Here is a 57,671-nt window from a genome sequence, read left to right as displayed (position 1 = left end):
GACATTTCTGTCGGCAGCGATTCCCCCGATTGGCGGGGTGATCATCGCCGACTATCTGCTGAACCATCGCCGCTATGCCGACTTCAGCAAAGCGCAATTTATTTCCGTAAACTGGATAGCGATCCTGTCCGTTGCACTGGGCATTGCCGCAGGTCACTATATTCCCGGCATCGTGCCCGTCAATGCCGTACTCGGCGGCGTATTCAGCTATATCCTGCTGAATCCACTTTTCAATCGCAGCCTTGCTAAATCCCCGGAGGTCAGCCATGCAGAATAATAACATCACCATTCATCAGGCGCGTTTACAGGGACGTGAAGGGTTATGGCAAATCACGATTGAAAACGGGCGCTTTAGCCGTATTGAGCCTCAAGACGCAGCGACGTTACCACAGGGTGAAGTGCTTGATGCTGAAGGCGGTCTGGCTATCCCACCGTTCGTTGAGCCACATATCCATCTGGACACTACGCAAACCGCGGGCGAGCCGAGCTGGAATCAGTCTGGTACGCTGTTTGAGGGCATTGAACGCTGGGCTGAACGTAAGGCAATGCTCACTCACGAAGACGTCAAAGCGCGCGCCATGCAGACCCTGAAATGGCAGATGGCCAACGGCATCCAGTATGTCCGTACCCACGTTGACGTTTCCGACCCAACGTTGACGGCGCTAAAAGCCATGCTGGAGGTGAAGCAAGAAGTCGCTCCGTGGGTAGAGCTACAGATTGTCGCGTTCCCGCAAGAAGGCATTCTTTCTTATCCCAACGGTGAAGCGCTCCTGGAGGAAGCCGTGCGTCTGGGCGCTGACGTCATTGGCGCGATCCCGCACTTTGAATTCACGCGTGAATATGGCGTAGAGTCGCTGCATAAGATTTTCGCTCTGGCGCAAAAATACGACAAACTTATCGACGTGCACTGTGACGAAATCGATGATGAGCAATCCCGCTTTGTTGAAACCGTTGCGGCACTGGCACATCGCTACAATATGGGCGAGCGCGTGACCGCCAGCCATACCACGGCGATGCATTCCTACAACGGCGCGTATGCTTCCCGTCTTTTCCGCCTGTTGAAAATGTCCGGCATTAACTTTGTCGCAAATCCACTGGTGAATATTCACCTGCAAGGGCGCTTTGACACTTATCCTAAGCGTCGTGGTGTTACGCGCGTCAAAGAGATGCTGGAAGCGGAGATCAACGTCTGCTTCGGTCATGATGACGTCTTCGATCCGTGGTACCCGCTGGGCACTGCGAATATGCTGCAGGTGCTGCATATGGGATTACACGTGTGCCAGCTGATGGGATACGGACAAATTAACGATGGGTTGAACCTGGTCACCACCCACAGCGCGAAAACCCTGCATCTGCAGGACTATGGTCTGAACGTGGGGAATTCTGCGAATCTGGTGATTTTGCCTGCAGAAAATGGGTTTGACGCGGTTCGTCGCCAGACGCCTGCCCGTTATTCCATTCGTCATGGTCGAGTCATTGCCGAGACGGTCCCAAGCCAAACCACACTGCATCTGACGCAGCCAGAAACGGTGACGTTTAAGCGCTAGGACGTTACATTCCATGTCGGATGGCGTAAGCTTTGCCATCCGACACAGTCTCTCATTCTCAAGCTTGTAATAAGTTGGCGCGGACTTTGATCACCACCTTTTTGATGTCCATCGGGGTCTGCACCACACAACCCGGTTTATGCGGCTCGCCCGGCATAAAAATCACAAATTTTCCCGGCTTCAGTACCATAGCCTGTTCATCGGCAATCTGGCTGCACAGCTGATAATCATCCTCGATGTGCATCTCTTCACAGTGACGAGCAGAATCGGTCATCCCGAACAGAATCCGTTCTTCGCCGGACAACAGCATCTGAATATCAATGTACTGCTGATGCAGCTCCGCTTTCTTATGCTCTGGGCTCTGCGTTGTAAATTGCATGACATTCATAAAAATATTCTCGCCCTGCAACGTGTAGCGCCCAGGCGTCTTCTCCTGCGGATTCGCCGCAATGGCAAGCGTTAACGCCTGCTGCAAGACCGGATGTAATCCGGCAGAAGGCAGTGAATTCAACGCATCTGATATCATCATCATTCTCCCTGGGCCAACAGCGCGGCCCCCAGTAATCCAGCGTCATGACGGTAATGCGCCGCCAGCAATTCCACGTGATAGGCCCAAGGCTCTTGTGCCAGATAATGTTCCACCAGCGCCAGATACCCTTCAGCCAGCCCAACGCTACCGCCAATGACCACGCACTGACAATCGGTCGTGGCCTTCACATCGGCAACAAGCCTTGCCAAAGTACGCGCTGAGCGATGGATCAACCGGCTTGCCTGCTCATCCCCCTGCCCGGCACGGCTAAAAATAGTTTTGGCGTCGCATCCGGCAAGCGCGCCTTCGGCAGCCGCCGCTATTCCACGACCGGATGCGATCGCCTCAACGCAGCCCACACGCCCGCAGCCGCACATGGGTCCATGGGGATCGGCCAGCGTATGTCCCAGATGCCCAGCCAGACCGCCGACTCCGGTCAGCAGTTTCCCACCGCTGACGACTCCCCCGCCCACGCCTGTGGAGACGGTAATAAACACCAGATCGCGGTACTCACCACCAAGCGCATGGTACTCAGCCCACGCCGCTGCCTGTGCGTCATTGACGGCCAGCGTCGGCAGGCCGGTGATTTGTTCCAGCGTTTGTGTCAGCGGAAAATGCATCAACCCGCCGAGGTTATGCGGATTCAGCGCCAGTAAAGCCCCCTCACGGATAATCCCCGTCGAGGCGATCACCACCCGATTAGCACGCCCCTGTAGCGGGGCAACCAGTGTTTGTAACGCGGCGCGCAGCGCTTGCGGCGTTTTACTGGCAGGCGTCGGCAGTTCACGCCGCTCGCGGACTTGCAGATTGTTGTCTATCAGCGCGGCAGCCAATTTGGTGCCGCCAATATCAATCGCCAGTGTGGTCATGACGCCGCCTCATGCATCGTGGTGGCGCTCTGTAGCTCAAAGAACGACATATTCTTCCCTTACGGCTATTGCCCGGTTCAGCACCGGGCAACTGGATTAACTTTTGGATTTCACCATAGTGCTTTTGTCACCGCCGAACGGCACGGCACCGCTAAACGGTCGACCATCAATGGCATCATGCGTACGCAACGCTTCAGGACGCAGCCAGCGCTGTACACGGGACGGCATATCAAGACCAATCAGCAGGATCACTACAAATGTCAGGCCGAAAGAGAGCGATCCCAGCGCGGTACCCAGATCCAGACGTTGGGCAATCAGCGCGCCGATGATCGGTGCCAGAGCCCCGCCCAGTGCGCCTACGTTATAGGTGAAGCCCAGTCCCGCCGCACGCTGATCGGTATCGAAATAACCGCCAATCAGTTTTGGTAAGATCCCGGAGATCCCCTGGCCGAGCATTTGTTGGAAAAACAGCAGCAAACCCAGTACCCAGACGTTTGAACCGCCTATCGCAAACACCGGAATAATCAGCAACTGCGAGGCCAGCAGACTGCAGACATAAGCTTTGCGCGTGCCCAGCCAGTCACCAAGAAAACCGCCGACGCAACACCCAACCGCCGCACCAAAACCGCTAAAGAAGAGCACTCTGGCCACCGTGGAAGGATCGTACAGCAGTTCCGTTTTCAGATAGGTTGGCAACAGCGCCTGAATCGGCCACGAGTACAGGAAGGCGAATAGCACGACCACCATCAGCATCACGCCCGTCGGCCAGCGTTTCCCGCTGCTTTGCACCATAAAGCTAATGAAGATAAAGGCGCATATCAGTCCCAGGACCGCCACGATAGCCGCATTTTGCAGGTTGCCAGCAAAGCAGAACCACAGCGCAGTTGCAGCGGCGAGCGTCATCAGAATATTAATTACCCGATGCTCGCCCCGGTAGAGAATGTCCACCATCGTGCGCACTGGCGCTTTGCCTTCGTGTTTCTCTTTCCAGTCTTCCGCTTCCGGAATATTTTTACGCAGCCAGAGGGCGAAGATAATTGGCAGGATGCCGATGAAGAACAGCGCGCGCCATCCCCAGACCGGGACCACCAGACTGTAAACCTGGGCGGCGATCACGGCACCAACGGAAAATCCGGAAATCAGGAAACCACTGGCTTTGTTTCGCAGGTGTTTAGGCCAACTTTCAATAACATAGGTTGCGCTGGAGCCATACTCACCGGCCATTCCCATACCGATAACCAGGCGGGCGATAAACATGGTGGTGTAGCCCGGCGCGAAACCGCAGGCCAGCGTTCCCACAGAGAACAGAATGATGCTGGTGACCATTGCCAGGCGGCGTCCGTAGCGGTCGCCCATTGCCCCCAGCATTAACCCGCCAAACCAACGGGAGATAAAGGCGGCCGAGATCAGGCTGGCAGCCTGCACCGTCGTCAGTCCGAATTCGCCCTGCACTTCTGTCAGCACCAGAGCGATTAACACAAAATCGAAACCATCAAGCAAATATCCCAGCCAGGCGGCGGAAAATGCCCGCCATTGTGCCCGATTGAGATGGCGATACCACGGGATGCTTTGGGTAGAAGTACTCATTTTACTCTCCCGACGATTTTTGTTGTTGTGCCGGGTGGTGGCTTTGCCTTACCCGGCCTACGGTCGAAAATCCAGGCCGGGCAAGCGAAACGCCCCCGGCGACCCGTGATTACGCCTTTTCCGCCAGCAGTTGGTTTGCCAGCGCTTTCAGTTCCGGCAGATAGTGTTCATCTACCGGGGCAAAGGGTTTACGGCACAGTGGGACAGAAACCACATCCATATAGTGCAATACTGTTTTCAGGCCGCGGAACACGCCAACCTTAATAAGCAGATCGATAACCTTATTGCACTCGGTTTGCAGCTTTTGCGCCGTGCGGATGTCACCTTCTTTGAGCGCTTTCACAATTCCCTGATAGCGCCACCCCATGATGTTGTAAGTGCTACCGATACCGCCATCTGCGCCCGCAAGCAGTCCGGAAGCAAAGATCTCGTCATAGCCGTTATAAAGCACCAGATCGGGATGAGCGCGGCGGATCTGTTCCATCTGATAGAGATCGCCCGAAGTTTGCTTCAGTGCGCCAACGCCTGGCAGCGTTACCAGCGTGTTGATCTGATCCAGCGTCAGTTTTACGCCGCTCAGCGCCGGAATGTTATAGACCACCATCGGTAAACCATCAGCGGAATCAATAATTGCGCGGTAGTGATCGCAATGTTCTTCAAAGCTGAACGGATAGTAAAACGGTGTAACGGCCGAAACGGCATCAAAGCCGTAACGATGCGCGGCGCTCGCCAGCTGTTGGCTTTCTTCGGTGCTCACCGTGCCAACATGAGCGATCAGCGTCACCTTGCCTTTCGCTTCTTCAGCCACAATTTCCAGCACCTGCTCTCTTTCAACGCGGTTTTGGACAAAGGCCTCACCCGTTGAGCCACCGACATAGAGCCCATCGACACCCTGACCAATGTTGAAACGCACCAGGCGGCGCAGACTCTCGATGTCCAGTCTCTGTTGGTTATCGAATGGGGTTAACAACGCTGGCATTACGCCTTTTAAATCTCTTGCCATAACGACCTCTGACGATGATTAGTGTTTTCTAACTGCATACCTTTATACCTGTTATACCAGATCAAATAAGCAGCAATACAATACAGAACGCTTATAGTGCGATCTACTTCACTAAACACTTCATCCTTCGAGCCGCCTCTGCGTTAGCTGCGTTCGCTCACCCCTGTCACATAGTTATCTATGCTCCAGGGAACTCGCTCTCTTGCCGCCTTGATGCAACTTGAATGATTTTGTGTTTAAACGATCGTCGGGATCGCGATCACTTACGCAACTTTTTACTTTTGCTGAAGGCATGCCAGGTCGCGGAAACGCTATTGAGGTGTTCTTGCAGTGCGCGGTCAGCTTCTTCAGGATCGCGCTGGCGAATTGCGTCGACAATAGCGATATGCTGCTGATAACTCACGTTGTTGTGCTCATACAACTCTTGATCGGCGACGGTCGGACGGGCGGCAATCAGCCAGTCTAACAGCGCAACATGGATAGCCATAAAGATAGGATTGCCCGGGATCTCAGCCAGTACACGGTGAAAATCAACGTCCGAGCGGATGAACAACGCATTGTCATCGAGCGACTGGCTGTTGATCTCCAGTGCTTTAGCCAGTCTGTCGATTTGCTCATCTGTCGCATGTTCGGCGGCGTATCGTACCAGGCTGGATTCAAAGAACAGTCGCAACTGCTCGAAGTGGGCAATGCCGCCGGGATGTGCGAGGAAATCTTTCGCCATACCAGACAGCTCGCTGATGATGGTATCAGCTGAAGGACGCGAAACGCGGGCGCGCTCGCCGTTGTTGATTTGTACCAGACCTTTGCGTTTTAACGCGGCCAGCGCTTCTCGTACAGAAGGACGGCCCACGTTAAAGAAGGCCATCAGCTCCCGCTCAGACGGCAACTGTTCGCCCTCGCCAAATTCCCGACGACGAATCATCTGCTCCAGTTCTTCTTCAACCATTTCAGACAGTTTTTTACGCGCCAACGGGCGATTGCGTAAGCTACGGCCAATGGTGGATGGAGAGTCTTCAGCTTGCGAATCAAATGCGTTCATAGGGTCCATTCAGCTAAGTCGTGGTGACAAACAACAGCGGGTTTATCCTAACACAGGATCGAAAGCAGGGTGAAATGATGGACGATCTGATCCGGCTGGCTTATTGATAATATACGTAACAGCAATATTATTTTAAGCGAGTATCTTCTGCCTCACTTTAATTGAATGGAGTTAAATAGCTTCATGAAAATTATGAATATGAACGTGATTATTTATCATAACCTTCTATTTTATATAGATAAATAATTACATTATCGAATTAAAAATAAGATATTCACTCCATAAAAAATGCCCAGAAAAATATAACATCCGTTTTGACAACAGCATTATTACCGGATTTATCTTCTTCTCTGGCATGGAGTGAAACAATGTTCGGCATCATTATCTCTGTCATCGTTTTATTAACGATGGGTTACCTGATCCTCAAAAACTACAAACCGCAGGTCGTGCTGGCCGCCGCCGGGATCTTCCTGATGATCTGCGGCGTCTGGCTGGGCTACGGCGCGTTGGTCGCTAACGACAAAAGCAGTGGCTATCTACTGGTCGATATTTACAATGAAATTTTGCGTATGCTCTCCAACCGCGCGGCCGGACTGGGGTTATCAATCATGGCGGTGGGCGGTTATGCCCGTTATATGGACAGAATGGGGGCCAGCAGAGCGATGGTTAGCCTGTTAAGTCGCCCGCTCAAGCTAATCCGCTCCCCCTATGTAGTGCTTGCCGCCACCTATGTGATTGGTCAGATCATGGCGCAGTTCATTACCAGCGCATCCGGGTTAGGTATGTTGCTGATGGTGACGCTGTTCCCAACGCTGGTTAGCCTTGGCGTGAGCCGTTTATCCGCTGTTGCGGTCATTGCCACTTCGATGTCGATTGAATGGGGCATTCTGGAAACCAACTCTATTTTTGCCGCGCAGGTCGCGGGCATGAAAATCGCCACCTATTTCTTTCAATACCAGTTGCCCGTCGCGTCGTGTGTCATTGTCGCCGTCGCCATTGCGCATTTTTTCGTTCAGCGTCAATTTGATAAAAAAGCCGCACCGGAAAGTAACGGATTTGCGGAACAAAAGACGTTGGAAAACGTACCCCCGCTCTATTACGCCATTTTGCCGGTGATGCCGCTGATCCTGATGCTGGGCTCGCTTGCCCTTGCACAAATGGGGCTAATGAAAGCAGAGTTGAATCTGGTGGTGGTAATGTTGATGAGCATGACGCTGACTATGTTTGTTGAATTCCTGCATAAACATAATTTGCGCGAAACGATGGATGATGTGCAGGCTTTTTTTGACGGCATGGGGACACAGTTTGCCAACGTTGTCACCCTGGTGGTCGCCGGTGAAATCTTTGCGAAAGGGTTGACGACTATCGGGACAGTCGATGCCGTAATAAAAGGCGCAGAGCATTCCGGTCTTGGCGGTATCGGCGTGATGATCATCATGGCGGTGGTCATCGCCGCCTGCGCAATCGTCATGGGGTCAGGCAACGCGCCGTTTATGTCTTTTGCCAGCCTCATTCCGGATATTGCCGCCGGGCTGCATATTCCTGCGGTAGTAATGATTATGCCGATGCATTTTGCCACTACGCTTGCCCGCGCGGTGTCACCCATAACCGCTGTAATTGTCGTGACATCGGGTATTGCCGGCGTGTCGCCCTTTGAGGTGGTAAAGCGCACCGCTATTCCGATGGCAGTGGGGTTTGTGGTGAATATGGTAGCCACCATCGCGCTGTTTTATTGATACCAAAGCCAGAAAACAGAACAGGCCCCAAAGGGCCTGTTTTTTATTTCACTACTTATTTCACTACGCGCAGCGCTGGACGCCCACCGCGAGGCGGTGGCGGAGTATCATCCGGATCGTTGTCGTCGCCATTATCAGGTTTATCGCCATCAATGACCGACATGACCGTTTCACTCTCAAAACCAGACGCGTCGTTGTCGTCATCATTTAAGCTGGCAACATCTTCGTCGTAGGCGGCTTCCGGTTCGAACATCGTACCGGCGCCATTTTCACGTGCATAAATTGCCAGAACGGCAGCCAACGGCACAGACACCTGACGCGGCACACCACCGAAGCGCGCGTTAAAGCGCACTTCATCGTTAGCCAGTTCCAGGTTGCCCACCGCACGCGGTGCAATATTCAGAACAATTTGCCCGTCACGCGCATATTCCATTGGAACCTGCACGTCCTGGAGCGTCACATCCACCACCAGATGCGGCGTGAGCTGGTTGTCCAGCAACCACTCATAAAACGCGCGCAGCAGATACGGACGGCGTGGTGTTAGCTGTGGCAAATCCATACAGGTTAACCCCGGCCCAGACGCATTTCACGTTCAGGCTCAGTCAGAGAAGCCAGGAAAGAGTCACGTTCGAAGACGCGAGTCATGTACCCTTTCAGTTCTTTCGAACCTGCACCGTTGAATTCAATACCCAGCTGCGGTAAACGCCACAGCAGAGGCGCCAGGTAGCAGTCTACCAGGCTGAACTCATCGCTCAGGAAGTAAGGTTTCTGGCCAAATACTGGCGCGATTGCCAGCAGTTCTTCGCGCAGACGCTTACGCGCGACTTCGGCTTCAGAAGCAGAACCGTTCACGATGACGTTCATCAGCGTGTACCAGTCTTTTTCAATACGCTGCATGTACAGGCGGCTTTCACCACGCGCAACCGGGTAAACCGGCATCAGCGGCGGATGCGGGAAGCGCTCATCCAGGTATTCCATAATGATGCGAGATTCCCACAGGGTCAGCTCACGATCCACCAGTGTCGGTACGCTCTGATTCGGGTTGAGGTCGATCAGATCCTGAGGTGGATTGTCCTTCTCCACATGCTCAATCTCGAAACTAACACCTTTCTCAGCCAGCACAATGCGGACCTGATGGCTATAGATGTCAGTAGGACCAGAAAACAGCGTCATTACCGAACGTTTGTTGGCAGCGACAGCCATGAAAACCTCCAGGTATATTCAGAATTTTTACTGCTACCAGCCACTCAGTGGCCAGCCAGAAGTGATGTCACCCAGACTCGGGAAAGTCATTACTGTTCAAAATACAAACAAAAAATGAACGATACCGGACATTTGGGCAGAAAATTGGATGATAGTTTACCAGATTTTGTGACCTTTGTGGTGAGTCGATTCTTGAAATGGGGAAAAAGAGGTGGCAATCAGCGGATTACCGTGGATCTGAGGCGAGAAATAACGATAAAAAAACCCGCCGAAGCGGGTTTTTTCGCAAATTGTCGTCTGCCGAAGCAGAGTACAATTAACGTTTGGAGAACTGAGGACGACGACGTGCTTTACGCAGACCGACTTTCTTACGTTCAACCTGACGAGCATCACGGGTAACGAAGCCAGCTTTACGCAGTTCGCCACGCAGGGATTCGTCGTACTCCATCAGAGCGCGGGTGATACCGTGACGGATCGCACCAGCCTGACCAGAGATACCACCACCTTTAACAGTGATGTACAGATCCAGTTTCTCAACCATGTCGACCAGTTCCAGCGGCTGACGAACTACCATGCGGGCAGTTTCACGACCGAAGTACTGTTCCAGAGAACGTTGGTTGATTACGATTTTACCACTGCCCGGTTTGATGAAAACGCGAGCTGCGGAACTTTTGCGGCGACCAGTGCCGTAGTATTGATTTTCAGCCATTGCCTATAATCCCGATTAGATGTCAAGAACTTGCGGTTGCTGTGCCGCGTGGTTGTGCTCGTTGCCAGCGTAAACTTTCAGTTTACGGAACATAGCACGACCCAGCGGGCCTTTTGGCAGCATGCCTTTAACCGCGATTTCAAGCACACGCTCAGGACGGCGAGCAATCATCTCTTCAAAGGTCGCTTGTTTGATACCACCGATGTGGCCGGTGTGGTGATAGTACACTTTGTCAGTACGCTTGTTGCCGGTTACAGCAACTTTGTCAGCGTTCAGAACGATGATGTAATCACCGGTATCTACGTGCGGAGTGTATTCCGCTTTGTGCTTACCGCGCAGGCGCAGAGCCAGTTCGGAAGCCAGACGGCCCAGAGTTTTACCGGTCGCGTCAACAACATACCAGTCGCGTTTTACGGTTTCTGGTTTAGCTGTAAAAGTTTTCATTAAAAGCTTACCCAAATAAATAAGTTACACGTTGGTGAACACCCAAACGTTTTGTCAGTTGAGGTTCACACGACATTGTCCAGCAAACCTACCCCTTCGAATAGCCTATGCCGGCGCATAGAAAGTTTTGGGAAAAAAACTCTCTCGTAACGTGGGGTCGCAAGATTATAGAGAAGTCAGGGTCAAAGATCGACCCCTTTATGTGATTTGCGGCAGGTTTAACCGGCTAAATGTTCCCGCTTCAGATACTCTTCGCTTTGCATCTCCTGCAAACGCGACAAACAACGCTGAAATTCAAACTTCAGACGCTCACCCTGATAAATTTCATAGAGGGGTGATGCCGCACTGACCACCAGCTTGACGTGGCGTTCGTAGAACTCATCCACCAATGCGATAAAGCGTCGCGCTTCACTCTCCATCAGCGGGGTCATGACCGGCACATCAGACAACAGCACCGTGTGAAACAGACGCGACAGCACAATGTAGTCATGCTGACTCCGGGCATCGACGCAGAGCGTGCTAAACGACACCGCCAGCGTTTGGTTTTCGACGGCCAGCGTCTGCATCGGACGATGATTGATCTCCAGCATTGGCGCATGTTCACCTTTGGTTCCCGCTAATGCCAGCCAAAGCTTATCCATCTGCTGGCGGGTTTCCTCATTCAATGGCGACAACCACAAATGCGCCTGCGTTAAGGTACGCAGACGATAATCGACGCCGGCATCGACATTCATGATGTCACAATGCTGTTTGATGGCATCAATGGCAGGAAGAAAACGCGTGCGTTGCAAACCGTTGCGATACAGCTCATCTGGCGGAATATTGGAGGTCGCCACCAGCGTAATGCCACGGGCAAACAGCGCCTTCATCAGGCCGCCAAGCAGCATGGCATCGGTGATATCAGAAACAAAAAATTCGTCGAAGCACAGCACGTCCGTTTCGGCCTTAAAGCGGTCGGCGATGATTTCCAGCGGATCGCTCTGCCCCTGTAAGGCAGTAAGCTCTTCATGCACGCGCAGCATAAAACGGTGAAAGTGCAAACGCTGTTTACGTTCGCCGGGCAGGCTATGGTAAAACAGATCCATCAGCCAGGTTTTTCCGCGCCCAACTCCGCCCCACATATATAAACCACGCACCGGTGCGTTGATCGGTGACTCACGCTTGCCCAGCAATTTACCAAAACGCGCCATCAGTCCACTCTCCTGCGGCGCAGGACGTGCTGGCGTTGTAAGCGCCTGGAAAATTGTTTCCAGTCGATTCACGGCTTCGAGTTGTACGTTGTCGGGTTGATGACTGCCGTCGTTGAGGGCTTGCTGGTAACGCGATGTCGGGGAAAGGCTTTGCATGATGTTATTGTTATTCCTTGAGAATCGATGTGCCGTCGCTCACGGTTGACGAAAAAAAGGCCGTTCTACATTACGTGATATAAACACGGGATTCCACTTCTACGGGATTAGCGGTTATAGTGGCATAATCAGGCGCAGGCATGGAGCCTAAAGCCAACACCCTACGGAAACACAAGACAACGGGAGATGTTCATGACCTGGGAATATGCGCTAATTGGGTTAGTCGTCGGTATCATTATTGGTGCTGTAGCCATGCGTTTTGGTAATCGTAAATTACGCCAACAGCAGGCATTGCAGTACGAACTGGAAAAAAATAAAGCTGAGCTGGAAGAGTACCGCGAAGAGCTGGTGAGCCACTTTGCCCGCAGCGCTGAATTGCTGGATAACATGGCGGATGATTATCGTCAGATTTACCAGCACATGGCGAAAAGCTCCAGCAACCTGCTGCCGGGTATGTCGCCGGAAAACAACCCGTTCCGTAATCGTCTGGCAGAGTCTGAAGCAGGCAACGATCAGGCGCCGGTTCAGATGCCACGCGACTATTCTGAAGGGGCATCCGGCCTGCTGCGTAGCGGCGCAAAGCGCGACTAACCGCACATCGTTAAGAAATTTATTGGGCGCAGCAATTGCGCCCTCCGCTTCTCTTCCTGTCCCAGCTATTATTTAGTCGTTAGCCGCATTGTGACCAAACCGAAAATTCAATAACATCAACCTGTTTTGAATCATCTTCCGTTTACTCAAGGTACGAGAGCAGGATCCATGAAAAAACAAACCCAGCTGTTGAGTGCATTAGCGTTAAGTGTCGGGTTAACTCTCTCGGCGCCATTCCCGGCCGCAGCGTCTATCCCCGGCCAGGTTCCCGGTCAGGCTGCGCTTCCCAGCCTCGCTCCGATGCTGGAGAAAGTGTTACCTGCAGTGGTGAGCGTAAGGGTTGAAGGTACCGCCACTCAGGGGCAGAAAGTCCCGGAAGAGTTCAAAAAGTTTTTTGGTGATGAACTTCCCGATCAACCGTCACAACCCTTTGAAGGGCTGGGTTCAGGGGTCATCATTGACGCAGCCAAAGGCTACGTTCTGACCAATAACCACGTTATTAATCAGGCGCAAAAAATCAGCGTTCAGCTTAATGATGGCCGTGAGTTCGACGCTAAGATTATCGGCAGCGACGATCAGAGCGATATCGCACTGCTACAAATTCAGCACCCCAGCAACCTGACGCAAATTGCCATTGCTGACTCCGACAAACTCCGCGTGGGTGATTTCGCGGTGGCTGTGGGTAACCCGTTCGGTTTGGGTCAAACAGCCACCTCCGGCATTGTATCTGCCTTGGGTCGCAGTGGGTTGAACCTGGAAGGTCTGGAAAACTTTATTCAGACTGACGCCTCTATCAACCGCGGTAACTCCGGCGGCGCATTGCTCAACCTGAACGGTGAGCTGATCGGTATTAACACCGCGATTCTGGCCCCCGGCGGCGGCAGCATCGGGATTGGTTTTGCAATCCCTAGCAACATGGCGCGTACGCTGGCACAGCAGCTGATGCAGTTTGGTGAAATCAAACGCGGTCTGTTGGGTATCAAAGGCACCGAAATGACCTCGGATATCGCCAAAGCGTTCAAACTGGACGTACAGCGTGGCGCGTTTGTCAGTGAGGTTCTGCCTAACTCCGGCTCCGCAAAAGCAGGGGTGAAATCAGGTGACGTCATTACCAGCCTCAACGGTAAACCGCTCAACAGCTTCGCCGAACTGCGTTCACGCATTGCGACAACTGAACCTGGGACCAAGGTCAAACTGGGCCTGCTGCGTAACGGTAAACCGCTCGAGGTTGAAGTCACCCTCGATACCAGCACATCATCGTCCGCCAGCGCAGAGATGATTGCGCCTGCGTTGCAAGGGGCCACGCTCAGCGACGGTCAGTTAAAAGACGGCACCAAAGGCATCAGAATTGATAACGTAGAAAAAAGCAGCCCTGCCGCACAGGCCGGTCTGCATAAAGATGACGTTATCATTGGCGTTAACCGCGATCGCGTAAACTCAATCGCCGAAATGCGAAAAGTGCTGGAAGCGAAACCGTCGATCATTGCTCTGCAGGTGGTGCGCGGTAACGAGAGTATTTACCTGCTCCTGCGTTAACGCATGCAACCGGACATCAGCCCCTCGTGTGATGTCCGGTTAACTCGTGATATGCTGCTGCCGTTCCCTTTATTAATGACGCCGCCATCATGTTTGTGAAGCTTTTACGTTCGGTCGCGATTGGTTTAATCGTCGGCGCCATCCTGCTGGCCGCGATGCCCTCTCTGCGAAAAATTAATACGCTTACCGCACCGCAGTTCGACAGTGCAGATGAAACGCCTGCCAGCTATAACTCGGCGGTTCGCCGCGCAGCGCCTGCCGTTGTGAACGTTTATAACCGCAGTATGAACAGTACCGCGCACAACCAGCTTGAGATCCGCACGCTCGGCTCAGGCGTTATCATGGATCAGCGCGGCTATATCATTACCAATAAGCACGTCATTAACGATGCCGACCAAATCATCGTCGCATTGCAGGACGGCCGCGTATTTGAAGCGCTGCTTGTGGGGTCTGATACGTTAACCGACCTTGCGGTGCTGAAAATCAACGCCACTGGCGGGCTGCCAACAATCCCAATTAATAACAAACGCGTGCCGCACATTGGTGACGTAGTACTCGCCATCGGTAACCCGTACAACCTTGGGCAAACCATCACTCAGGGGATCATCAGCGCCACCGGTAGAATTGGCCTGAACCCGACAGGACGGCAAAACTTCCTGCAAACAGATGCTTCCATCAACCACGGAAACTCCGGCGGTGCGCTGGTCAACTCACTGGGTGAATTGATGGGGATTAACACGCTGTCATTTGATAAGAGCAACGATGGCGAAACCCCGGAAGGGATCGGTTTTGCCATTCCGTTTCAGTTGGCGACTAAAATCATGGATAAGCTGATTCGTGACGGGCGCGTGATTCGTGGCTACATCGGTATCAGCGGTCGCGAAATTGCACCACTGCACGCTCAGGGCGGCGGGATGGATCAAATTCAGGGGATTGTGGTTAACGAAGTTTCCCCGGATGGTCCGGCAGCACAGGCAGGCATTCAGGTTAACGATCTGATTATCTCGGTCAATAACAAACCGGCGGTGTCTGCGCTGGAAACGATGGACCAGGTGGCAGAGATTCGACCAGGTTCAGTTATCTCCGTTGTCGTGATGCGTGATGACAAACAGTTGACGCTGCAGGTAACGATCCAGGAATACCCAGCCACCAATTAACGTCACGTCTGGCGGCCTACTGACCATAAAAAAACCGGAGCATGTTGGCTCCGGTTTTTATTAGGCGATATCGTAGAGAGTTAGTACGTAATGCCTGATGGCGCTACGCTTATCAGGCCTACAAATACACGCAGGCCTCTCTCGCGTTACTTAACGAACTCTTCGCCCAGAGTAATATCTTTTTTCAGCGTATCCAGCATGCCTTCCAGCGAGCTTTGTTCAAACGCGCTCAGCTTGCCGATAGACTGACGCTCTTCTACGCCGTTTTTACCCAGCAGCAGCGGCTGAGAGAAGAAACGAGCATACTGGCCGTCGCCTTCAATGTAAGCACATTCAACCACACCTTTTTCGCCGCTCAATGCGCGAACCAGGGACAGGCCGAAACGTGCAGCAGCCTGACCCATAGACAGGGTTGCAGAACCGCCACCGGCTTTGGCTTCCACAACTTCAGTACCCGCATTCTGGATACGTTTAGTCAGGTCAGCTGCTTCTTGTTCGGTGAAGCTTACGCCAGGAATTTGTGACAGCAGTGGCAGGATGGTCACGCCAGAATGGCCGCCAATAACCGGAACTTCAACGTCGCCTGGTTGTTTGCCTTTCAGTTCCGCAACAAAGGTGTTGGAGCGGATGATGTCCAGCGTGGTCACGCCAAACAGTTTGTTCTTATCGTATACGCCTGCTTTTTTCAGCACTTCTGCAGCGATAGCAACGGTAGTATTCACCGGGTTGGTGATGATACCGATACACGCTTTCGGGCAGGTTTTAGCAACTTGCTGCACCAGGTTCTTCACGATTCCGGCGTTGACGTTGAACAGGTCGGAACGATCCATACCCGGTTTACGTGCGACACCCGCAGAGATCAGTACCACATCAGCACCTTCCAGTGCAGGGGTAGCATCTTCGCCGCTGAAGCCTTTGATTTTCACAGCAGTAGGGATATGGCTCAAATCAACGGCCACACCAGGTGTTACTGGAGCGATGTCGTACAGGGAGAGTTCTGAACCTGAAGGCAGTTGGGTTTTTAACAGTAATGCTAGCGCCTGACCGATACCACCAGCAGCGCCGAGGACTGCAACTTTCATCCTAAACTCCTTATTATATTGATAAGCAAAATGTCTATTGCTCCGCGGCGGCGACCTTAATTCACAAATCCAATGAATACAACAACCACGCGTCAAGAATGCGTAGTCACGCAAATTTGGCTTTTATGCATTTAACTTACGTAAAATAAAACCTAAGTTACGTAATTCAAAACCACCCACACAGTAGAGCAACTTTCCAACAGGTGCTGACAATATACCCTACCCGCCTCTCAAAACAACATCAATTTGATAACATTTAATTTACTTTTAACCTTATTTGCGAGCCGTGACACAGGCATGTTTCTTGATAACGAAATTTGATAAAATTCCGCTCTTTCATAACATTATTTCAGCCTTGAACAAGGCAGACTGTTTGCATAAAAATTCATCTGTATGCACAATAATGTTGTTTCTACCGCCATATTACGGGTGACTTATGCGAAGCTCGGCAAAACAAGAAGAATTAGTAAAGGCGTTTAAAGCGCTACTTAAAGAAGAAAAGTTCAGCTCTCAAGGCGAAATCGTCCTCGCGTTGCAGGATCAGGGCTTTGATAATATCAATCAGTCCAAGGTTTCACGCATGCTGACCAAATTTGGCGCCGTGCGTACCCGCAATGCGAAAATGGAAATGGTGTACTGCCTTCCGGCTGAGCTGGGCGTACCCACGACCTCCAGCCCGCTGAAAAATCTGGTGTTGGATATCGACTATAACGATGCGGTCGTGGTTATTCATACCAGCCCTGGCGCTGCTCAGTTGATTGCACGTCTGCTGGACTCATTGGGGAAAGCGGAAGGTATCCTGGGTACGATTGCCGGTGACGATACCATCTTCACCACCCCAGCTAAGGGTTTTACGGTAAAAGATCTGTACGAAGCCATTCTGGAACTGTTCGAACAAGAACTGTAATACCGCCTCCCCGTCGCCTCGCGGCGGGGGAAAACACTCTCTTTTCATCCCCCTCCTTCTCTTTTCCACTGCTATTGATTTAACAAATGGTGCGTTTAACCATCAAAACACATTCACATGGTGAATATGCAGCCTTAAAAACGCACATTTTGCAAAATAAAGCATCTACATGATTTAATTAAATTTATTTTGTATAAGCTGTTTGAAATGCTCTTTTTAATTCCATTGAGTTATAAAAAAACATTTTCTTAACACTCAAAACCCAGCGAAACAATTAGCGTGGTATTAATTTATTGGGTGATTAGTGTATACTTGATTTTGTGATGAGGGTCACGAAACACAGACCCCAATAAAAGAATTCGACGAGGTAAATATCATGAAAATCAAAACTACTATTGCAACCTTAAGCCTTCTTTCTGTTCTCTCCTTCGGTGCAAGCGCCGCAGTTACTCAGGTGAACTCACAAGAAGCACAGAATCTGCAATCCATCGGTAGCGTCTCCGTCTCTCAGATCGGTAGTTCACCAATGGACATGCGTCAGGCCATCGCCGCTAAAGCTGAAAAAGCAGGCGCCAGCAGCTATCGCGTCACCGAACTCCGTGAAGGTGCTCACTGGCACGCTACTGCAGAACTCTACAAATAAACCCTCGTCGTCTAAGTCCGACGACTTGCCCCCGCCTGCCGGGGGCTTTTTTATGTCTTACATTGAGTGACGAACATTAAAACGCAACTGCCCTTCCAGCTCTTCTTCCGCTTCATCGAACAGTAAAATCAACGCGCCGTATCGCCTGCGCAGCTTGTCCGGTAAATGGACAAATTCAATCTCCAGCGGCAGCGGTAAGACTTCCCCGATCACCACCTCCCACAGAGAATCCAAATCAACCACCTTTTCCCGGGCCAGACCGAATGTGCGCGTGAACTCGCGGTAGAAATCGCCCTGATCTTCTATCTCGTCAAAATCAAATGTATAGATGTTCATCTATAGCCACCATCCCGACGCCAGCTACTCTACAGACCGCCAATATCCAGGGGTCTCTCGCATTTTCAGCTAAGTATAGCCATAAAAAAACCGACGCTTTTAGCGTCGGTTTACAACTCTTAATTACTGACCAGCGCATGCTGGTATTTGTGCAGCATCCCACTGAGTCGTTTTACCGGCTCGGTCACCTGCGGCGGTGCTTGCCAGATAATTAATTTCTCCTGGTAGACCTCGAGCTCCTCCAGTAACTGGCTAAAGTAGCGTCGGCGCTTGTCGTCATTTCCTGCTGAAATTACGTGATCGGCAGTACGCCGAAGCTGACGATGGAATGCGGATAGATCCTCGTTTACCGGTACCGGTGCATCACGCAGGCGCTGGTGCGCGATGATCATCGTCAGCGCCAGGCGAAACTTCGCCAGATCACCGGGAAACTTGTTCATCAGCAAAAACAGCTGCTGATAAAGTGCCGGAAGATGGTTTTCTTTACGACGGACAACATTGGTGGTCATCGCTGAAACCGCCGCCGAAACAAACTGGTTGAGCAATACGCGGCCTGTTCTGTCACGAGAGTTATCACGCACCAGCAGAATGACGATAAACGCCAACACGCAGCCAACAATCTGCCCCAGCGCACTATCAAGGAACTGGCTAAAGTGGAAGGTCATCGGGTTATCCAGCACAATGATATTAATGGTGCTGGCCAGCGCCCCCATCGATCCCAGGCGTCGTTTCTGTACCTCAATCCCCAGAAAGAATCCCAGCACCGCCAGGCTCAGGCACAGTAACAGCATACTTTGTTGCGTATTAGGGATAATCACCAGGAAATAGAGCGCTCCGAGCGGTAACGCTGCCAACGTCCCATAGATAAAGTCTATCGCCACCATGCGAGGATTTGGCAAACGCATTGCCAGCGAGGTGACGACCGCAATCATCACCATTGCACCGCTGCCGGAGGTCCATCCGGTCCATAGCCAGAATAAGGTACCCAGCACACAAGAAAGCGTGGTACGCCAGAAGTTAACCATCGCATGATGACGCTCGGCAGACTCCACTTTCACCACCGGTTCACCTTGCAGGATCTCTTCTTCCGTAGCGCTAATCTTGGTATTACTCACCACACCACGTTTGAGCAGCAGGTAGCGCGTCGCGGCCCCCGCCCAGCAGTATATGGTGACCGGCGTTTCGCGCTCGCCGGTCCAGGCAATCACCCGACGCATCCGCTTCAGCTGTTTGTGGACATCCTGCGCCGTTTCAACCGACGTATCGAACAACTCGCGGAAAGTATCAGTGATCAGTTCCGGTCGGGTATTCTGAATAAGATAGGTTTCGCAGGACTGCGTGATAAGCGTGAGCGACAGCGTGTTCAATGCCTTAAGCCTGCGGTTAGCACGCCCCCAGCGTGAAGACTCCATATTCAGGTTACTGCGCATACCTTCCAGCGCTGCCGTACGACGGACTAAATCGCCCCAGGCTTTATCCACAACCTCGCTGTCGCCGTGCTTAATGCACAACTGCATCAGTTGATATTGCGCCACCAGCAGGCTGTCCAGCTCAACATCAATCTCTTGTTTTATCGAACGGGGAGAGAAAAGCAGATCGGCCACAATGGCGCAGACAATCCCCATTACAATTTCACTGCAACGTTCGAGCGCAAATTGTGGCGTCAGCAACGGTTCAGCCTGAATGGTAATGACGATGATCAGCGCCGTATAGCCCGAAAGCCCCCAGGCATAGGAGTTCTCGATCTTCACCAGTGACGAGATCCAGGTACAAAATCCGGCCCAGATACAGCACACCAGGATCATCAATAACGGAGCGCGGATCATACTGATGATAATGATCAGTCCGGCAATACAACCGATAAATGTCCCGACAATACGCAGCATGCCGCGATAGCGAATAGCCCCTGAATAGGGTTCCCCACCGGCAGCAAAGGCCGGGCCTGCCGCCACAATGGCTGCAGTCAGCACCGCCCAACGCGGAGTCTCAAGTTGGAAGTGAAAACCAACGAACAGCGCCAGTACAATCGCGCACGCCAGTTTTACCGCAAAGCGGATATGCTGATTGGCAATGGAGAAAATACCCATCGCGATTAACCAAACTCGCGCAGGCGGTGCGCCATTTTACGGAAGAAGGACTCCTGGCTGGCATCACGGTCCTGTTTACCGGTAATGACAACGGTAGCCGTTGTCCCGGCAGGCCACAGAGTTCCCTGCTGTTCATCAAGGCGGATTCGCACCGGTACACGCTGCGCCAGGCGCACCCATTCCAGATTTGAATCAATGGTCGCCATACCTTTTGCATCCTGCGTACTGCTGGCATTTGTTACCCCCGCCGCCACGCTATCAACGGTGCCTTTTAAGACATTATTACTGCCAAGCGGGGTGATCTCAGCTCGATATCCAGGGCGAACACCTTCCAGTTTGGTTTCCTCCATATAGGCCAGCACATAGAAAGAATGCTGCTTGACCAGCGCCACCGCTGTGGAACCACGCGTAATAAATTCGCCGCTATAGACGTTCAGGTTAGTGACCCAACCGTCTGCTGGTGCGCGAATGACGGTACGTTCCAGATCTAATTTTGCCAGGTCGCGGGTCGCTTGTGCTTTCGCAAGCTGGTGTAATACGGTTTGCAGGACGTTGTTTGACTGGTCAATCTCTTCACGAGACATGGCCTGCACGCCCAGGCGGTTACGACGACCAGCCTCCTGGCGTTTTTCCTGGGCCAGAACCTGATAATAAGAAACATCAGCTTCGGCCTGCTCAAGGGCTTTTTTGTAGCGTGGCTGATCGATGGTGAACAGAATCTGATCCTTTTTCACCAGTTGGTTATCATGGACGTTAACGTTGGAAATAAGACCCGCAACATCCGGCGCAATAGCGACAACTTCCGCGCTGAAACGCGCATCACGTGTCCATGGCGACTCGGTGTAATACACCCATGCGCGAAAAATAGCGATGAAGGCCAGAATGACCAGTACGAGAGTCGTGGCCGTACGGGAGAGTTTTTTTGTTAGTGTTTTCACTTCAACCTCAAACGAACAGGCGCGTTATTAAATAGAACAGGCAGCAATACAGCGCGGTGTTAAACAGAGCCGGATGCCAGACAAAATCATAGATGCCGGTTGGAACCAGCATCCGGCGCACCAGCCAGAAAATCGCCAGTGACAAAAGTAATTCGAAAAAAATCGGTGGGAAGGACAAACCAAACACCACGATAACGGGAAACAGACTCATGTTGACCTTGGTAACTTAAGAGAGTGCAGGTGATAGATTTTCTAGCGTATGTCACCGCAGAGAAGGGCAAGGATGAGCCAGGCGAGAGCGACATAGCTGTTATTTGAATAATAATATATTAACGTAACTGTTATGCTGTTATCTATATTATGTGATCTAAATCACTTTTAAGCCAGAGTGAACAATGGAACGATTAAAACGTATGTCGGTGTTCGCCAAAGTCGTCGAACTGGGCTCCTTCACCGCCGCCGCAAGACAGCTACAAATGAGCGTTTCATCGATAAGCCAGACGGTCTCCAAACTGGAAGATGAGCTACAGGTTAAGCTGCTAAACCGCAGTACACGCAGCATTGGGCTGACCGAAGCCGGTAAAATTTACTACCAGGGCTGCCGGAGAATGCTGCACGAAGCGCAGGATGTTCACGAGCAGCTTTATGCCTTTAACAACACGCCCATCGGCACGCTGCGCATTGGTTGTTCTTCAACCATGGCACAAAATGTCCTCGCCGGATTGACCGCGACAATGCTGAAGGAATACCCCGGTCTGACGGTAAATCTGGTAACAGGCATCCCGGCCCCGGATTTAATTGCCGATGGTCTGGACGTGGTTATCCGCGTCGGTGCGTTGCAGGACTCCAGTCTGTTCTCGCGTCGCCTGGGTGCCATGCCGATGGTAGTCTGCGCGGCTAAAAGCTATCTCGCACAGTTTGGTGCCCCGGAGAAACCCGCCGATCTCAGCAACCACTCGTGGCTGGAATACAGCGTGCGCCCGGATAATGAATTCGAGCTTATCGCTCCGGAAGGAATTTCCACCCGCCTGATCCCAGAGGGTCGTTTTGTGACTAACGATCCGATGACATTGGTGCGCTGGCTGGCTGCGGGTGCGGGCATTGCCTATGTGCCGCTGATGTGGGTGATCAATGAGATCAATCGTGGCGAAGTGGAGATCCTCCTTCCCCGCTACCAGTCGGATCCGCGTCCGGTCTATGCGCTATATACCGAAAAAGACAAACTGCCGCTCAAGGTCCAGGTGGTGATTAACTATCTGACGGAGTATTTTGTCGATGTAGCGCAGCTTTTTCAGGGGATGTACGGCCGGGGAAAAGAGAAATAAAAAGAGTATTGGCCGGATAAGGCGTTGACGCCGCGTCCGGAAAGATGCCCGATAGCGCTGGTGCTTATCGGGCATACATCATGATGTTATGCAGTACCACCCACCGTCAGGTTATCCACCTTCAGCGTCGGCTGGCCCACGCCCACCGGCAGGCTCTGCCCTTCTTTACCGCACACACCAACCCCGTTATCCAGCTTCAGGTCGTTACCTACCATTGAAATCTGCTGCATCGCTTCGATACCAGACCCAATCAGCGTCGCGCCTTTCACCGGTTTGGTTACTTTACCGTTTTCAATCAGATACGCTTCAGACGTCGAGAACACGAATTTCCCGGAGGTGATATCCACCTGGCCGCCGCCGAAGTTAGGCGCATAAATGCCGTATTCAACGGATTCGATGATTTCCTGCGGCGTGGATTTCCCCGGCAGCATGTAGGTGTTGGTCATGCGTGGCATCGGCAGGTGCGCGTAAGATTCACGGCGACCGTTACCCGTTGGCGCGACGCCCATCAGGCGCGCGTTCAGTTTGTCCTGCATGTAGCCTTTCAGAATACCGTTTTCGATCAGCACGTTGTACTGACCCGGTGTGCCTTCATCATCAATAGCCACAGAGCCACGACGGTCCGCCATTGTGCCATCATCCACAACGGTACACAGTTCCGACGCCACCAGCTCACCCATGTGACCGCTGAATACCGAGGTACCACGGCGGTTAAAGTCACCTTCCAGACCATGACCGACCGCTTCATGCAGCAGAACGCCAGGCCAGCCAGCGCCGAGTACTACCGGCAGCGTACCAGCAGGCGCTGCTACCGCGGACAAATTAACTAACGCCATGCGTACGGCTTCTTTCGCCCACGCGTCAGCACGGACTTCACCATCAAGGTCGCCAAGGAAATAGTCATAGCCAAAACGACCGCCACCACCGCTGGCACCGCGCTCGCGCTTACCGTCCTCTTCGACCTGGACGCTTACGGACAGGCGTACCAGCGGGCGAACGTCAGCGGCCAACGTACCGTCGGTCGCTGCTACCAGGATCAGTTCATAAACACCGGTCAGGCTGGCGGTTACTTCCTGGACGCGTTTGTCGGCGGCACGGGCCACGCTATCAACGCGACGCAGAATATCCAGTTTCTCTTCGCGACTCATGCTCTGTAACGGATCAACCGAAGTGTAAAGCGCCTGATGCTCAACCGCTCCCAGCGTTTTTACTTTGCCGTCACCGCTGTCACGCACGATAGTACGGGCAGCATGAGCACTTTGCTCCAGCGCCAGCAGGCTGATCTGGTCTGCATAGGCAAACCCTGTTTTTTCGCCGCTGATGGCGCGCACGCCAACACCCTGATCGATATTGTAAGAGCCGTCTTTAATGATGCGGTCTTCTAAAACCCAGGATTCGTGATAGCTCGACTGAAAATAGAGATCGCCGTAGTCAAGACGGCGTTCGGCCAGTTGGCCCAGAATGGCAAACAGATCCTGATGTTTCAGGCCATTCGCCGCTAGCAATTGTTCACTTACCAGGTTCAGACTCATCGTTTTGGTTACTCATTTAATTCTGCCGGATGGCGGCAAAAACGCCTTATCCGGCCTACGTTGTTAGGCTACTGTAGGCCGGATAAGCGCTGCTCCATCCGGCAATACTATGTACTGAGATTGGGGCAATTACTTGCCCCCGTCAAATCATTGCTGGCTTTCTTTGCGCGGCTGACGCAGAACTTCGTTAATCTGCGGTTTATCGACCGGACCGGTGATGCGATAGCGCAGAATCGAAACTTTGCTCCATAATGGCCCCAGAACCTTACTGGCAGCAAATACCGCCGCGCCGACAATCGGGTTGACAGCAAACGCAGCGGCAACCCCTACGGTGGCAGAAATTTCAGGCGCGACAATGGCTTCCATATCCAGCTCCCGACGGACCAGGTTCACTGAGCCTTTCATCGCAATGTCTGCCTCCAGACCATCCACCAGCGTGTCGTCGGTATGCATCACACCATCTTTAATCCACGCCGTGCTGCGAATCGAGTCGAAATAGAAACCTTCACTGAAGGTATCGCTAAAATCAAAACGTAGTTTACGTAGCAACGCATCAAAGCTCAGCAGTCGCAACAGTTGCCCCGCATGCCCGGTACTGAGTTCGGTAAGCTCACCTTTGCCCAACCGGGTACGCAAAATCCCATTCAGCGATGCTTCGTCCGGATCCCACGGCGGGTTACGCCAGTGCAGGTCATACTCCACGTTGAACGAAGAATTACGAATCGGGGTCGATACGCCAAAGAAACTGGCCGCAGAGTCAATTTTATTACCGCTCAGTTTACCCTTCAGTGACGTTCGCTCTTTGCCCGGCGCATTCACCCACACGCCATCGGTGGTCAGTCTGGCAAAGCCCGTATCCAACAGACCGTTGCTCAACGTTAGCGTGTCGCCTTTAATTGCTACATCGGCATCAATGCGCCCATATTTCTGTCCCCACATCCAGCACTCGGCACAGCGTAACTGAAGGTCAGGCCAGCCGCGGAAGCTGAAGTTGTCCACGGCGGAAAACGGCGAGGCTGATGTGTTGCCCGGTGACGCTTTCGCCGCGCTGGGGTTGTAATAAAGATACTTAATATTGGCCAGCCATGGCGCATTATTGCGCATCGCCAGCGTGGCATTAATTTCACGACCCTGCGCCTGCACGATGGAGCCATTGCTCGCAGGCTCAGACACAATACTCAAATTATTCCACTGCTGACCGCCCAGGGATAATGATGGCGTACGCACGGTGATGCGTTGTGGGAAGTTGGCATTAGTGCCAACGTTATCCGCTGCGCCTTTTTGGAACAACGCCAGCCATTGCGCGCCATCCATAGGGGGAAGATTAAGCTCAATGCCTTGCTGATCGGGTAACGCGGGCACAGTACGGCTTTCCGACGTCCAGATAGCGCGGTCAAGCGTCAGTTTCTGATTCAGCAACCAGCGGCTGTTAAAGTGGTTCTTACTGCCAGCATTGCCGGTCAGTTCAAAGCTGCGCAGATTACCGTTGGCCTTAACATTCACCGGCAACGCTTCACCGGGCGCTTTATTCAGCGGAGCAGGTAAGTGACTACTTACATTCTTCAGGTCACCCTTTAGCTCAATGTCGTAGGTCGGCCCGGCATGATACGGAAGATCGATACCCACCTTGCCATTCCACGCCATGCTACCGCTTAAGGCATCGTTGACCTGCGCCGGTAAAATCCCCATGCGGGTTGGCTGCCAGTCGCCTTGCAAGTTCACGGCTACCTGATAGGCTTTCGCCCCTTCGGTGGTGGAGAAGTCGACGTTCAGCGGCTGATTAAACCAGTTCGCCGTCATCGGCTCGCTCTTCAGATCGCCGTTGATAAAGCTGAATTTACCATTCAAATTCTTCAGCGTGCTGTCGAGTGGTTTAATAAACAAGCTGTTATTACGCAGGTTGACGTCGCCTTTGGCGGTAACCAGCGAGCCGTCTAGCGGAATATCAAGATGTAAGCGAGCATTCACATCACCGTCAATTTGCAACTGTTCCAGCGTGGCGCCGAGAGAATCCTTCAACGGAGTCTCATCAAAATAAGGTCCAACCGCCTTGCCTGGCCCGTTGATATCGGCATCAATCAGCAGCTTTTCTTTTGCATAGTCGGGAATATTAGCCGTCAGGTTACTGGCCTTCACGCCGCCTAGATTGACGCTATCCGTCTTCATCCACAGGCCATCGTTAATGAAGTTTAGTTCGATATTAAGATCGGTTAGCGCAGGCCAGTCGGGCTGGAAAGCAAATTTCGCATTGCGTAGCGGCACCAGGACCTGAAACTGCCCTTCATTGTGCAGATACGGGAACAGATTCGGGTTACCGCCATACACCAGCGTGGCGTTATCCGCTTCGCCGCCCTGAATAGCGCCGCTGAGGTAGTCAACCAGATCCTTACCCATCAGGTTTTCCGGGAAATAGCGCCAGGCCTGGGAGCCATCGTCGGTGCTGATACCGGCCAGAATGCCCAACCATGGCTCATCATCAGCCGGTTGCAGATAGCGAAAACCACCGCGCGCATGTACCGCTTTCGCTTTAACATCAATGTTGCGCCCGTCTAACTGGAAGCCTTTATCATTCTTCAGCCAGCTTAGCGTCGCCACGCCGTTCTCTATTTCCAGCGGCGCGCGGAAGACGGTTTCATACGGCATTTTTGCTTGTTTCATGGAGGCGGTAAGCGCCCCATTTTCAACGCTGCCCGCAAGCGTACCGGAGAAATGTTCTGCCCCCGGCAGCAGCTTCCACTGTTTCCAGGCCAAATCGGTCCACGAGGACAGGAAGCGGGTTTTTTCTGTCGCCTGTAACGGGATATCCAGCGCAAGCACATCTATTTTGCCGCTGGGTTGCGTGGCCCGCCAGATATCACCCAGCGCAGGCGATAACCTGGACGCCATCGGACGCAGTCCTTCTAACCCGGCCAATTCCAGATTACTGGCGCGAATGCGTAGCTCATCACTGCGTTTGTTATTCTCGCCACCGACTTCCTGCTCAGGGATCCAGGCCAGCGTTAATGCCCCGCTCGGCCAGGGCTTATCATCCATGGTGATACGCGTATCGGGAATAGAGAATTGCCAGCCCGGCTCTTCACGGCTGATGTGCGCCGTCAGATTATCGACGGAGAGCGTGTGCGTACGATTTTCACCCAGCCAACTTGCCCCGCCTTTTTTCAGCCAGACATCGCCACCAGAAACGACGCCTTTGCTGATCGTCATCCATGCTTCCAGGCTAAAACGCGCGGTTTGTAGCGCGACATTATCCTGCATCCATTTGCCCAGCCACGGTTTGACGTCGATGTCGTCTGCCTGCAGCCAGACTCGACCGTTATTCAACAGCCCTTCGTCATCACGCAGATCCATACGCACCTGCATAATGCCGTGCTGTCCGGTCAGGCTGGAGAGACTGACCTGACCCTCGGCGCGATGCCGATTTTTACCATTCAACCAGGTAAGCTGTGGGATCGCCAGTTCAGCACGTTGACCTGAGAGGGTTATAAAGCTGATATGGCTGTCGCGTAGATCGAAATGATCAAACTGACGCAGGAAGAGATCGCTGAGATGGCCGGTTTCAATCCCATCTCCGCCTTCGCTGCGCTGGATAGGAGTATTGGTGCGCAACTGCAGTTGCCAGAAGGTGAGATCGCGAAACTGCCAGCGCATGTGCAGCAAACTTTGCCAGACATCCAGCGCCAGCGTGACGCGTTTTACCGAAAATTCTCCCCCATCTTTCAGCTGCGCATGGATATTACGCGCTTCAAGCGTAGGACCGAAATTTTGCCAGCTGGCAGAAAGCTGGCTGGCGGAAACAGGTAGACCTGTGGCGGATTCAATCTTGCCAAGAATGGCCGGACGCCAGCTATCAAGATGAGGTAACGCAAGGCGCAGTCCACTGACCAGCAGCGCTGCGATGACAACGAATGCGGCTCCAGTGAGCAGTAAAATCCCCGGCAATCGCCTCACGCGCCTCTCCTTGTCTACCAAAAAATATGACTCACACCCCTTGAGTGAATATTGCCGGATAACGGCGCTTGCGCCTTATCCGGCCTACATGCGCGGGTGCCACTACACGATTTACATCATGACGACGTCGAACTGCTCCTGGTTATACAGCGGTTCGATTTGTACTTTGACCTGTTTGCCGACAAAGATCTCAACTTCCGCCAGCGCATGTGACTCTTCACCTTTCAGGGTTTCAGCCACTGCCGGAGAGGCATAAACCAGGAAACGATCGGAGTCATATGCATGGTGTACGCGCACGATTTCGCGCATGATTTCATAGCATACGGTTTCCACCGTTTTCACCGTACCACGCCCATGGCAGGTCGGACACTCGTTGCACAGTACATGTTCCACGCTTTCACGTGTGCGTTTGCGCGTCATCTCCACCAGGCCCAGCTGTGAAAAACCGTTAATGCTGGTTTTTACGCGATCCTTGCTCAGAGCCTGCTCCAGGGAGTGCAGCACCCGGCGACGGTGATCTTCATTATTCATGTCGATAAAATCGATAATGATAATGCCGCCGAGGTTACGCAGACGCAGCTGACGAGCAATGGCCTGCGTTGCTTCAATATTAGTATTAAAGATAGTGTCGTCGAGATTACGATGCCCAACAAACGCTCCGGTGTTGATATCCACGGTGGTCATCGCTTCGGTTTGATCGATGATCAGATAACCGCCGGACTTCAGCTCAACTTTGCGTTCCAGCGCGCGCTGGATTTCATTCTCAACGTCAAAGAGATCAAAAATAGGCTGTCGCCCGCTGTAATGTTCCAGCTTGCTGGTCATCTCGGGGATATATTCCGCCGTAAATTCCAGTAACGCCTCATAGGTCAGACGGGAGTCGACGCGGATGCGGTCAAGCTGCGCATCGGCAAAGTCACGCAACACGCGCTGTGCCAGTGCCAACTCACCGTACATCTGGTAGCGCGTTTGCGGGCGCTTTTTACGCTCCATGACTTTCGTCCAGACGCGCTTCAGGTAGGCAGCATCCGAGGCCAGATCCTCTTCGCATACGCCTTCCGCCGCCGTACGAATGATGAAGCCGCCCTGCTCATCGCAGTAATCCGCCACCACTTTTTTCAGGCGTTCGCGTTCGGTTTCGCTTTCGATACGTTGGGATACGCCAACGTGCGAAGCACCCGGCATAAAGACGAGATAACGGGAAGGTAGCGTGATGTCCGTCGTCAGGCGTGCGCCTTTAGTTCCCAACGGATCTTTTACCACCTGCACCATCAGATCCTGACCCTGGCGCACCAGTTCAGAAATGTCGCGTACGGTGAACTGTTTTTGTTCTTCACCCGCCACGCATTCGGTGTGCGGCATGATGTCAGAAGCGTGAAGAAATGCGGCTTTATCCAGTCCAATATCTACAAAAGCCGCCTGCATACCCGGAAGTACACGACTTACACGACCTTTGTAGATATTGCCTACGATTCCGCGTCGCGCCTCACGTTCAATATGAATTTCCTGCAGAATACCACCATCGATGTAAGCCACCCGAGTTTCCGATGGCGTTACGTTTACCAACAATTCAGCCGTCATGTTTATCCCTTTTCTCACGCAGTGCGTTAAAATTGGTCAGCAACTCATACGTTTCTACCAGCGGTAAGCCGACTACGGCGTGATAGCTGCCATTTATCTTCCTGACAAAACAGCCACCCAACCCTTGAATACCGTATGCACCTGCTTTATCCATTGGTTCACCGCTGGCAACATAGCCCGCGATGTCCTCATCGGTTAGTGCTCTGAACGTCACTTCCGTCACAACCAGGCAGTCCAGACTGTGCTGGCGATCGGCCAGTGCCACGGCCGTCATAACTTGATGCGTTTTGCCCGACAGTTTGCGCAGCATTGCTGCGGCATGGTCGGCGTCGTGCGGTTTTTCCAACACTTCGCCATTAAGGATAACGATGGTATCCGCACCCAATACCGGCAAATCGCGCTGTGCCAGCACTACGCCAGCCTGCGCTTTTTCGCGCGCCAGACGGGAAACGTACTGCTGCGCGCTTTCCTGCGGGTGACGCTGTTCTTCAATCCCAGGGACCAGTCGTTCAAACGTAACACCAAGCTGAGCGAGCAACTCCTGACGACGTGGAGAACCTGAAGCAAGATACAGAGTATTCATATCAACCTTATTGCACCGCAAACTGCTGACGGACTTTACGCATCAGTAAGAATAGCCATGGCCAAAGCACACCATTCACTACACTACTCCAGAACACTTCAGGTCTGAAAGAGACGTTGATCACTAAAAACTCGGCCCAGAAAACAATAATATCCACGACCAGTGATAACAACATGACCACCAGCGCCTGTTGCCAGAGCGCGAGGTTTCGGAATAGCTGGAATTTCAACGCGACCAGATAAGCAATGATACTCATCGACAATGCGCGCACGCCAAGCGTGGAGCCGCTGATGAGATCCAGTATGGCACCCACCACAAATCCCGTGCCCACATTTACGCGATGCGGCAGTGCCAGGATCCAATACAACAAGATGAGCAGCACCCAGTTTGGCCGGAAAACCAGAATGTCATCCGGCCAGGGCATGACTTGCAGCAACAGTGCAATAAGGAACGAGAGCCAAATCACCCAACGTCCCTGGCTACGATAGCTTGCCACTTACTGTCCTCCCGGCTTACGCGGAGCAGGTTGTGGCGGCGTGGTATCTGCGGGCGCTGGAGCCACGCCTGTTGCAGGTGCTGGTATTGGCGCAGGCGGTCCCATGGTATCTGGTGCAGGCAGAACTTGCGGCATCATTTGCATCAGTCGTTCATTAGCAACGCGGTGTACTTCTTCCGGCGTCATCGGGTTTGCGCCATTACGATCGGCACCCCACAACAGCAGCAGATAGCGCAGACGCTGCAGACCCGCAGTCGGGCGAGCCTGAATCACGGTATAAGCGCGCTGAGTGTCCAGCTTAACGGAAGAAACAACAGCAACCGGATAACCTTCAGGGAAACGTCCACCCAGACCCGAGGTGACCAGCACATCGCCAACGCGAATGTCGGTGTTAGCCGGCAGGTGTTCGAGCTGAAGATCGTCGGTGCAGCCGTTACCCGCAGCGATCACGCGGATATCGTTACGCAGTACCTGAATGGGCAGCGCATGCGTCGCATCGCAAATCAGTAGCACGCGGCTGGTCAATTTAGCCACCGCCACGACCTGACCTACTACGCCTTTGTCGCTAATAACCGGCTGGCCTTCGTAGACGCCGTTAACGCTCCCTTTGTCGATCACAACCTGATCGCTGTAAGGGTCATTAACCGTTGAGATGACCTGCGTCACCATCTTTTGTTCGTCCTGACGCAATGGCGATCCCAGCAGCTCACGCAAACGCGCGTTCTCCTGTTTGTATTGCCCCAGCATCAGCAGTTCGCTGTTTTTCAGCAGCAGTTCCTGACGCAACGCCCGGTTTTCAAGTTCGAGTTGGTCACGCGAAGCCAGCGTTTGCGACACGCCGTCGAGTAATTCACGAGGACCATTTGAGATAAAGTAGAAAGGACTGACGGCGGTATCCATGTACGTTCGGATTTGACTAAACGTACCCAGGCGGCTGTCGGCAATAATAACGCCGAGCGCCACCAGCACCGCCAGAATAAGGCGAATCTGTAGCGACGGGCCACGGCTAAAAATTGGCTTCATAGTCTATGCGTATTCTCGTATCAGAGCGGAAGGGCAACCCGCGGGGGCTACCCAACCTGCATCCGATTACTCTTCGCTGAACAGGTCGCCGCCGTGCATGTCGATCATTTCCAGCGCCTTGCCGCCGCCGCGCGCCACGCAGGTCAGCGGGTCTTCAGCAACAACAACTGGAATACCGGTTTCTTCCATTAACAGACGGTCAAGGTTACGCAGCAGCGCACCGCCACCGGTCAGCACCATACCGCGTTCGGAGATATCAGACGCCAGTTCCGGCGGGCACTGTTCCAGTGCAACCATTACTGCGCTCACGATACCGGTCAGTGGTTCCTGCAGAGCTTCCAGAATCTCGTTAGAGTTCAGGGTAAAGCCGCGCGGAACGCCTTCAGCCAGGTTACGACCGCGAACTTCGATTTCGCGCACTTCGTCGCCCGGATAAGCGGAACCGATCTCGTGTTTAATACGTTCTGCGGTCGCTTCACCGATCAGAGAACCGTAGTTACGACGAACATAATTAATGATGGCTTCATCGAAGCGGTCGCCGCCAATACGGACAGAAGAGGAGTAAACCACGCCGTTCAGGGAGATAACGGCAACTTCAGTGGTACCACCACCGATATCCACAACCATTGAACCGGTTGCTTCAGAAACTGGCAGACCCGCACCGATCGCGGCCGCCATCGGCTCTTCGATCAGGAAGACTTCACGAGCACCTGCGCCCTGAGCGGATTCACGGATCGCACGGCGTTCAACCTGAGTTGCTCCAACCGGTACACACACCAGTACGCGCGGGCTTGGGCGCATGAAGCTATTGCTGTGCACTTGCTTAATAAAGTGCTGGAGCATTTTTTCAGTCACGAAGAAGTCAGCGATAACGCCGTCTTTCATTGGGCGAATTGCAGCGATATTGCCCGGCGTACGACCCAGCATCTGCTTCGCATCATGACCTACTGCAGCCACGCTTTTCGGCGAACCGGCACGATCCTGACGAATGGCCACAACAGAAGGCTCATTCAATACGATGCCTTGTCCTTTTACATAAATAAGGGTATTCGCGGTACCCAGGTCAATGGACAGGTCATTGGAAAACATGCCACGAAATTTTTTCAACATACTAAGGGATAATCCTGAAAGCTGGGGCGGAAAACAAAATCCGCTTACTTTACCAACCACACGCAGCAGCGACAAGGCGCAAAAATCATCTGCTACGGTGAAAATTAGTGCAGTTCGTTTCCTTTGTTACAAAACCGGCCTGAGTCCATCAGGGCTGAATAAATCAGCAGCACTCCTCGCTTTTGTTTGCAACCTGTCAAAGGTCATTCACCTGCATGTTTGCTGTTACAACCTGGCGAGCAGGCAAGCACACCCCCAGAAGGCACAGCGCGCGTTATTCTACGTGAAAACAAATTAAACGGCAGGTTAAACCGAGTATCTTTGCGAATATTTTTTCACGTTAGTGTCAAGTGGTTGTGATGCGGCAAAAAAATCCCCTTGCCCACCCGCAACTCCGCGTTCTGTCAGCGTATGCCACTCACTACGCGAACGTACGCCCGTGGCGTAAACCTGCGTGGGTGTTTCCGAACAGGCCTCCACCAGGCTTTGAACCAGAAGCTGATTTTCCGTTCGCTTATCAATGTTCCTCACCAGACTTGGATGAAGCTTCAATAACTCAACGTTAAGCTCTTTGATCCAACTGGTGCTCACCAGCGTTAACCCCGCCTGCGTCACGGCAATACGCACGCCCAGCGCATTCATCAATCTGATGACAGGCTGTAACCGGCTGATATGTTGACAGACATCTGCCTCAGCAAGTTCAATAATTATGCGTTTGCGTAATGATTTTTCGCACTGCATCAGCGTATCACGCAGCCAGCGCTGAAAACGTGGACGAATAAGCGATTCAACCGTTGTCTGCATCGCCAGATTTTCCTGCGGCCAGTAGCCCAAAAGCAGGATCAGACGGCTTATCTGCAAACGGTCATACTCTTCAGCCAGGCCAAATTGCAGGACCATCGGCATATATTCCGCCGAAATGACCTCTTCGTTGCCATCAAAAATACGGCACATCAACTCCCGATGGTGCACCCGGCCTTCGCGCGTTACCGCAGGCTTTTGATAAATTCTTGGCCCGCCCCGGCTGAGCATCTGTTCGATCAGCGTTCGCCAGCGTACATTGCCCCGACCTTTTTCCGGCAGCGAGTCATCATAGACCGACCAGCTATTTCCTCCCTGCAATACCGAATTCCGGGTGGCGGCTTCAGCATGATCCATCACTTGCTCCGGCGACTGACCGCTGCGGCAAACGCAAATGCCAATATGAACCATATCGGCACGATCGATCATTTTATTAGCCGGAAGTGCATCTACCGCTTTTAATAATTGCCCGGCGATACTTTCCGCCTCTTTCAGCGTACGGTGCGGCAGCAGGATAGCAAAATCGCTACGGTGGTAGCGCGCCAGCAACGCGCCCGGATAGCGCGTCATAAAAGTCGACAACAAATTGATCAGCGTCGAGATTTGTTCTTCCGCGAGGGTGATTCCCCAGCTATCACGCAGCAGCGTAAAGTCCGGCAGGCGCACCATCATCACAACGCCATGCGAGCCTACTTTTTCCTGATCTTCCAGCAGCGTGGCCAGTTGGTTATCAAAGAACAAGCGGTTGCTTAGCCCGGTTTTTGTATCCTGCGCGACATAGGAACGAATCAGCGTATCCAGGCGGCTGCGTTGCTCGCGGGCATTTTGAATTTCAGTCAGCAGCATATCGAGCGCACTGCTGGTACGCGCAGGCCATTCATAGACCGTTCCCCGCACGTTCGGTCCACGTTCGCCGTTCAGAATACGCGTAGAACGGATCTCCAGCAGCTCCTGACCCGAAAGCTGACGCTGAAGCCAGCGCACAGACAAAAAGAGCATCAGAATAATGAAAGCAATGGCTATCGTGAGCGGTGCGGTGGTCAGTAGCGAATGGAAATAGTTACCCATCGGATCCTGATAAACCAGACGCAATGACATACCCGGATGCTTGACCAACGGTACGGTAATCTCGCGGTAGAGATTGTTTGTCCCTGCCGGTCGGTAGCTGCTGGTCCGTGAGTGGTCATACACCACATTTCCGCCCTGCAACAGTTCGATGCGCACGATATCAACAGAAACCATCAGTTCATCGATTTGCGGGGTTAACGCAACGACATCTCTGGAGACCAGATGCGTATCAATCGCCGTCGCGACCGCATGAACGCGCGTGGTGAACTTATATTGAATAGCGTTGTAGAAACTCAGCGAACAGCCGATCAGAGTCACGAAGATCGTTAACCCAGTAAGCAGCGTGACAAAAGCTGAAAATTTCGTCGTTAATCGCATCCTTGTGTTAACTCCGACAGTTATGAAACAGGCCTGAAAGTGATAAATCGACTCTAAAATGCAAAACTGACCGCAAAATCCGCCAATTTATACAAACTGTGAGGGCATACTACCAAATCAGGTATATCTGGCAATTTATTGCGCAGAATCGGCATCATGTTTTGATTAGCGAGTATAGTCTTCATTATTAATTTTCCAATCCACTATACGAATTGAGGACAGGTTATGCAGGCTTTGATCTTAGAACAGCAGGACGGAAAAACCCTCGCATCCGTTCAACCCCTCGACGAAAATCAGCTACCGGAAGGCGATGTAACGGTGGATGTCCACTGGTCAAGCCTGAACTATAAAGACGCCCTGGCTATCACCGGCAAGGGAAAAATCATTCGTAATTTTCCGATGATTCCTGGTATCGATTTCGCTGGTACCGTGCGTGCAAGCGAAGATCCCCGTTTTCATGCGGGTCAGGAGGTTTTACTGACCGGTTGGGGCGTAGGTGAAAATCATTGGGGTGGACTGGCAGAACGCGCACGCGTGAAAGGCGACTGGCTGGTTGCGCTGCCAAAAGGGCTGGATGGACGTAAAGCCATGGTCATCGGTACCGCTGGCTTTACCGCCATGCTTTGCGTCATGGCGCTTGAAGATGCAGGAATTCGTCCGCAAGACGGTGAGATCGTCGTCACTGGTGCCAGCGGAGGCGTGGGCAGCACAGCCGTTGCGTTACTGCATAAGCTGGGTTATCAGGTTGCGGCGGTTTCGGGTCGTGAAAGCACCCACGACTACCTGAAAAGCCTAGGCGCTAATCGTGTTCTTGGCCGCGATGAATTTGCTGAATCTCGCCCGCTGGAAAAACAGCTGTGGGCTGGCGCGGTGGATACCGTTGGCGACAAAGTTCTGGCGAAAGTCCTCGCGCAGATGAACTACGGCGGCTGCGTTGCCGCCTGCGGTCTGGCGGGCGGTTTCGCTCTGCCAACCACGGTGATGCCATTCATTCTGCGTAACGTTCGTTTGCAAGGAGTGGACTCGGTGATGACCCCGCCGACACGCCGTGCAGAAGCCTGGGCGCGTCTGGTTAAGGATCTGCCGGAATCTTTCTATGCTCAGGCGGCAACGGAAATTACGCTGGCGGATGCGCCGAAGTTCGCCGATGCCATCATCAATAACCAGGTGCAAGGCCGTACGCTGGTGAAGGTGAAGTAACAGACCCTGGCGCAGAAATTTACACTTAATTAACGAAATTTCGCGGCACATCTACAGACTCCCTGCCATATTAACTACGCGTCCCCTGTCAGTTATGACGCGTAAGCCGGGAGTCTGTTATGAAGAAATTACGTCCATTTACAGAAGCCGACGTCACTGACGAGTCGGCTTTTTTTATGCAGCGTCGCCATGTGCTGAAAGCATTAGGGATCAGCGCAGCCGCGTTGTCTTTACCCCACTCTGCGCAGGCTGACCTTCTGAGTTGGTTTAAGGGTAATGACCGCCCGCCCGCGCCCGCGGGAAAGCCGCTTGATTTCAGCAAGCCCGCCGCCTGGCAAAATTCGCTTCCTTTAACCCCAGCGGATAAAGTTTCTGGCTACAACAACTTCTATGAATTCGGTCTCGAGAAAGCGGATCCGGCAGCCAACGCGGGTAGCCTGAAAACCGATCCGTGGACATTAAAAATCAGTGGTGAGGTCGCCAAACCACTCACTCTCGATCACGATACCTTGACCACCCGTTTCCCGCTGGAGCAACGGATTTACCGCATGCGCTGCGTGGAAGCCTGGTCAATGGTCGTGCCGTGGATTGGCTTTCCGTTACATAAACTGTTGGCGCAGGTAGAACCCACCAGCAATGCGAAGTATGTCGCGTTCGAAACGCTGTACGCTCCGGAAGAAATGCCAGGACAAAAAGATCGCTTTATTGGCGGCGGGCTGAAGTATCCCTATGTAGAAGGGTTGCGCCTGGATGAAGCGATGCACCCACTCACACTGCTTACCGTGGGGGTTTATGGTAAGGCCCTTCCGCCACAAAATGGCGCGCCCATTCGCTTAATTGTGCCGTGGAAATATGGATTTAAAGGCATTAAGTCGATCGTGAGTATCAAACTCACACGCGAACGCCCTCCGACAACCTGGAATCTGGCCGCGCCCAATGAATACGGGTTTTATGCCAACGTGAATCCGCATGTCGATCATCCCCGCTGGTCCCAGGCCACAGAGCGTTTTATTAGCGCTGGCGGTATTCTGGACGTACAGCGTCAGCCCACGCTGATGTTTAACGGCTATGCCGAAGAGGTTGCGTCACTGTATCGCGGACTCAATTTGCAGGAGAATTTTTAAGTGCGACTGACCGCAAAGCACATTACCGGGCTGAAAGTTTGCCTGCATCTTGCCGGTTTTTTGCCGTTTATCTGGCTATTTTGGGCGATATATCACGGCGGTCTGAGCGCCGATCCGGTCAAAGATATCCAGCACTTTACCGGTAGGACAGCTCTGAAATTCTTGCTGGCAACCTTGCTGGTCTCTCCACTCGCGCGCTACGCTAAACAGCCATTATTGATACGCACACGTCGTCTGTTAGGGCTATGGTGTTTCGCCTGGGCAACACTGCATTTAACCAGCTACGCGTTACTGGAACTGGGCATTAATAATCTGTCGTTGTTAGGGCGGGAATTAATTACGCGGCCTTATTTAACCTTGGGCATTGTCAGTTGGGTCATATTATTCGCCCTCACCTTAACGTCCACGCAGGCTGCACAGCGAAAGCTGGGTAAAAACTGGCAGTATTTGCATAACTTCGTCTATCTTGTGGCGATCCTGGCACCCATACATTATCTGTGGTCGGTAAAAATTATCTCCCCTCAACCGATTATTTATGCAGCGCTCGCTGCGGTGCTGTTAGCGTGCCGTTACAAGAAGTTTCGCCAGTGGTGGCGGTAGTTTCACGATATGTGCAGTGCGTTGCAAAACACGGACGATCCGATTTTCTTTACATGTTAACGGTTGATTATCTTCCCTGATAAGACCAGTATTTAGCTGCCAATTGCTACGAAATAGTTATAATGTGCGACTTTGCTATCCCCGGTAGCGTTTTTAAGGCGCTGAAAGGGTGACAATCGCATATTGAAGGTATATTTTGTCTTTTACCCGAAAATGGCAGAAGATAGCCGCACAATGACTAACAAGTCTGGCAATCTCACTTAATGGCAGCAGCACCCAGTGCAGCGCCTGAGATGCGTGGCATCTTGTCACTCACTGTTATAAAAATGCTATACAGACGGCGGTAAAACGCCTGTCACAATCTCACTAAACAAAGAGTACGGAACCCACTCATGGATATTCGTAAGATTAAAAAACTGATCGAGCTGGTTGAAGAATCAGGCATCTCCGAACTGGAAATTTCTGAAGGCGAAGAATCTGTACGCATCAGCCGTGCAGCGCCAGCTGCAAGTTTTCCGATGATGCAACAGGCTTATGCTGCACCAGTGATGCAGCAACCAGCTCTGTCTAACGCTGTCGCACAAACTGCCTCTCCAAGTATGGAAGCTCCGGCAGCAGCGGAAATCAGTGGTCACATCGTACGCTCCCCAATGGTTGGTACGTTCTACCGCACCCCGAGCCCGGATGCTAAAGCGTTCATCGAAATCGGACAGAAAGTGAATGCGGGCGATACCCTGTGCATCGTTGAAGCCATGAAAATGATGAACCAGATCGAAGCCGACAAATCCGGCGTAGTTAAAGCGATCCTGGTAGAAAGTGGTCAACCGGTAGAATTTGACGAGCCGCTGGTCGTCATCGAATAACGAGGCGAACATGTTGGATAAAATTGTTATCGCCAACCGCGGCGAGATTGCCCTGCGTATTCTTCGTGCCTGTAAAGAACTGGGCATCAAGACTGTCGCTGTGCATTCAAGTGCGGATCGCGATTTAAAACACGTATTGCTGGCGGATGAGACGGTCTGTATCGGCCCGGCTCCGTCCGTAAAAAGCTATCTGAACATCCCGGCTATCATCAGCGCCGCTGAAATCACCGGCGCGGTGGCAATTCACCCGGGCTATGGCTTCCTCTCTGAGAACGCCAACTTTGCTGAGCAGGTAGAGCGTTCTGGCTTTATCTTCATCGGCCCGAAAGCTGACACCATCCGCCTGATGGGCGACAAAGTGTCTGCAATCACCGCGATGAAGAAAGCGGGCGTACCGACAGTCCCAGGCTCTGACGGCCCGCTGGGCGATGACATGGACGCTAACCGCGCTCATGCTAAACGCATCGGCTACCCGGTTATCATCAAAGCCTCCGGCGGCGGCGGCGGTCGCGGTATGCGCGTCGTGCGCAGCGATGCCGAACTGGCACAATCCATCTCCATGACCAAAGCGGAAGCAAAAGCCGCTTTCAATAACGACATGGTCTACATGGAGAAATACCTGGAAAACCCACGCCACATTGAAATTCAGGTGCTGGCTGACGGTCAGGGTAACGCGATTTATCTGGCAGAACGTGACTGCTCCATGCAGCGTCGTCACCAGAAAGTTGTCGAAGAAGCACCAGCGCCGGGCATTACCCCGGAACTGCGTCGCTACATCGGCGAGCGTTGCGCCAAAGCGTGTGTTGATATCGGCTATCGCGGGGCGGGTACTTTCGAGTTCCTGTTCGAAAACGGCGAATTCTACTTCATTGAGATGAACACCCGTATTCAGGTTGAACACCCGGTAACCGAAATGATCACCGGCGTTGATCTGATCAAAGAGCAGCTGCGCATCGCAGCGGGTCAACCGCTGTCCATCAAGCAGGACGAAGTTGTGGTTAAAGGCCATGCGGTAGAATGCCGTATCAACGCCGAAGACCCGAACACCTTCCTGCCAAGCCCGGGTAAAATCACGCGTTTCCACGCACCGGGTGGCTTTGGTGTGCGTTGGGAGTCTCATATTTACGCAGGCTACACCGTACCTCCGTACTATGACTCAATGATCGGTAAGCTGATCTGCTATGGCGAAAACCGCGACGTCGCTATCGCCCGTATGAAAAACGCATTGCAGGAACTGATCATCGACGGTATCAAAACCAACGTTGACCTGCAGATCCGTATCATGAATGACGAGCACTTCCAGCACGGTGGAACCAATATCCACTACCTGGAGAAAAAACTCGGACTTCAGGAAAAGTAAGCGTGCGTTAACCGAAAAGGCCGGAAATTCCGGCCTTTTGTTTTTCTCCCCTCCCGCACGTGCCATAAGGTACAATCCCCGCTTTCTTTATCCACAAGGGACAAAAAATGGACGCTCGTTTTGTTCAGGCCCATAAAGAGGCGCGCTGGGCGCTGTGGCTAACCCTTTTATATCTGGTCACATGGTTAGTGGCCGCTTACTTACCAGATTCAACGCTGGGTTTTACCGGCTTACCGCACTGGTTCGAAATGGCCTGCCTGCTAACGCCGCTGGTTTTTATCGTGCTGTGCTGGGCGATGGTGAAGTTTATCTATCGCGACATTCCGTTGGAGGATGACGATGCAGCTTGAAGTTATTTTTCCGCTGGTCGCCTATCTTCTGGTGGTCTTCGGTCTCTCAGTTTATGCCATGCGCAAGAGATCGACCGGTACCTTCCTGAATGAATATTTCCTCGGCAGCCGCTCCATGGGCGGCGTCGTGTTAGCGATGACGCTAACGGCAACCTACATTAGCGCCAGCTCGTTTATTGGCGGTCCTGGTGCCGCTTACAAATACGGACTGGGATGGGTGCTGCTAGCGATGATCCAGTTGCCCGCCGTATGGCTCTCATTGGGGATTCTTGGTAAGAAATTCGCCATTCTGGCACGCCGTTATAATGCTGTTACCCTCAACGATATGCTATTTGCACGCTACCAGAGCCGCCTGCTGGTATGGCTGGCAAGCCTCAGCCTGTTGGTCGCGTTTGTCGGGGCAATGACCGTACAGTTTATTGGCGGCGCACGTTTGCTGGAAACCGCAGCGGGTATCCCCTACGAAACCGGTCTGCTGATTTTTGGCGTCAGCATCGCGTTATACACGGCGTTCGGCGGCTTTCGCGCCAGCGTGTTGAACGACACCATGCAGGGCATGGTGATGCTGATTGGTACTATCGTTTTGCTGGTCGGCGTTGTTCATGCTGCCGGTGGCCTCAGCAATGCGGTGGTAACCCTGCAGACTATCGATCCTAAACTGGTTTCGCCGCAGGGCGCTGATGACATTTTGTCACCCACGTTTATGACCTCATTCTGGGTGCTGGTATGCTTTGGCGTGATTGGCCTGCCGCATACGGCGGTACGCTGTATCTCTTATAAAGACAGTAAAGCGGTACACCGCGGCATTATCATCGGCACCATCGTGGTGGCGATTCTGATGTTTGGTATGCATCTGGCGGGCGCTCTGGGACGGGCGGTAATCCCTGACCTGACTGTACCGGATCTGGTAATCCCTACGCTGATGGTCAAAGTCCTGCCGCCGGTCGCTGCCGGGATTTTCCTCGCCGCACCTATGGCCGCGATCATGTCGACGATCAATGCCCAATTGCTGCAAAGTTCCGCTACGATCATTAAGGATCTGTACCTAAACCTTCGCCCGGAACAGCTGGAAAACGAAACCCGGCTGAAACGCATGTCGGCAGTGATTACCCTGCTGTTGGGCGCGTTACTGTTGCTGGCCGCCTGGAAACCGCCAGAGATGATTATCTGGCTGAATCTGCTGGCGTTTGGCGGGCTGGAAGCCGTCTTCCTGTGGCCTCTGGTGCTGGGCCTCTATTGGGAGCGGGCAAACGCGTCAGGCGCATTGAGCGCGATGATTGTCGGCGGCGTGCTTTATGCTCTACTCGCCACCTTTAACGTTCAGTTCCTGGGCTTCCACCCAATCGTGCCCTCGTTACTGATAAGCTTGCTGGCTTTCCTGATAGGCAACCGTTTCGGTTCCGCCGTCCCGCAAGCCGCCATATTGACTACTGATAAATAAAGAGTTTTGCCATGCCATGGATCCAACTGAAACTGAACACGACCGGTGCCAACGCTGAAGAGTTGAGCGATGCGCTGATGGAAGCGGGCTCCGTTTCCATTACTTTCCAGGATACACATGATACGCCGGTGTTTGAACCTCTGCCGGGCGAGACTCGCCTGTGGGGTGATACCGACGTTATCGGCTTGTTCGATGCAGAAACCGACATGAAAGAAGTAGTTGCTATCCTGGAACAGCATCCGCTGCTGGGTGAAGGCTTCGCGCATAAAATCGAACAGCTCGAAGACAAAGACTGGGAACGCGAATGGATGGATAACTTCCACCCGATGCGCTTTGGTGAACGTCTGTGGATTTGCCCAAGCTGGCGCGATGTCCCGGATGAGAATGCTGTCAACGTGATGCTGGACCCGGGTCTGGCGTTTGGTACAGGCACGCACCCCACTACCTCTCTGTGCCTGCAATGGCTGGACGGTCTTGATCTTAACGGTAAAACGGTTATCGACTTTGGCTGCGGCTCCGGCATTCTTGCTATTGCGGCACTGAAGCTGGGTGCGGCGAAAGCCATTGGCGTGGATATCGATCCGCAAGCGATTCAGGCCAGCCGTGATAACGCCCAGCGTAATGGTGTTTCTGAGCGTCTGGAGCTTTATCTGCCGAAAGACCAGCCAGAGGCGATGAAAGCCGACGTGGTGGTCGCCAACATCCTTGCTGGCCCATTACGTGAACTGGCTCCGTTAATCAGCGTACTGCCCGTTGAGGGCGGTTTGCTGGGGCTTTCTGGTATTCTTGCCAGCCAGGCGGAAAGCGTCTGTGAAGCCTATGCCGATCTCTTTACGCTCGATCCGGTTATCGAGAAAGAAGAGTGGTGTCGCATTACCGGCCAGAAAAAATAATCCCTTCCGGCGTGGTTATCTGACCACGCCATTTTCAGACAATTGACCAGCATACCGACACTTTCCTCAGCGATATAATAATCAATTGATTTTGTTATTTTTTATATTGATTCTCGTTGAGTAAACGTATGCGTTTCAACTGTTTTACAACAACTTTGCTGGCAGCATGCATGATGCCACTGACCACACTGGCCGTACCATGGGGATATACCGAAGAAAACGGCCCCGCACGGTGGGGAGAAATCAGCAAAGCGTATGCAACGTGCCAGACAGGCATAAACCAATCCCCCATAGACATCCAGACCACCACAACCAGTAAACTCGGTCTCCCCGCGCTGAACATGCAGTACGTCGATGGCCCAACCAGATTTCGGAGCATTAACCATACGTTGCAAGCAACGATGAGTAGCTACGCATCTAATTCTATTGAAATTGATGAAACGCTTTATTATTTAAAACAATTTGATTTTCATGCCCCGAGCGAACATACCCTCAACGGTAAAACCTATCCGCTGGAGCTGCAGCTGGTCCACAAAAATCAATCCGGAGACATCGCTATCGTGGCGGTTATGTTTGATATCGGCGAACCAAACCAGGCGATTCAAAATTTGTGGGAGTCCTTTCCAACCATGGAGGACAGCAGCATGGCCATCTTCTCGCCGGTCGATATCCACCAGCTTTTACCCGACAATAAAACCTACTGGCGCTACCGTGGTTCGTTAACAACGCCTCCCTGCACCGAAGGCGTCACCTGGACTGTCCTGAAAACGCCTGTTGCTCTTTCTGCCGAACAGATGGATAAATTCCACTACATTGTTGGGACGGCAAACAATCGCCCGCTGCAGCCGTTGAATGAACGCAAGATTACGGACAGCTATTCTGGGGATACCGAGATCCTGTACTAAAATGAGGTAGCGATCACACAATGACGAGGTAATTTGCTGATTAATTCAGCAGAATATCTTGTCAGTACCGTCTGCAGCTGAAGAAAAAATGAGAAGTTACGCAAAATTATATGTGTATATAAAATCGACACATTTTTATAATGCGATGATTTATATGATTAAATATTTTCATGCGTTCACATTTACGGCAATTCATTGATCCACCTCAGTGGATTGGTCAAAGTTTGGCCTTTCATCTCGTGCGAAAAATGCGTAATATACGCCGCCTTGCAGTCACAGTATGGTCATTTCTTAACTCATGCGCATCGGACAATACCAGCTCAGAAATCGCCTGATCGCAGCACCTATGGCTGGCATCACTGACAGACCATTCAGGACGCTGTGCTATGAGATGGGAGCAGGATTGACAGTATCCGAGATGATGTCTTCTAACCCGCAGGTTTGGGAAAGTGACAAGTCTCGTTTACGGATGGTGCACGTTGATGAGCCAGGAATTCGCACGGTGCAAATTGCCGGTAGCGACCCTGTTGAGATGGCCGATGCCGCACGTATTAACGTGGAAAGCGGCGCCCAGATTATTGATATCAATATGGGGTGTCCGGCTAAAAAAGTGAATCGCAAGCTCGCAGGTTCAGCCCTCTTGCAGTACCCGGATTTAGTGAAATCGATACTAACCGAGGTCGTCAATGCAGTGGACGTTCCTGTCACACTCAAGATTCGCACCGGCTGGGCTCCGGAACACCGTAACTGCGTAGAGATTGCCCAACTGGCTGAAGACTGTGGCATTCAGGCTCTGACCATTCATGGACGCACCCGCGCCTGTTTGTTCAATGGAGATGCTGAGTACGACAGTATTCGGGCAGTTAAGCAGAAAGTTTCCATTCCGATTATCGCGAATGGCGACATTACTGACCCGCATAAAGCCAGAGCTGTACTCGACTATACGGGGGCGGATGCCCTGATGATAGGACGTGCAGCTCAGGGAAGACCCTGGATCTTTCGGGAAATCCAGCATTATCTGGACACTGGGGAGCTGCTGCCCCCGCTGCCTCTGGCAGAGGTGAAGCGCTTGCTTTGTGCGCATATTCGGGAACTGCACGACTTTTATGGTCAGGCAAAAGGGTACCGAATTGCGCGTAAACACGTATCCTGGTATCTCCAGGAACACGCTCCGGATGACCAGTTTCGGCGCACATTCAACGCCATTGAAGATTCCAGCGAACAGCTGGCGGCGTTGGAGGCATACTTCGAAAATTTTGCGTAAACAGAAATAAAGAGCTGACAGAACTATGTTCGAACAACGCGTAAATTCTGACGTACTGACCGTTTCTACCGTTAACTCTCAGGACCAGGTAACTCAAAAGCCCCTGCGTGACTCGGTTAAACAGGCACTGAAGAACTATTTTGCTCAATTGAATGGTCAGGATGTGAATGATCTCTATGAGCTGGTACTGGCTGAAGTAGAACAGCCCCTGTTGGACATGGTGATGCAATACACCCGCGGTAACCAGACCCGTGCTGCCCTGATGATGGGCATCAACCGTGGTACGCTGCGTAAAAAACTGAAAAAATACGGCATGAACTGATACTAATCAGTTAAATGTTTGTTTTAAAAGGCGCTACTCGGCATGGGGAAGCGCCTTTTTTATTGACGTCACACGGGAGGCTTTGGCGATGAACGCGAGATGTGAACCTGTCTATTTTGGCGATGAATCTAAAAAGATAATCCTGGGTGACGCGCTAACTGAACTGAAAAAACTGCCGTCTGAAAGCGTCGAACTCATTTTTGCTGACCCTCCTTATAACATCGGGAAAGACTTTGACGGGATGGTGGAATCCTGGGACGAAGAGGCCTTTCTGGCGTGGTTGTTTGAGTGCATCGACGAGTGCCATCGCATCCTCAAACCACACGGCACCATGTACATCATGAACAGTACGGAGAACATGCCGTACATCGACCTCAAATGCCGCCCGCTTTTTACCATCAAGAGTCGTATCGTGTGGTCATACGATAGCTCAGGGGTACAGGCCAAAAATTACTTTGGCTCGATGTATGAACCGATCCTGATGATGGTAAAAGATCAGAAAAACTACACATTTAATCGTGACGATATTCTGGTTGAAGCCAAAACTGGCGCTAAACGCGCGCTAATAGACTACAGAAAAAACCCGCCGCAGCCATACAATCAGAAAAAAGTGCCGGGCAATGTCTGGGAGTTCCCACGCGTACGCTATCTGATGGACGAATACGAAAACCACCCCACCCAGAAACCCAAAGCCCTCCTGGAGCGTATAATTCTGGCGTCCTCGAACCCAGATGACAAGGTACTGGATCCGTTTGCCGGCAGCTTCACCACCGGAGCTACCGCCGTGGAATTGGGTCGCAAGTTTGTCGGGATTGAGATCAATACTGAATACGTAAAAATGGGACTCAGAAGACTGAGTATCGGTTCTCATTTTTCAGAAATTGAGCTTGCCAAGGTGAAAAAACGTAAGACAAAAAACCTGTCTAAAAAGAGTCGATTGACGGCAAAGAGTGGCGATCTTTCAACAAAGTAAAGGCATTGTAAGTCTGCTTTTCAGCTTAAAAATTTCGTGTATATTCCCTGCACACTTGGGCATGAATACACAGGGTTTAGGAATGATTCGCAAGTATTGGTGGCTGGTTGTTTTTGCGGTCTTCGTTTTTCTTTTTGATGCGCTGCTCATCCAATGGATAGAGCTGATGACAACAGAGCACGACAAGTGCCGGAATATGAACTCAGTGAATCCCCTTAAGCTGGTCAACTGCGTCGACCTCGAATAGCACCTCAGGTAATGCTTCGACAGCCGTCAGCCTCTGGCGGTAAAAACTATCCGACCTGGTTTTCACTCTGCATTAATTGCATGACGCTACCGTCTGGGCTTAACATTTTTAGTACATTATCAACTAATACTGGAGCTTGCCCATATAGATCATAACTCACTGGATTCATTAACCAGTTTTTTATAATTCCGCTAAAACTACCGTGCAGAATAATGATGATGACATCTAAATCAAGAGTGGTGGCAATCAGATTGTCATCTACACACTTTTGCAGGGAATCACGAATGCTTTGATGACTGATACCTATTTTATCGCGAATAGCCTGCTCAGATATCATATCGTTATGAAATTCACACTTATGATATAAAATCTGCATTAATGCCTGCTGACGAGGGTTCTCTGCAATATATTGTAACCCCACCACAAACTTTTCTCGCAATCGCTGTAAAGGGTTATCACCCCAACGACCAATTAGCTTGTCCTGAATAAGATCGCGTAAAGGTGGTTGTTGTAACCATAGCTCATTAAACAGTTGAGTTTTATTTTCGAAATGCCAATAGAGCGCGCCACGCGTCACGCTGGCGGCATCCGCAATGTCGTTTAGCGTCGTATTGCTTACGCCACGTGCGGCAAACTGTACAATCGCCGTTTCTATCAGGTGCTGCCGCGTTTTGAGGGCATCAGCTTTCGTTTTTCTGGCCATGGTTCCGACTGTCTGAGGTAGAGTAGAGAATGATTAACTTTCTTATCTAATATTTGCGACACGGAACAAATGTATCACTTAGCATTTATTTAAACGAGCTCTAAAAAATATTATTACGGACTTTGCACACGAATAAACAAAACGAATACCAACAACAAATATATTCATAAACCAAATGTTTATTTCAATTTGTGTTTATGCGAATCATAGTATTGCTATTAACACCACAATGAAACAGCTATCGATTAATCTTTTTTTGCTTTTACGTGCCGTGTATCGTGCCCATAAATAAGTATTGCTTACATCGCAAGCTAATAATTTGTAGGATAGCCAACTATTATTTTTCTTGTGCGCGTTATCGCCCCCTGCTTTACCCGGTTAATAACGAGCGTTCGGTTTTTTAAGGAATAGAAATGACGAAAAATGCCAGGTTTTCACTCCTGCCCTCATTCATCATCGTCTCCGCTGCATTACTCGCCGGTTGTAACGATCAGGGAGAAACACAAGCTCATCCCGCAGAACCGCAGGTGACTGTCCATATCGTCGAAAAGGCTCCTTTAGCCGTAACGACCGAATTACCCGGGCGCACAACGGCATTCCGAATTGCAGAAGTTCGTCCCCAGGTCAGCGGGATAGTGCTTAAACGGAATTTCACTGAGGGAAGCGATATTGAAGCCGGGCAGTCACTTTATCAGATCGATCCCGCGACTTATCAGGCTGACTATGACAGCGCCAAAGGTGAACTGGCGAAGAGTGAAGCGGCGGCTGCAATCGCGCATTTAACGGTGAAACGCTATGTGCCGTTGGTTGGCACCAAGTACATCAGCCAGCAAGAGTACGATCAGGCAATTGCTGATGCTCGTCAGGCCGATGCCTCCGTGATCGCAGCAAAAGCGGCGGTCGAAAGCGCGCGTATCAATCTGGCCTACACCAAAGTGACATCGCCAATTAGCGGACGCATCGGTAAATCTAACGTCACCGAAGGTGCATTAGTCACGAATGGCCAGGCTACAGAGCTTGCTACCGTTCAACAGCTCGATCCCATTTACGTCGACGTGACACAGTCCAGTAACGACTTTATGCGCCTCAAACAGTCCGTTGAACAAGGGAGTCTGCATAAAGACAGCGCCAGCAGTACTGTCGAACTGGTGATGGAAAATGGTCAGTCATACCCGCTAAAAGGCTCTTTGCAGTTTTCTGATGTGACGGTTGATGAAAGCACCGGCTCAATCACCCTCAGAGCCGTGTTCCCTAACCCACAGCACACGCTGTTGCCGGGCATGTTTGTGCGCGCACGCATTGATGAAGGCGTCCAGCCGAATGCCATTCTCGTTCCGCAGCAGGGGGTAACGCGTACTCCTCGCGGTGATGCCACCGTAATGGTCGTTAACGACAAGAGTCAGGTTGAGTCTCGCGCAGTCGTTGCCGCACAAGCTATTGGTGACAAGTGGCTCATCAGCGAAGGCCTGCAACCGGGTGACAAAGTTATCGTGAGCGGCTTACAGAAAGCACGTCCAGGCGTTCAGGTTAAAGCAACCGCCGATACCGAAACCCCTGCCACGAAAGCCCAATAAGGTAACCGGACATGGCTAACTTTTTTATCAGGCGTCCTATCTTTGCCTGGGTATTGGCTATCATTCTGATGATGGCGGGTGCTCTGGCAATCATGCAACTGCCCGTGGCACAGTACCCAACCATTGCGCCTCCTGCGGTCGCCATTTCTGCCACCTACCCTGGTGCAGATGCACAGACGGTTCAGGATACAGTCACACAGGTTATCGAACAGAATATGAATGGTATCGATAACCTGATGTATATGTCCTCAACCAGCGACTCGGCCGGGAGTGTGACTATTACACTGACTTTCCAGTCCGGTACCGATCCCGATATCGCGCAAGTGCAGGTGCAAAATAAACTGCAGCTCGCCACTCCGCTACTGCCGCAAGAAGTTCAGCAGCAAGGGATCAGCGTCGAGAAATCCAGCAGCAGCTTTTTGATGGTTGCGGGTTTTGTTTCTGACAACCCACAAACCACACAGGATGACATTTCCGATTACGTCGCCTCGAACGTTAAAGACTCAATCAGCCGTCTGAATGGCGTGGGTGACGTGCAGCTGTTTGGTGCACAGTACGCCATGCGCATCTGGCTGGATGCAAACTTATTGAACAAATACCAGCTCACGCCGGTTGATGTGATCAATCAGTTGAAGGTACAGAACGATCAGATTGCCGCAGGTCAGTTAGGGGGGACGCCTGCATTACCTAACCAGCAGCTTAACGCTTCTATCATTGCGCAAACGCGACTGAAAGACCCTGAAGAGTTCGGCAAAGTGACTTTACGCGTGAACAGCGATGGTTCGGTTGTTCACCTGAAAGACGTCGCGCGGATCGAGTTAGGCGGGGAAAACTACAACGTCGTGGCGCGTATTAACGGTAAGCCTGCATCCGGCCTTGGGATCAAGCTGGCAACCGGGGCAAACGCGCTGGATACCGCGAACGCGATTAAAGCCAAGCTGGTTGAACTGCAACCATTCTTCCCGCAGGGAATGAAGGTGGTCTACCCGTACGACACGACGCCATTTGTAACCATCTCCATTCATGAAGTGGTAAAAACGCTGTTTGAAGCGATCGTGCTGGTGTTCCTGGTCATGTATTTGTTCCTGCAAAACATCCGGGCAACGCTCATTCCGACCATCGCCGTACCTGTCGTATTGTTGGGCACATTTGCCGTGCTTGCTGCGTTTGGCTACTCAATAAACACCCTGACGATGTTCGGCATGGTGCTCGCCATCGGTCTATTGGTCGATGATGCGATAGTGGTGGTGGAAAACGTGGAACGCGTGATGATGGAGGATCATCTGCCGCCCAAAGAGGCGACGGAAAAATCCATGTCACAAATACAGGGAGCACTGGTTGGTATCGCCATGGTGCTGTCTGCGGTATTTATCCCGATGGCCTTCTTTGGCGGTTCAACCGGGGCTATCTATCGGCAGTTTTCCATCACCATCGTTTCCGCCATGGCGCTTTCAGTACTGGTCGCGCTGATCCTGACTCCCGCACTTTGTGCAACGTTGCTGAAGCCGGTATCAGCTGAACATCACGAGAAAAGAAGCGGTTTCTTTGGCTGGTTCAACGCCAAATTCGATCACAGCGTCAATCATTACACCAATAGCGTCAGCGGTATTGTGCGTAAAACTGGGCGTTACCTGGTCGTCTACCTGATAATAGTCATAGGGATGGCGGTGCTGTTTATGCGCCTGCCAACCTCCTTCCTGCCAGAGGAAGATCAGGGCGTCTTCCTGACGATGATTCAACTTCCTGCAGGCGCCACGCAAGAACGCACCCAGAAGGTGCTGGATCAGGTCACCCACTACTACCTGAACAATGAAAAAGCCAACGTTGAAAGCGTCTTTACGGTTAACGGCTTTAGCTTCAGCGGCCAGGGGCAAAACTCAGGGATGGCGTTCGTCAGCCTCAAGCCCTGGGAAGAACGTAGCGGTAACGAAAATAACGTTGAATCAATTATCGCCCGCGCTACCCGAGCGTTTAGTCAGATTCGTGATGGTCTGGTGTTCCCTTTCAACATGCCAGCCATCGTTGAACTGGGTACCGCGACGGGCTTCGACTTCGAGCTGATTGACCAGGGCGGGTTGGGGCATGCTGCGCTAACCCAGGCACGTAACCAACTGCTGGGCATGGTTGCCAAACACCCTGACCTGCTGGTTCGTGTGCGTCCAAACGGGCTCGAGGATACCGCACAGTTCAAGCTGGATGTCGATCAGGAGAAAGCGCAAGCGCTTGGTGTCTCACTGTCTGATATCAACGAAACTATCTCAGCTGCGCTGGGCGGCTATTACGTCAATGACTTCATTGACCGTGGACGCGTGAAAAAAGTGTACGTACAAGCCGATGCCAAGTTCCGTATGTTACCGGAGGACATCAATAATCTGTATGTCCGTAGCGCCAATGGCGAAATGGTTCCGTTCTCCACGTTCAGTTCCGCACACTGGATCTACGGCTCACCGCGCCTGGAGCGCTATAACGGTATGCCTTCTATGGAACTGCTGGGAGAAGCAGCGCCTGGCAGAAGTACCGGTGAAGCAATGGCGCTAATGGAAAGCCTGGCGGAAAAACTGCCAAACGGTATTGGTCATGACTGGACGGGGATGTCCTATCAGGAACGACTGTCGGGTAACCAGGCTCCTGCGCTGTATGCCATCTCGCTAATCGTTGTCTTCCTTTGCCTTGCCGCATTGTATGAAAGCTGGTCTATTCCTTTCTCGGTGATGCTGGTTGTACCGCTCGGTGTTGTGGGCGCATTGTTAGCAGCATCACTGCGTGGGATGAATAACGATGTGTATTTCCAGGTTGGCTTACTAACCACAATCGGCCTCTCGGCTAAGAACGCCATCCTGATCGTCGAGTTTGCCAAAGACCTGATGGATAAAGAAGGCAAGGGGTTGATTGAAGCGACGCTGGAGGCATCGCGCATGCGTCTTCGTCCTATCCTGATGACATCCCTGGCCTTTATTCTGGGGGTTATGCCTCTGGTTATCAGTCACGGTGCAGGTAGTGGTGCGCAGAATGCGGTCGGTACCGGTGTTATGGGAGGAATGCTGACCGCAACATTGTTGGCTATCTTCTTCGTCCCCGTCTTCTTTGTTGTCGTAAGACGGCGTTTTAGTCGGCACAACGATTAATTTGTAAAATAAAGGCGTCTACGGACGCCTTTTTCACCTACGATGCTCCTCTTTATTTATTAGTAAGATAGCCATTTATTTCATTTAAACTATCCCTCTAAACTCGCCTGCAGCCTTTCTTTTTATCCATTATTTTTACAATCCACATGAATTGAGATTATTCCTCATGTCAGTCCTTTTTTAAGAAGTGGTAAAATAATCGCCGAGTTCGCAGATGGCTTAGCGTTTGTCTTTGCTTAATTAGCGAAACGCTTATTTTGAGGTAACACCATGAAAAGATTAATATCCGTTGCACTGCTTACCGCATTCCTGGCTGGCTGTGCACACGATTCTCCTTGCGTACCTGTATACGACGATCAGGGACGCCTGGTTCATACCAATACCTGTATGAAAGGCACCACCCAGGATAACTGGGAAACAGCCGGAGCCATCGCCGGTGGTGCTGCAGCCGTTGCCGGACTGACGCTTGGGATTGTCGCCCTGACCAAATAAATCATATTAAAAGCGCGGTTATTACCGCGCTTTTAGCAATAAGCATAAAATCTACATATAAGACAAAACGTTGCTTAATAGAACCTGACATGTAATAAAATTATTATAGATTTCACTCACACATCCGCGATTTGAAATTAGCATTTTTTCTGTTTTTCGTAACACCACATTTTCTTTTCATTATTCTCACGTCATTAATATTAACGCCAGAAATCGTTATCACGCGTCCTGTCTGATTTTTAAATTTTTTGCGCCGAAATGTGGCTTACGTTTCAATTTTGCACCACTTCAGGGCGCTGCATTTATTTTTTCCTGTCTACACTCTGCATATTGCGTCGAATAATCAGGCGCAAAAAACTGGCACTACCTTTGCTTAAAAGAGTATGGCCAAAGCCACAGACAGGTAAAAGACGTTTTCAGAACGTTTCCATAACAATAATTCCTCCACACAGGATGCTCTATGAAAAAGATGATAATCGCCAGCCTGGCTGCGGCCGGTGTGCTGCTTGCTGTTGCAAATCAGGCACATGCCGGCGCAACACTTGATGCCGTAAAGAAAAAAGGGTTTGTGCAATGTGGGATCAGCGACGGCTTGCCTGGCTTTTCTTACGCCGATGCAAGCGGCAAGTTCTCGGGTATTGATGTTGATGTATGTCGTGGCGTTGCCTCCGCCGTATTTGGCGATGATAGCAAAGTAAAATATACCCCGCTCACCGCCAAGGAACGCTTTACCGCATTACAGTCTGGTGAAGTCGACATGCTCTCTCGTAATACCACGTGGACCTCTTCTCGTGATGCCGGTATGGGCATGTCCTTCACTGGTGTAACGTATTACGACGGCATTGGCTTTCTTACCCACAATAAAGCAGGCCTGAAGAGCGCTAAAGAGCTGGATGGTGCAACGGTCTGTATTCAGGCGGGAACCGATACCGAACTAAACGTGGCCGACTACTTTAAAGCCAACAAGATGAAGTACACCCCCGTCACCTTTGACCGTTCGGATGAATCAGCCAAAGCTCTGGAATCTGGACGTTGCGATACGCTGGCTTCCGACCAGTCTCAGCTGTATGCCCTACGCATCAAGCTGAGCAATCCTGCGGAATGGATCGTCCTGCCAGAAGTTATTTCTAAAGAACCGCTGGGACCTGTCGTACGTCGTGGGGACGATGAGTGGTTCTCCATTGTTCGCTGGACGCTGTTCGCCATGCTAAATGCGGAAGAAATGGGTGTTAACTCGAAAAACGTCGATGAAAAAGCGGCTAATCCAGCAACACCAGATATGGCACACCTGTTGGGTAAAGAAGGGGATTATGGCAAGGATCTGAAGCTTGATAACAAATGGGCCTACAACATTATCAAGCAAGTTGGTAACTATTCGGAGATCTTTGAACGTAACGTTGGATCGGAAAGTCCGCTGAAGATCAAACGTGGACAGAACAACCTCTGGAATAACGGTGGTATTCAGTATGCGCCACCGGTGCGCTAATGCGTAGTGATGTAACGGGCGCCGCAACTGCGGCGCTCAGCCCAGAGTCATAGTTACTGAGGTTTTCTTATGTTCCATCGCCGCTCAACCGTAAAAGGATCGTTATCCTTTTCTAACCCTGCGGTCCGCGCCTGGTTATTTCAAATACTCGCCGTCATTGCGGTTATCAGCATTGCGGTCTATCTCATTCATAACACGATAAATAACCTGAACAATAGCGGTATTACCTCGGGGTTTTCTTTTCTCGATCGCAGCGCCGGATTTGGCATTGTCCAGCATCTGATCGATTACGAGCAAGGCGATACGTATGGTCGTGTCTTTGTGGTCGGCCTGCTCAATACGCTGTTAGTTTCAGCACTGTGCATTGTTTTCGCATCAATTCTCGGTTTCTTTCTCGGGCTGGCACGTCTGTCAGATAACTGGTTATTGCGAAAGCTCTCGACGATCTACATCGAAACGTTCCGCAATATACCGCCGCTGCTGCAGATCTTTTTCTGGTATTTCGCCGTATTACGTAATCTGCCCGGCCCACGCCAGGCCGTTAACGCGCTGGATTTGATGTTCCTGAGTAACCGGGGGCTCTATATTCCGGCCCCGCAAATGGGAGAAGGTTTTTTTGCCTTTTGTACCGCTGTCGTTATCGCTCTCGTCGTCACCATCGGATTATTTCGCTTCAACAGAATGCATCAGACCAAAACCGGTCAGCTACGTCGGACCTGGCCCACAGCTCTGGCGTTGATCGTACTTTTACCGGTGATTTCACAGTGGATGTTTGGCGCTGCGCTTCACTGGGATATTCCCGCGCTCCGTGGTTTTAACTTCCGTGGCGGTATGGTGCTTATTCCTGAACTGGCGGCACTGACTCTGGCGCTTTCGGTATATACCTCGGCATTTATTGCAGAAATTATTCGGGCGGGCATTCAGGCCGTTCCTTACGGCCAACATGAAGCCGCACGCTCGCTGGGTCTGCCAAATCCGGTGACGCTACGCCAGGTAATCATCCCACAGGCGCTACGCGTCATCATTCCCCCACTGACCAGCCAGTACCTGAATATCGTCAAGAACTCTTCTCTTGCAGCCGCAATTGGCTACCCGGACATGGTTTCACTGTTTGCCGGCACGGTACTCAATCAAACAGGGCAAGCCATTGAAACGATCGCCATCACCATGTCGGTATACCTGATCATCAGTCTAAGTATTTCTTTGCTGATGAATATTTATAACCGCCGTATCGCACTGATTGAGCGCTAAGGAGCCATGATGACAAAAGCACTGCTGTCTCACCCCTCGCGCCAGCACAGCAATCCGGCAAGCCGCAGTCTACTCTGGGTGCGTAAAAACCTGTTCTCCAGTTGGTCAAATAGCCTGCTCACCCTGCTATGCGTATGGCTGATTTGGTCATTTCTTCCACCACTGTTGAACTGGGTATTCTTTCAGGCCAACTGGGTCGGTTCTACCCGGGCAGACTGTACCAAAGCGGGAGCCTGCTGGGTGTTCATCCATGAACGCTTCGGGCAATTCATGTATGGGCTTTATCCACACGATCAGCGTTGGCGCGTAAATCTGGCCCTGATAATTGGTCTGGCTTCTATTGTTCCGATGTTCTGGAAAACCATTCCCCACCGTGGCCGTTATATCGCTATCTGGGCAGTCATATATCCAATTGTCGTCTGGTGGCTGATGTACGGTGGTTTTTTCGGACTTGAACGCGTAGAAACCCGGCAGTGGGGCGGATTAACACTGACGCTTATTATTGCATCCGTGGGGATTGCAGGCGCGCTTCCATGGGGCATTTTACTGGCGTTGGGACGTCGTTCCCATATGCCAGTCGTGCGGGTTTTATCCGTCATTTTCATTGAGTTCTGGCGCGGTGTACCGTTGATTACCGTTCTGTTTATGTCCTCGGTCATGCTTCCTCTGTTTATGTCCGAAGGAACCAGTATCGACAAGCTTATCCGGGCGCTGGTCGGCGTTATTCTTTTCCAGTCGGCCTATGTCGCAGAAGTGGTTCGCGGAGGGTTACAGGCCCTACCGAAAGGTCAGTATGAGGCCGCGGAATCACTGGCGCTAGGTTACTGGAAAACCCAGGGGCTGGTCATTCTTCCGCAAGCCCTCAAGCTGGTTATCCCTGGTCTGGTTAACACGATTATCGCCCTGTTCAAGGATACCAGCCTGGTCATCATCATCGGTCTGTTTGATCTCTTCAGTAGCGTACAGCAGGCAACTGTGGACCCTGCGTGGCTGGGTATGTCGACAGAAGGATATGTTTTCGCTGCACTGATTTACTGGATCTTCTGTTTCAGTATGTCGCGTTACAGCCAGCATCTGGAAAAACGTTTTAACACCGGGCGTACGCCGCACTGAGGAATTTATGAGCCAATTATTAATGCCGTCTACCGACGCGATGATTACGCTGGAAAACGTCAACAAATGGTACGGACAGTTTCATGTCCTGAAAAACATCAACCTGAAGGTAAAACAAGGAGAGCGCATCGTATTATGCGGGCCTTCCGGTTCGGGTAAATCGACAACTATCCGCTGTATTAACCATCTGGAAGAGCATCAGCAAGGACGCATTGTAGTGGATGGGATTGAGCTCAATGAAGACATCCGCAATATTGAGCGCGTCCGACAAGAAGTTGGCATGGTCTTTCAGCACTTTAATCTCTTTCCTCATTTAACTGTCTTGCAAAACTGCACGCTGGCGCCTATCTGGGTGCAAAAGATGCCGAAAAAAGAGGCTGAAGTACTGGCAATGCACTACCTTGAGCGGGTCCGCATTGCCGAACATGCACATAAATATCCCGGGCAAATCTCTGGTGGACAACAACAGCGCGTGGCCATTGCACGCTCGCTGTGTATGAAACCCAAAATCATGTTATTTGATGAACCCACATCAGCGTTGGATCCTGAAATGGTAAAAGAAGTGCTGGATACCATGATAGGCCTGGCGCAATCGGGCATGACCATGCTATGTGTAACCCATGAAATGGGCTTTGCCCGCACAGTAGCTGACCGGGTGATCTTTATGGATCTTGGCGAGATTGTGGAACAGGCACCACCGGATGAGTTTTTTGCTCACCCCAAATCGGAACGCACTCGCGCGTTTTTATCGCAGGTTATTCATTAAATATATATGCCGGATAAAGTTCCGGTGGATTTGTCCTCCTCAGGAGAGCGCTCGCCGACAAACAACAGATAAAACAAAAGGCCCAGTCTTTCGACTGAGCCTTTCGCTTTTATTTGATGTCTGGCAGTTCCCTACTCTCGCATGGGGAGACCCCACACTACCATCGGCGCTACGGCGTTTCACTTCTGAGTTCGGCATGGGGTCAGGTGGGACCACCGCGCTACAGCCGCCAGACAAATTCTTTTCTAAGTGCCGAATTTTAACCGAAAAACTGGTGCTGATACCCAGAGTCGAACTGGGGACCTCACCCTTACCAAGGGTGCGCTCTACCAACTGAGCCATATCAGCACACTAAATTTGATGCCTGGCAGTTCCCTACTCTCGCATGGGGAGACCCCACACTACCATCGGCGCTACGGCGTTTCACTTCTGAGTTCGGCATGGGGTCAGGTGGGACCACCGCGCTACAGCCGCCAGGCAAA

Annotated in this window: 53 protein-coding genes, 1 tRNA gene and 2 rRNA genes (1 of these 56 running past the window's edge); 29 read left to right on the top strand and 27 right to left on the bottom strand. The window is 51.9% G+C overall.

The features are described 5' to 3' along the window. On the top strand, nt 1–277 hold the end of the coding sequence (gene codB, locus ACHHZ7_RS09530; RefSeq protein WP_048225726.1) for a cytosine permease. 974 nt of this gene lie to the left of the window's left edge; only the last 277 of its 1,251 coding nucleotides appear in the window; its start codon lies beyond the left edge, outside the window; it ends in the stop codon at nt 275–277. Beyond that, the gene (locus ACHHZ7_RS09525) at nt 267–1,547 is read left to right on the top strand and encodes a cytosine deaminase (RefSeq protein WP_032945132.1); all 1,281 of its coding nucleotides are present in this window, start codon (nt 267–269) and stop codon (nt 1,545–1,547) included. The genes codB and ACHHZ7_RS09525 overlap by 11 nt, the downstream gene beginning before the upstream one ends. A gap of 58 nt (nt 1,548–1,605) precedes the next feature. On the opposite strand, the gene nanQ is transcribed toward ACHHZ7_RS09525, so the two are convergent. The 5 genes from nanQ to nanR form a co-directional block, all read right to left on the bottom strand. Then, nucleotides 1,606–2,073 carry an N-acetylneuraminate anomerase gene (gene nanQ / locus ACHHZ7_RS09520; RefSeq protein ID WP_032945519.1) on the bottom strand — a complete coding sequence of 156 codons (468 nt, stop codon included), beginning with the start codon at nt 2,071–2,073 and terminating at the stop codon, nt 1,606–1,608. A gap of 2 nt (nt 2,074–2,075) precedes the next feature. Next, nucleotides 2,076–2,945 (bottom strand): N-acetylmannosamine kinase, encoded by an 870-nt coding sequence (gene nanK / locus ACHHZ7_RS09515; RefSeq protein ID WP_060683129.1) that lies wholly within the window; start codon nt 2,943–2,945, stop codon nt 2,076–2,078. 96 nt (nt 2,946–3,041) lie between these two features. After that, nucleotides 3,042–4,532, bottom strand: coding sequence for a sialic acid transporter NanT (gene nanT, locus ACHHZ7_RS09510; RefSeq protein WP_048215451.1), 1,491 nt, complete (start codon nt 4,530–4,532; stop codon nt 3,042–3,044). Between the two features lie 109 nt (nt 4,533–4,641). Next, on the bottom strand, nt 4,642–5,535 hold the full coding sequence (gene nanA, locus ACHHZ7_RS09505; RefSeq protein WP_003828793.1) for an N-acetylneuraminate lyase: 894 nt from the start codon (nt 5,533–5,535) through the stop codon (nt 4,642–4,644). Nucleotides 5,536–5,794: 259 nt separating this feature from the next. Next, nucleotides 5,795–6,586 carry a transcriptional regulator NanR gene (gene nanR / locus ACHHZ7_RS09500; RefSeq protein WP_060683128.1) on the bottom strand — a complete coding sequence of 264 codons (792 nt, stop codon included), beginning with the start codon at nt 6,584–6,586 and terminating at the stop codon, nt 5,795–5,797. A gap of 359 nt (nt 6,587–6,945) precedes the next feature. Here nanR and dcuC point away from each other — a divergent pair, with 359 nt between their 5' ends. After that, nucleotides 6,946–8,313: an anaerobic C4-dicarboxylate transporter DcuC gene (dcuC, locus tag ACHHZ7_RS09495; protein ID WP_060683127.1), complete on the top strand. Its 1,368-nt coding sequence runs from the start codon at nt 6,946–6,948 to the stop codon at nt 8,311–8,313. Nucleotides 8,314–8,368: 55 nt separating this feature from the next. Here dcuC and sspB read toward each other — a convergent pair whose 3' ends face one another. From sspB to zapE, 5 genes are all read right to left on the bottom strand, one after another. Beyond that, complete coding sequence (gene sspB / locus ACHHZ7_RS09490) at nt 8,369–8,872, bottom strand: ClpXP protease specificity-enhancing factor (RefSeq protein ID WP_003025130.1); 504 nt, start codon at nt 8,870–8,872, stop codon at nt 8,369–8,371. 5 nt (nt 8,873–8,877) lie between these two features. Then, on the bottom strand, nt 8,878–9,516 hold the full coding sequence (sspA, locus tag ACHHZ7_RS09485) for a stringent starvation protein SspA (protein WP_003025132.1): 639 nt from the start codon (nt 9,514–9,516) through the stop codon (nt 8,878–8,880). Between the two features lie 316 nt (nt 9,517–9,832). Continuing rightward, nucleotides 9,833–10,225 carry a 30S ribosomal protein S9 gene (rpsI, locus tag ACHHZ7_RS09480; RefSeq protein WP_003025138.1) on the bottom strand — a complete coding sequence of 131 codons (393 nt, stop codon included), beginning with the start codon at nt 10,223–10,225 and terminating at the stop codon, nt 9,833–9,835. Nucleotides 10,226–10,240: 15 nt separating this feature from the next. Then, nucleotides 10,241–10,669, bottom strand: a complete 429-nt coding sequence (gene rplM / locus ACHHZ7_RS09475; RefSeq protein ID WP_003025141.1) for a 50S ribosomal protein L13 — start codon at nt 10,667–10,669, stop codon at nt 10,241–10,243. Between the two features lie 218 nt (nt 10,670–10,887). Continuing rightward, entirely contained in the window at nt 10,888–12,015 is a 1,128-nt protein-coding gene (zapE, locus tag ACHHZ7_RS09470) for a cell division protein ZapE (RefSeq protein WP_060683126.1), read from the bottom strand. Nucleotides 12,016–12,207: 192 nt separating this feature from the next. Here zapE and zapG point away from each other — a divergent pair, with 192 nt between their 5' ends. The 3 genes from zapG to degS all read left to right on the top strand — a co-directional run bounded on the left by zapG (nt 12,208) and on the right by degS (nt 15,299). Then, nucleotides 12,208–12,606 carry a Z-ring associated protein ZapG gene (zapG, locus tag ACHHZ7_RS09465; protein ID WP_003025147.1) on the top strand — a complete coding sequence of 133 codons (399 nt, stop codon included), beginning with the start codon at nt 12,208–12,210 and terminating at the stop codon, nt 12,604–12,606. Between the two features lie 168 nt (nt 12,607–12,774). Beyond that, entirely contained in the window at nt 12,775–14,142 is a 1,368-nt protein-coding gene (gene degQ / locus ACHHZ7_RS09460) for a serine endoprotease DegQ (RefSeq protein ID WP_060683125.1), read from the top strand. A gap of 89 nt (nt 14,143–14,231) precedes the next feature. Next, a complete protein-coding gene (gene degS / locus ACHHZ7_RS09455; protein ID WP_032945146.1) occupies nt 14,232–15,299 on the top strand; it encodes an outer membrane-stress sensor serine endopeptidase DegS in 1,068 nt (355 codons plus the stop codon). A gap of 146 nt (nt 15,300–15,445) precedes the next feature. On the opposite strand, the gene mdh is transcribed toward degS, so the two are convergent. Beyond that, entirely contained in the window at nt 15,446–16,381 is a 936-nt protein-coding gene (mdh, locus tag ACHHZ7_RS09450; RefSeq protein ID WP_060683124.1) for a malate dehydrogenase, read from the bottom strand. A gap of 436 nt (nt 16,382–16,817) precedes the next feature. Here mdh and argR point away from each other — a divergent pair, with 436 nt between their 5' ends. Together argR and yhcN are read left to right on the top strand one after the other, a co-directional pair. Continuing rightward, nucleotides 16,818–17,288, top strand: a complete 471-nt coding sequence (gene argR / locus ACHHZ7_RS09445; protein ID WP_003025162.1) for a transcriptional regulator ArgR — start codon at nt 16,818–16,820, stop codon at nt 17,286–17,288. Nucleotides 17,289–17,664: 376 nt separating this feature from the next. Beyond that, nucleotides 17,665–17,931: a peroxide/acid stress response protein YhcN gene (gene yhcN / locus ACHHZ7_RS09440; protein ID WP_003828812.1), complete on the top strand. Its 267-nt coding sequence runs from the start codon at nt 17,665–17,667 to the stop codon at nt 17,929–17,931. A gap of 57 nt (nt 17,932–17,988) precedes the next feature. Here the strand turns inward: yhcN and ACHHZ7_RS09435 are convergent, their stop codons facing one another. The 4 genes from ACHHZ7_RS09435 to aaeX all read right to left on the bottom strand — a co-directional run bounded on the left by ACHHZ7_RS09435 (nt 17,989) and on the right by aaeX (nt 21,503). Beyond that, the gene (locus ACHHZ7_RS09435; protein ID WP_003025168.1) at nt 17,989–18,267 is read right to left on the bottom strand and encodes a hypothetical protein; all 279 of its coding nucleotides are present in this window, start codon (nt 18,265–18,267) and stop codon (nt 17,989–17,991) included. A 119-nt stretch (nt 18,268–18,386) separates the two neighbouring features. Further along, nucleotides 18,387–20,354 carry a p-hydroxybenzoic acid efflux pump subunit AaeB gene (gene aaeB / locus ACHHZ7_RS09430; RefSeq protein WP_060683123.1) on the bottom strand — a complete coding sequence of 656 codons (1,968 nt, stop codon included), beginning with the start codon at nt 20,352–20,354 and terminating at the stop codon, nt 18,387–18,389. A gap of 5 nt (nt 20,355–20,359) precedes the next feature. Next, on the bottom strand, nt 20,360–21,292 hold the full coding sequence (gene aaeA, locus ACHHZ7_RS09425) for a p-hydroxybenzoic acid efflux pump subunit AaeA (RefSeq protein WP_003828814.1): 933 nt from the start codon (nt 21,290–21,292) through the stop codon (nt 20,360–20,362). A 7-nt stretch (nt 21,293–21,299) separates the two neighbouring features. Continuing rightward, on the bottom strand, nt 21,300–21,503 hold the full coding sequence (gene aaeX / locus ACHHZ7_RS09420) for a p-hydroxybenzoic acid efflux pump operon protein AaeX (protein ID WP_003828816.1): 204 nt from the start codon (nt 21,501–21,503) through the stop codon (nt 21,300–21,302). A 184-nt stretch (nt 21,504–21,687) separates the two neighbouring features. On the opposite strand from aaeX, the gene aaeR reads away from it, so the two are divergent. After that, nucleotides 21,688–22,617, top strand: coding sequence for an HTH-type transcriptional activator AaeR (gene aaeR, locus ACHHZ7_RS09415; protein ID WP_008785957.1), 930 nt, complete (start codon nt 21,688–21,690; stop codon nt 22,615–22,617). A gap of 86 nt (nt 22,618–22,703) precedes the next feature. On the opposite strand, the gene tldD is transcribed toward aaeR, so the two are convergent. The 8 genes from tldD to csrD form a co-directional block, all read right to left on the bottom strand. Continuing rightward, nucleotides 22,704–24,149, bottom strand: a complete 1,446-nt coding sequence (tldD, locus tag ACHHZ7_RS09410) for a metalloprotease TldD (RefSeq protein ID WP_003025183.1) — start codon at nt 24,147–24,149, stop codon at nt 22,704–22,706. A gap of 147 nt (nt 24,150–24,296) precedes the next feature. Then, a complete protein-coding gene (gene yhdP, locus ACHHZ7_RS09405) occupies nt 24,297–28,097 on the bottom strand; it encodes an AsmA2 domain-containing protein YhdP (RefSeq protein ID WP_060683122.1) in 3,801 nt (1,266 codons plus the stop codon). Between the two features lie 111 nt (nt 28,098–28,208). Beyond that, nucleotides 28,209–29,678 carry a ribonuclease G gene (gene rng / locus ACHHZ7_RS09400; RefSeq protein ID WP_003025190.1) on the bottom strand — a complete coding sequence of 490 codons (1,470 nt, stop codon included), beginning with the start codon at nt 29,676–29,678 and terminating at the stop codon, nt 28,209–28,211. After that, nucleotides 29,668–30,261 carry a nucleoside triphosphate pyrophosphatase gene (locus tag ACHHZ7_RS09395; RefSeq protein ID WP_057067977.1) on the bottom strand — a complete coding sequence of 198 codons (594 nt, stop codon included), beginning with the start codon at nt 30,259–30,261 and terminating at the stop codon, nt 29,668–29,670. Before ACHHZ7_RS09395 ends, rng begins: the two co-directional genes overlap by 11 nt. Nucleotides 30,262–30,268: 7 nt before the next feature. Then, the gene (mreD, locus tag ACHHZ7_RS09390) at nt 30,269–30,757 is read right to left on the bottom strand and encodes a rod shape-determining protein MreD (protein ID WP_003025196.1); all 489 of its coding nucleotides are present in this window, start codon (nt 30,755–30,757) and stop codon (nt 30,269–30,271) included. Next, complete coding sequence (gene mreC / locus ACHHZ7_RS09385; protein WP_008785960.1) at nt 30,758–31,780, bottom strand: rod shape-determining protein MreC; 1,023 nt, start codon at nt 31,778–31,780, stop codon at nt 30,758–30,760. Nucleotides 31,781–31,846: 66 nt separating this feature from the next. After that, on the bottom strand, nt 31,847–32,890 hold the full coding sequence (gene mreB, locus ACHHZ7_RS09380; RefSeq protein WP_000913396.1) for a rod shape-determining protein MreB: 1,044 nt from the start codon (nt 32,888–32,890) through the stop codon (nt 31,847–31,849). Between the two features lie 306 nt (nt 32,891–33,196). Further along, entirely contained in the window at nt 33,197–35,137 is a 1,941-nt protein-coding gene (csrD, locus tag ACHHZ7_RS09375) for an RNase E specificity factor CsrD (RefSeq protein ID WP_060683121.1), read from the bottom strand. Nucleotides 35,138–35,362: 225 nt separating this feature from the next. Between csrD and ACHHZ7_RS09370 the strand changes: the two genes are divergently transcribed. From ACHHZ7_RS09370 to ACHHZ7_RS09310, 13 genes are all read left to right on the top strand, one after another. Continuing rightward, nucleotides 35,363–36,337, top strand: coding sequence for an MDR family oxidoreductase (locus ACHHZ7_RS09370; RefSeq protein ID WP_060683120.1), 975 nt, complete (start codon nt 35,363–35,365; stop codon nt 36,335–36,337). A 119-nt stretch (nt 36,338–36,456) separates the two neighbouring features. Then, nucleotides 36,457–37,461, top strand: coding sequence for a protein-methionine-sulfoxide reductase catalytic subunit MsrP (msrP, locus tag ACHHZ7_RS09365; RefSeq protein ID WP_060683119.1), 1,005 nt, complete (start codon nt 36,457–36,459; stop codon nt 37,459–37,461). After that, nucleotides 37,462–38,061: a protein-methionine-sulfoxide reductase heme-binding subunit MsrQ gene (msrQ, locus tag ACHHZ7_RS09360; RefSeq protein WP_060683118.1), complete on the top strand. Its 600-nt coding sequence runs from the start codon at nt 37,462–37,464 to the stop codon at nt 38,059–38,061. Nucleotides 38,062–38,453: 392 nt separating this feature from the next. Beyond that, nucleotides 38,454–38,924 (top strand): acetyl-CoA carboxylase biotin carboxyl carrier protein, encoded by a 471-nt coding sequence (gene accB, locus ACHHZ7_RS09355; RefSeq protein WP_003025210.1) that lies wholly within the window; start codon nt 38,454–38,456, stop codon nt 38,922–38,924. 10 nt (nt 38,925–38,934) lie between these two features. Beyond that, nucleotides 38,935–40,284 (top strand): acetyl-CoA carboxylase biotin carboxylase subunit, encoded by a 1,350-nt coding sequence (accC, locus tag ACHHZ7_RS09350; RefSeq protein WP_003828838.1) that lies wholly within the window; start codon nt 38,935–38,937, stop codon nt 40,282–40,284. A 107-nt stretch (nt 40,285–40,391) separates the two neighbouring features. Then, nucleotides 40,392–40,634: a YhdT family protein gene (locus ACHHZ7_RS09345; RefSeq protein ID WP_003828839.1), complete on the top strand. Its 243-nt coding sequence runs from the start codon at nt 40,392–40,394 to the stop codon at nt 40,632–40,634. Continuing rightward, on the top strand, nt 40,624–42,075 hold the full coding sequence (gene panF, locus ACHHZ7_RS09340) for a sodium/pantothenate symporter (protein ID WP_020996361.1): 1,452 nt from the start codon (nt 40,624–40,626) through the stop codon (nt 42,073–42,075). The genes ACHHZ7_RS09345 and panF overlap by 11 nt, the downstream gene beginning before the upstream one ends. An 11-nt stretch (nt 42,076–42,086) precedes the next feature. Beyond that, complete coding sequence (gene prmA, locus ACHHZ7_RS09335; RefSeq protein ID WP_003025221.1) at nt 42,087–42,968, top strand: 50S ribosomal protein L11 methyltransferase; 882 nt, start codon at nt 42,087–42,089, stop codon at nt 42,966–42,968. Nucleotides 42,969–43,138: 170 nt separating this feature from the next. Next, the gene (locus tag ACHHZ7_RS09330) at nt 43,139–43,873 is read left to right on the top strand and encodes a carbonic anhydrase (RefSeq protein WP_225623070.1); all 735 of its coding nucleotides are present in this window, start codon (nt 43,139–43,141) and stop codon (nt 43,871–43,873) included. Nucleotides 43,874–44,171: 298 nt separating this feature from the next. Then, on the top strand, nt 44,172–45,137 hold the full coding sequence (gene dusB / locus ACHHZ7_RS09325) for a tRNA dihydrouridine synthase DusB (RefSeq protein WP_008785970.1): 966 nt from the start codon (nt 44,172–44,174) through the stop codon (nt 45,135–45,137). A gap of 25 nt (nt 45,138–45,162) precedes the next feature. Further along, nucleotides 45,163–45,459 carry a DNA-binding transcriptional regulator Fis gene (gene fis, locus ACHHZ7_RS09320; RefSeq protein ID WP_000462905.1) on the top strand — a complete coding sequence of 99 codons (297 nt, stop codon included), beginning with the start codon at nt 45,163–45,165 and terminating at the stop codon, nt 45,457–45,459. Between the two features lie 88 nt (nt 45,460–45,547). After that, on the top strand, nt 45,548–46,432 hold the full coding sequence (gene yhdJ / locus ACHHZ7_RS09315; RefSeq protein ID WP_008785971.1) for an adenine-specific DNA-methyltransferase: 885 nt from the start codon (nt 45,548–45,550) through the stop codon (nt 46,430–46,432). An 82-nt stretch (nt 46,433–46,514) separates the two neighbouring features. After that, entirely contained in the window at nt 46,515–46,679 is a 165-nt protein-coding gene (locus ACHHZ7_RS09310) for a DUF2556 family protein (protein ID WP_003025279.1), read from the top strand. Between the two features lie 46 nt (nt 46,680–46,725). On the opposite strand, the gene envR is transcribed toward ACHHZ7_RS09310, so the two are convergent. Continuing rightward, on the bottom strand, nt 46,726–47,382 hold the full coding sequence (gene envR / locus ACHHZ7_RS09305; protein WP_048225757.1) for an acrEF/envCD operon transcriptional regulator: 657 nt from the start codon (nt 47,380–47,382) through the stop codon (nt 46,726–46,728). A 413-nt stretch (nt 47,383–47,795) separates the two neighbouring features. On the opposite strand from envR, the gene ACHHZ7_RS09300 reads away from it, so the two are divergent. The 7 genes from ACHHZ7_RS09300 to ACHHZ7_RS09270 all read left to right on the top strand — a co-directional run bounded on the left by ACHHZ7_RS09300 (nt 47,796) and on the right by ACHHZ7_RS09270 (nt 57,189). Continuing rightward, a complete protein-coding gene (locus tag ACHHZ7_RS09300) occupies nt 47,796–48,956 on the top strand; it encodes an efflux RND transporter periplasmic adaptor subunit (protein ID WP_060683116.1) in 1,161 nt (386 codons plus the stop codon). Nucleotides 48,957–48,967: 11 nt separating this feature from the next. Continuing rightward, nucleotides 48,968–52,081: an efflux RND transporter permease subunit gene (locus ACHHZ7_RS09295; RefSeq protein ID WP_008785975.1), complete on the top strand. Its 3,114-nt coding sequence runs from the start codon at nt 48,968–48,970 to the stop codon at nt 52,079–52,081. A 270-nt stretch (nt 52,082–52,351) separates the two neighbouring features. Continuing rightward, nucleotides 52,352–52,573, top strand: coding sequence for a lipoprotein (locus ACHHZ7_RS09290; protein WP_003025292.1), 222 nt, complete (start codon nt 52,352–52,354; stop codon nt 52,571–52,573). A gap of 460 nt (nt 52,574–53,033) precedes the next feature. Next, a complete protein-coding gene (locus ACHHZ7_RS09285) occupies nt 53,034–54,059 on the top strand; it encodes an amino acid ABC transporter substrate-binding protein (RefSeq protein WP_008785976.1) in 1,026 nt (341 codons plus the stop codon). A gap of 69 nt (nt 54,060–54,128) precedes the next feature. Further along, nucleotides 54,129–55,310: an amino acid ABC transporter permease gene (locus tag ACHHZ7_RS09280; protein ID WP_008785977.1), complete on the top strand. Its 1,182-nt coding sequence runs from the start codon at nt 54,129–54,131 to the stop codon at nt 55,308–55,310. Nucleotides 55,311–55,319: 9 nt separating this feature from the next. Further along, nucleotides 55,320–56,423 carry an amino acid ABC transporter permease gene (locus ACHHZ7_RS09275; RefSeq protein ID WP_020996364.1) on the top strand — a complete coding sequence of 368 codons (1,104 nt, stop codon included), beginning with the start codon at nt 55,320–55,322 and terminating at the stop codon, nt 56,421–56,423. 7 nt (nt 56,424–56,430) lie between these two features. Further along, complete coding sequence (locus ACHHZ7_RS09270) at nt 56,431–57,189, top strand: amino acid ABC transporter ATP-binding protein (protein ID WP_003025300.1); 759 nt, start codon at nt 56,431–56,433, stop codon at nt 57,187–57,189. A 118-nt stretch (nt 57,190–57,307) separates the two neighbouring features. On the opposite strand, the gene rrf (ACHHZ7_RS09265) is transcribed toward ACHHZ7_RS09270, so the two are convergent. The 3 genes from rrf (ACHHZ7_RS09265) to rrf (ACHHZ7_RS09255) all read right to left on the bottom strand — a co-directional run bounded on the left by rrf (ACHHZ7_RS09265) (nt 57,308) and on the right by rrf (ACHHZ7_RS09255) (nt 57,667). Next, nucleotides 57,308–57,423, bottom strand: a 5S ribosomal RNA gene (gene rrf / locus ACHHZ7_RS09265). A gap of 38 nt (nt 57,424–57,461) precedes the next feature. Then, nucleotides 57,462–57,537 (bottom strand) — tRNA-Thr (locus tag ACHHZ7_RS09260). Nucleotides 57,538–57,551: 14 nt separating this feature from the next. Further along, a 5S ribosomal RNA gene (rrf, locus tag ACHHZ7_RS09255) occupies nt 57,552–57,667 on the bottom strand. Nucleotides 57,668–57,671 lie beyond the last annotated feature (4 nt).

It is taken from the genome of Citrobacter freundii complex sp. 2024EL-00216, from assembly GCF_043945515.1.
Lineage (GTDB): Bacteria > Pseudomonadota > Gammaproteobacteria > Enterobacterales > Enterobacteriaceae > Citrobacter > Citrobacter portucalensis.
The sequence above is the reverse complement of the archived record's forward strand: the minus strand, read 5'-3'. Positions and strand labels throughout refer to the sequence as shown.

Coding starts and splice junctions, on each gene's coding strand:
- ACHHZ7_RS09525 (WP_032945132.1), top strand. CDS start 267: ATGCAGAATAATAACATCACCATTCATCAGGCGCGTTTACAGGGACGT.
- nanQ (WP_032945519.1), bottom strand. CDS start 2,073: ATGATATCAGATGCGTTGAATTCACTGCCTTCTGCCGGATTACATCCG.
- nanK (WP_060683129.1), bottom strand. CDS start 2,945: ATGACCACACTGGCGATTGATATTGGCGGCACCAAATTGGCTGCCGCG.
- nanT (WP_048215451.1), bottom strand. CDS start 4,532: ATGAGTACTTCTACCCAAAGCATCCCGTGGTATCGCCATCTCAATCGG.
- nanA (WP_003828793.1), bottom strand. CDS start 5,535: ATGGCAAGAGATTTAAAAGGCGTAATGCCAGCGTTGTTAACCCCATTC.
- nanR (WP_060683128.1), bottom strand. CDS start 6,586: ATGGACCCTATGAACGCATTTGATTCGCAAGCTGAAGACTCTCCATCC.
- dcuC (WP_060683127.1), top strand. CDS start 6,946: ATGTTCGGCATCATTATCTCTGTCATCGTTTTATTAACGATGGGTTAC.
- sspB (WP_003025130.1), bottom strand. CDS start 8,872: ATGGATTTGCCACAGCTAACACCACGCCGTCCGTATCTGCTGCGCGCG.
- sspA (WP_003025132.1), bottom strand. CDS start 9,516: ATGGCTGTCGCTGCCAACAAACGTTCGGTAATGACGCTGTTTTCTGGT.
- rpsI (WP_003025138.1), bottom strand. CDS start 10,225: ATGGCTGAAAATCAATACTACGGCACTGGTCGCCGCAAAAGTTCCGCA.
- rplM (WP_003025141.1), bottom strand. CDS start 10,669: ATGAAAACTTTTACAGCTAAACCAGAAACCGTAAAACGCGACTGGTAT.
- zapE (WP_060683126.1), bottom strand. CDS start 12,015: ATGCAAAGCCTTTCCCCGACATCGCGTTACCAGCAAGCCCTCAACGAC.
- zapG (WP_003025147.1), top strand. CDS start 12,208: ATGACCTGGGAATATGCGCTAATTGGGTTAGTCGTCGGTATCATTATT.
- degQ (WP_060683125.1), top strand. CDS start 12,775: ATGAAAAAACAAACCCAGCTGTTGAGTGCATTAGCGTTAAGTGTCGGG.
- degS (WP_032945146.1), top strand. CDS start 14,232: ATGTTTGTGAAGCTTTTACGTTCGGTCGCGATTGGTTTAATCGTCGGC.
- mdh (WP_060683124.1), bottom strand. CDS start 16,381: ATGAAAGTTGCAGTCCTCGGCGCTGCTGGTGGTATCGGTCAGGCGCTA.
- argR (WP_003025162.1), top strand. CDS start 16,818: ATGCGAAGCTCGGCAAAACAAGAAGAATTAGTAAAGGCGTTTAAAGCG.
- yhcN (WP_003828812.1), top strand. CDS start 17,665: ATGAAAATCAAAACTACTATTGCAACCTTAAGCCTTCTTTCTGTTCTC.
- ACHHZ7_RS09435 (WP_003025168.1), bottom strand. CDS start 18,267: ATGAACATCTATACATTTGATTTTGACGAGATAGAAGATCAGGGCGAT.
- aaeB (WP_060683123.1), bottom strand. CDS start 20,354: ATGGGTATTTTCTCCATTGCCAATCAGCATATCCGCTTTGCGGTAAAA.
- aaeX (WP_003828816.1), bottom strand. CDS start 21,503: ATGAGTCTGTTTCCCGTTATCGTGGTGTTTGGTTTGTCCTTCCCACCG.
- aaeR (WP_008785957.1), top strand. CDS start 21,688: ATGGAACGATTAAAACGTATGTCGGTGTTCGCCAAAGTCGTCGAACTG.
- tldD (WP_003025183.1), bottom strand. CDS start 24,149: ATGAGTCTGAACCTGGTAAGTGAACAATTGCTAGCGGCGAATGGCCTG.
- rng (WP_003025190.1), bottom strand. CDS start 29,678: ATGACGGCTGAATTGTTGGTAAACGTAACGCCATCGGAAACTCGGGTG.
- ACHHZ7_RS09395 (WP_057067977.1), bottom strand. CDS start 30,261: ATGAATACTCTGTATCTTGCTTCAGGTTCTCCACGTCGTCAGGAGTTG.
- mreC (WP_008785960.1), bottom strand. CDS start 31,780: ATGAAGCCAATTTTTAGCCGTGGCCCGTCGCTACAGATTCGCCTTATT.
- mreB (WP_000913396.1), bottom strand. CDS start 32,890: ATGTTGAAAAAATTTCGTGGCATGTTTTCCAATGACCTGTCCATTGAC.
- csrD (WP_060683121.1), bottom strand. CDS start 35,137: ATGCGATTAACGACGAAATTTTCAGCTTTTGTCACGCTGCTTACTGGG.
- ACHHZ7_RS09370 (WP_060683120.1), top strand. CDS start 35,363: ATGCAGGCTTTGATCTTAGAACAGCAGGACGGAAAAACCCTCGCATCC.
- msrP (WP_060683119.1), top strand. CDS start 36,457: ATGAAGAAATTACGTCCATTTACAGAAGCCGACGTCACTGACGAGTCG.
- accB (WP_003025210.1), top strand. CDS start 38,454: ATGGATATTCGTAAGATTAAAAAACTGATCGAGCTGGTTGAAGAATCA.
- accC (WP_003828838.1), top strand. CDS start 38,935: ATGTTGGATAAAATTGTTATCGCCAACCGCGGCGAGATTGCCCTGCGT.
- ACHHZ7_RS09345 (WP_003828839.1), top strand. CDS start 40,392: ATGGACGCTCGTTTTGTTCAGGCCCATAAAGAGGCGCGCTGGGCGCTG.
- panF (WP_020996361.1), top strand. CDS start 40,624: ATGCAGCTTGAAGTTATTTTTCCGCTGGTCGCCTATCTTCTGGTGGTC.
- prmA (WP_003025221.1), top strand. CDS start 42,087: ATGCCATGGATCCAACTGAAACTGAACACGACCGGTGCCAACGCTGAA.
- ACHHZ7_RS09330 (WP_225623070.1), top strand. CDS start 43,139: ATGATGCCACTGACCACACTGGCCGTACCATGGGGATATACCGAAGAA.
- dusB (WP_008785970.1), top strand. CDS start 44,172: ATGCGCATCGGACAATACCAGCTCAGAAATCGCCTGATCGCAGCACCT.
- fis (WP_000462905.1), top strand. CDS start 45,163: ATGTTCGAACAACGCGTAAATTCTGACGTACTGACCGTTTCTACCGTT.
- yhdJ (WP_008785971.1), top strand. CDS start 45,548: ATGAACGCGAGATGTGAACCTGTCTATTTTGGCGATGAATCTAAAAAG.
- ACHHZ7_RS09310 (WP_003025279.1), top strand. CDS start 46,515: ATGATTCGCAAGTATTGGTGGCTGGTTGTTTTTGCGGTCTTCGTTTTT.
- envR (WP_048225757.1), bottom strand. CDS start 47,382: ATGGCCAGAAAAACGAAAGCTGATGCCCTCAAAACGCGGCAGCACCTG.
- ACHHZ7_RS09300 (WP_060683116.1), top strand. CDS start 47,796: ATGACGAAAAATGCCAGGTTTTCACTCCTGCCCTCATTCATCATCGTC.
- ACHHZ7_RS09295 (WP_008785975.1), top strand. CDS start 48,968: ATGGCTAACTTTTTTATCAGGCGTCCTATCTTTGCCTGGGTATTGGCT.
- ACHHZ7_RS09290 (WP_003025292.1), top strand. CDS start 52,352: ATGAAAAGATTAATATCCGTTGCACTGCTTACCGCATTCCTGGCTGGC.
- ACHHZ7_RS09285 (WP_008785976.1), top strand. CDS start 53,034: ATGAAAAAGATGATAATCGCCAGCCTGGCTGCGGCCGGTGTGCTGCTT.
- ACHHZ7_RS09280 (WP_008785977.1), top strand. CDS start 54,129: ATGTTCCATCGCCGCTCAACCGTAAAAGGATCGTTATCCTTTTCTAAC.
- ACHHZ7_RS09275 (WP_020996364.1), top strand. CDS start 55,320: ATGACAAAAGCACTGCTGTCTCACCCCTCGCGCCAGCACAGCAATCCG.
- ACHHZ7_RS09270 (WP_003025300.1), top strand. CDS start 56,431: ATGAGCCAATTATTAATGCCGTCTACCGACGCGATGATTACGCTGGAA.